Source organism: Nostoc sp. FACHB-280 (assembly GCF_014697615.1).
In the GTDB taxonomy this organism is placed as follows: Bacteria; Cyanobacteriota; Cyanobacteriia; order Cyanobacteriales; family Nostocaceae; genus Nostoc_B.
The window spans coordinates 1-48,770 of record NZ_JACJSD010000051.1 but is presented as its reverse complement, the minus strand read 5'-3'; the positions used below and the strand labels follow the sequence as shown (position 1 = coordinate 48,770).

The 48,770-nt window shown below is 39.6% G+C and carries 41 protein-coding genes; 27 read left to right on the top strand and 14 right to left on the bottom strand.

Features of this window, described 5'->3' with window-relative positions; genetic code table 11:
* The first annotated feature begins 150 nt into the window (after nt 1–150).
* Entirely contained in the window at nt 151–1,389 is a 1,239-nt protein-coding gene (locus H6G75_RS27360; RefSeq protein WP_190983050.1) for a tetratricopeptide repeat protein, read from the top strand.
* A gap of 51 nt (nt 1,390–1,440) precedes the next feature.
* Here H6G75_RS27360 and H6G75_RS27355 read toward each other — a convergent pair whose 3' ends face one another.
* Nucleotides 1,441–1,959 (bottom strand): DUF6174 domain-containing protein, encoded by a 519-nt coding sequence (locus H6G75_RS27355; protein WP_242051660.1) that lies wholly within the window; start codon nt 1,957–1,959, stop codon nt 1,441–1,443.
* Between the two features lie 98 nt (nt 1,960–2,057).
* Nucleotides 2,058–2,216 carry a hypothetical protein gene (locus H6G75_RS27350; RefSeq protein WP_190983049.1) on the bottom strand — a complete coding sequence of 53 codons (159 nt, stop codon included), beginning with the start codon at nt 2,214–2,216 and terminating at the stop codon, nt 2,058–2,060.
* 307 nt (nt 2,217–2,523) lie between these two features.
* Here H6G75_RS27350 and H6G75_RS27345 point away from each other — a divergent pair, with 307 nt between their 5' ends.
* Entirely contained in the window at nt 2,524–3,273 is a 750-nt protein-coding gene (locus H6G75_RS27345) for an SDR family NAD(P)-dependent oxidoreductase (protein ID WP_190983048.1), read from the top strand.
* Between the two features lie 144 nt (nt 3,274–3,417).
* Nucleotides 3,418–4,638 (top strand): glutathione S-transferase family protein, encoded by a 1,221-nt coding sequence (locus tag H6G75_RS27340; RefSeq protein ID WP_190983047.1) that lies wholly within the window; start codon nt 3,418–3,420, stop codon nt 4,636–4,638.
* Nucleotides 4,639–4,982: 344 nt separating this feature from the next.
* On the opposite strand, the gene H6G75_RS27335 is transcribed toward H6G75_RS27340, so the two are convergent.
* A complete protein-coding gene (locus H6G75_RS27335; RefSeq protein ID WP_190983046.1) occupies nt 4,983–5,666 on the bottom strand; it encodes a glutathione S-transferase family protein in 684 nt (227 codons plus the stop codon).
* Between the two features lie 302 nt (nt 5,667–5,968).
* On the opposite strand from H6G75_RS27335, the gene H6G75_RS27330 reads away from it, so the two are divergent.
* Both H6G75_RS27330 and H6G75_RS27325 read left to right on the top strand, forming a co-directional pair.
* The gene (locus H6G75_RS27330; RefSeq protein ID WP_190983051.1) at nt 5,969–6,799 is read left to right on the top strand and encodes a dienelactone hydrolase family protein; all 831 of its coding nucleotides are present in this window, start codon (nt 5,969–5,971) and stop codon (nt 6,797–6,799) included.
* Nucleotides 6,800–7,129: 330 nt separating this feature from the next.
* The gene (locus H6G75_RS27325; protein ID WP_190983045.1) at nt 7,130–7,819 is read left to right on the top strand and encodes an SDR family NAD(P)-dependent oxidoreductase; all 690 of its coding nucleotides are present in this window, start codon (nt 7,130–7,132) and stop codon (nt 7,817–7,819) included.
* A gap of 13 nt (nt 7,820–7,832) precedes the next feature.
* On the opposite strand, the gene H6G75_RS27320 is transcribed toward H6G75_RS27325, so the two are convergent.
* Nucleotides 7,833–8,786: a stage II sporulation protein M gene (locus tag H6G75_RS27320; RefSeq protein WP_190983044.1), complete on the bottom strand. Its 954-nt coding sequence runs from the start codon at nt 8,784–8,786 to the stop codon at nt 7,833–7,835.
* A gap of 276 nt (nt 8,787–9,062) precedes the next feature.
* On the opposite strand from H6G75_RS27320, the gene H6G75_RS27315 reads away from it, so the two are divergent.
* On the top strand, nt 9,063–9,917 hold the full coding sequence (locus H6G75_RS27315) for a DUF975 domain-containing protein (RefSeq protein WP_190983043.1): 855 nt from the start codon (nt 9,063–9,065) through the stop codon (nt 9,915–9,917).
* A 16-nt stretch (nt 9,918–9,933) separates the two neighbouring features.
* Nucleotides 9,934–10,728, top strand: a complete 795-nt coding sequence (locus tag H6G75_RS27310) for an RDD family protein (RefSeq protein WP_190983042.1) — start codon at nt 9,934–9,936, stop codon at nt 10,726–10,728.
* A 227-nt stretch (nt 10,729–10,955) separates the two neighbouring features.
* Here H6G75_RS27310 and H6G75_RS27305 read toward each other — a convergent pair whose 3' ends face one another.
* The 3 genes from H6G75_RS27305 to H6G75_RS27295 form a co-directional block, all read right to left on the bottom strand.
* Nucleotides 10,956–11,309, bottom strand: a complete 354-nt coding sequence (locus H6G75_RS27305) for a phage holin family protein (protein ID WP_190983041.1) — start codon at nt 11,307–11,309, stop codon at nt 10,956–10,958.
* Between the two features lie 90 nt (nt 11,310–11,399).
* A complete protein-coding gene (locus H6G75_RS27300) occupies nt 11,400–12,272 on the bottom strand; it encodes a peptidoglycan-binding protein (RefSeq protein ID WP_190983040.1) in 873 nt (290 codons plus the stop codon).
* 386 nt (nt 12,273–12,658) lie between these two features.
* Nucleotides 12,659–13,495 (bottom strand): alpha/beta fold hydrolase, encoded by an 837-nt coding sequence (locus H6G75_RS27295; protein WP_190983039.1) that lies wholly within the window; start codon nt 13,493–13,495, stop codon nt 12,659–12,661.
* 549 nt (nt 13,496–14,044) lie between these two features.
* Here H6G75_RS27295 and H6G75_RS27290 point away from each other — a divergent pair.
* The 7 genes from H6G75_RS27290 to H6G75_RS27260 all read left to right on the top strand — a co-directional run bounded on the left by H6G75_RS27290 (nt 14,045) and on the right by H6G75_RS27260 (nt 24,484).
* Nucleotides 14,045–14,467 carry a lysozyme inhibitor LprI family protein gene (locus H6G75_RS27290; protein WP_190983038.1) on the top strand — a complete coding sequence of 141 codons (423 nt, stop codon included), beginning with the start codon at nt 14,045–14,047 and terminating at the stop codon, nt 14,465–14,467.
* A gap of 299 nt (nt 14,468–14,766) precedes the next feature.
* Nucleotides 14,767–15,738 (top strand): hydroxymethylbilane synthase, encoded by a 972-nt coding sequence (gene hemC, locus H6G75_RS27285; RefSeq protein ID WP_190983037.1) that lies wholly within the window; start codon nt 14,767–14,769, stop codon nt 15,736–15,738.
* A gap of 145 nt (nt 15,739–15,883) precedes the next feature.
* Nucleotides 15,884–17,305 (top strand): glycogen synthase GlgA, encoded by a 1,422-nt coding sequence (gene glgA, locus H6G75_RS27280; RefSeq protein ID WP_190983036.1) that lies wholly within the window; start codon nt 15,884–15,886, stop codon nt 17,303–17,305.
* 134 nt (nt 17,306–17,439) lie between these two features.
* Nucleotides 17,440–18,441 carry a DUF4351 domain-containing protein gene (locus H6G75_RS27275; RefSeq protein WP_190983035.1) on the top strand — a complete coding sequence of 334 codons (1,002 nt, stop codon included), beginning with the start codon at nt 17,440–17,442 and terminating at the stop codon, nt 18,439–18,441.
* A 371-nt stretch (nt 18,442–18,812) separates the two neighbouring features.
* The gene (locus H6G75_RS27270; RefSeq protein WP_190983034.1) at nt 18,813–21,209 is read left to right on the top strand and encodes a dynamin family protein; all 2,397 of its coding nucleotides are present in this window, start codon (nt 18,813–18,815) and stop codon (nt 21,207–21,209) included.
* A gap of 21 nt (nt 21,210–21,230) precedes the next feature.
* Nucleotides 21,231–22,148 carry a hypothetical protein gene (locus tag H6G75_RS27265; protein ID WP_190983033.1) on the top strand — a complete coding sequence of 306 codons (918 nt, stop codon included), beginning with the start codon at nt 21,231–21,233 and terminating at the stop codon, nt 22,146–22,148.
* Nucleotides 22,149–22,159: 11 nt separating this feature from the next.
* The gene (locus H6G75_RS27260) at nt 22,160–24,484 is read left to right on the top strand and encodes a dynamin family protein (protein WP_190983032.1); all 2,325 of its coding nucleotides are present in this window, start codon (nt 22,160–22,162) and stop codon (nt 24,482–24,484) included.
* 99 nt (nt 24,485–24,583) lie between these two features.
* Here H6G75_RS27260 and wecB read toward each other — a convergent pair whose 3' ends face one another.
* Both wecB and H6G75_RS27250 read right to left on the bottom strand, forming a co-directional pair.
* Nucleotides 24,584–25,699, bottom strand: coding sequence for a non-hydrolyzing UDP-N-acetylglucosamine 2-epimerase (gene wecB / locus H6G75_RS27255; protein ID WP_190983031.1), 1,116 nt, complete (start codon nt 25,697–25,699; stop codon nt 24,584–24,586).
* 169 nt (nt 25,700–25,868) lie between these two features.
* Nucleotides 25,869–26,243 carry a hypothetical protein gene (locus tag H6G75_RS27250; protein ID WP_190983030.1) on the bottom strand — a complete coding sequence of 125 codons (375 nt, stop codon included), beginning with the start codon at nt 26,241–26,243 and terminating at the stop codon, nt 25,869–25,871.
* 716 nt (nt 26,244–26,959) lie between these two features.
* Here H6G75_RS27250 and H6G75_RS27245 point away from each other — a divergent pair.
* From H6G75_RS27245 to pstB, 7 genes are all read left to right on the top strand, one after another.
* A complete protein-coding gene (locus tag H6G75_RS27245) occupies nt 26,960–28,231 on the top strand; it encodes a type IV pilus twitching motility protein PilT (protein ID WP_190983029.1) in 1,272 nt (423 codons plus the stop codon).
* A gap of 68 nt (nt 28,232–28,299) precedes the next feature.
* Complete coding sequence (locus H6G75_RS27240) at nt 28,300–29,061, top strand: circadian clock KaiB family protein (RefSeq protein ID WP_190983028.1); 762 nt, start codon at nt 28,300–28,302, stop codon at nt 29,059–29,061.
* A gap of 412 nt (nt 29,062–29,473) precedes the next feature.
* A complete protein-coding gene (locus H6G75_RS27235; protein ID WP_190983027.1) occupies nt 29,474–30,607 on the top strand; it encodes a sulfate ABC transporter substrate-binding protein in 1,134 nt (377 codons plus the stop codon).
* Nucleotides 30,608–30,640: 33 nt separating this feature from the next.
* Entirely contained in the window at nt 30,641–31,642 is a 1,002-nt protein-coding gene (locus tag H6G75_RS27230; protein WP_190983026.1) for a PstS family phosphate ABC transporter substrate-binding protein, read from the top strand.
* An 11-nt stretch (nt 31,643–31,653) separates the two neighbouring features.
* On the top strand, nt 31,654–32,595 hold the full coding sequence (gene pstC, locus H6G75_RS27225) for a phosphate ABC transporter permease subunit PstC (protein ID WP_190591989.1): 942 nt from the start codon (nt 31,654–31,656) through the stop codon (nt 32,593–32,595).
* 5 nt (nt 32,596–32,600) lie between these two features.
* A complete protein-coding gene (gene pstA, locus H6G75_RS27220) occupies nt 32,601–33,503 on the top strand; it encodes a phosphate ABC transporter permease PstA (RefSeq protein WP_190983025.1) in 903 nt (300 codons plus the stop codon).
* 68 nt (nt 33,504–33,571) lie between these two features.
* Nucleotides 33,572–34,399, top strand: coding sequence for a phosphate ABC transporter ATP-binding protein PstB (gene pstB, locus H6G75_RS27215; protein WP_190983024.1), 828 nt, complete (start codon nt 33,572–33,574; stop codon nt 34,397–34,399).
* Between the two features lie 172 nt (nt 34,400–34,571).
* Here pstB and H6G75_RS27210 read toward each other — a convergent pair whose 3' ends face one another.
* From H6G75_RS27210 to H6G75_RS27200, 3 genes are all read right to left on the bottom strand, one after another.
* The gene (locus H6G75_RS27210; RefSeq protein WP_190983023.1) at nt 34,572–35,207 is read right to left on the bottom strand and encodes a PEP-CTERM sorting domain-containing protein; all 636 of its coding nucleotides are present in this window, start codon (nt 35,205–35,207) and stop codon (nt 34,572–34,574) included.
* Nucleotides 35,208–35,379: 172 nt separating this feature from the next.
* Nucleotides 35,380–36,297 (bottom strand): histone deacetylase, encoded by a 918-nt coding sequence (locus tag H6G75_RS27205; RefSeq protein WP_190983022.1) that lies wholly within the window; start codon nt 36,295–36,297, stop codon nt 35,380–35,382.
* A 312-nt stretch (nt 36,298–36,609) separates the two neighbouring features.
* Nucleotides 36,610–37,428: a SirB1 family protein gene (locus H6G75_RS27200; RefSeq protein ID WP_190983021.1), complete on the bottom strand. Its 819-nt coding sequence runs from the start codon at nt 37,426–37,428 to the stop codon at nt 36,610–36,612.
* An 885-nt stretch (nt 37,429–38,313) separates the two neighbouring features.
* On the opposite strand from H6G75_RS27200, the gene H6G75_RS27195 reads away from it, so the two are divergent.
* Both H6G75_RS27195 and H6G75_RS27190 read left to right on the top strand, forming a co-directional pair.
* Entirely contained in the window at nt 38,314–39,351 is a 1,038-nt protein-coding gene (locus H6G75_RS27195; protein WP_190983020.1) for a choice-of-anchor L family PEP-CTERM protein, read from the top strand.
* Nucleotides 39,352–39,627: 276 nt separating this feature from the next.
* Nucleotides 39,628–40,299 (top strand): PEP-CTERM sorting domain-containing protein, encoded by a 672-nt coding sequence (locus tag H6G75_RS27190; RefSeq protein WP_190983019.1) that lies wholly within the window; start codon nt 39,628–39,630, stop codon nt 40,297–40,299.
* A gap of 410 nt (nt 40,300–40,709) precedes the next feature.
* Here the strand turns inward: H6G75_RS27190 and H6G75_RS27185 are convergent, their stop codons facing one another.
* Entirely contained in the window at nt 40,710–41,162 is a 453-nt protein-coding gene (locus tag H6G75_RS27185) for a hypothetical protein (RefSeq protein ID WP_190983018.1), read from the bottom strand.
* Nucleotides 41,163–41,373: 211 nt separating this feature from the next.
* Here H6G75_RS27185 and H6G75_RS27180 point away from each other — a divergent pair, with 211 nt between their 5' ends.
* The 3 genes from H6G75_RS27180 to H6G75_RS27170 are packed head-to-tail and all read left to right on the top strand — an operon-like array spanning nt 41,374 to nt 44,450.
* Nucleotides 41,374–43,113, top strand: coding sequence for a Mu transposase C-terminal domain-containing protein (locus H6G75_RS27180; RefSeq protein WP_190983017.1), 1,740 nt, complete (start codon nt 41,374–41,376; stop codon nt 43,111–43,113).
* A 3-nt stretch (nt 43,114–43,116) separates the two neighbouring features.
* Nucleotides 43,117–43,947 carry a TniB family NTP-binding protein gene (locus H6G75_RS27175; RefSeq protein WP_190983016.1) on the top strand — a complete coding sequence of 277 codons (831 nt, stop codon included), beginning with the start codon at nt 43,117–43,119 and terminating at the stop codon, nt 43,945–43,947.
* Nucleotides 43,944–44,450, top strand: coding sequence for a TniQ family protein (locus H6G75_RS27170; protein ID WP_190983015.1), 507 nt, complete (start codon nt 43,944–43,946; stop codon nt 44,448–44,450). Before H6G75_RS27175 ends, H6G75_RS27170 begins: the two co-directional genes overlap by 4 nt.
* A gap of 336 nt (nt 44,451–44,786) precedes the next feature.
* Here H6G75_RS27170 and H6G75_RS27165 read toward each other — a convergent pair whose 3' ends face one another.
* On the bottom strand, nt 44,787–45,218 hold the full coding sequence (locus tag H6G75_RS27165; protein ID WP_190983014.1) for a hypothetical protein: 432 nt from the start codon (nt 45,216–45,218) through the stop codon (nt 44,787–44,789).
* Between the two features lie 165 nt (nt 45,219–45,383).
* Here H6G75_RS27165 and H6G75_RS27160 point away from each other — a divergent pair, with 165 nt between their 5' ends.
* A complete protein-coding gene (locus tag H6G75_RS27160; RefSeq protein ID WP_190983013.1) occupies nt 45,384–48,422 on the top strand; it encodes a CHAT domain-containing protein in 3,039 nt (1,012 codons plus the stop codon).
* Nucleotides 48,423–48,770: the final 348 nt, after the last annotated feature.

Genomic DNA, 48,770 nt, shown 5'->3' with positions numbered 1-48,770 from the left:
TTCCCTTCTTTGATTAATGAACGTGATGCTTTGAGAATTTTAGACAACTAAAACTTATCTTTGTTTCTACTTGACTACCTACTCAATTCTTCTGTTGTTTTTTCACGACTTTTTCAGCAAGCCCTAATTACTGATTGAGACTGAAAAATTATGGGGAGTGCAAATAATCAGGGAATTTGCTGGTGGTTTCTCGCACAGTTTACCCGCTACAGTTTAACTTTATTCCTGAGTGCGGTAATGTTTGCTGATGCTGTGGCGGCGATACCGAAAAACCAAGGCTTGCAGATAGAACAGCAAACCACTCAACAAGATACCACTCGCGCTGCTGCGGAACGCCTTTTTCAAGAGGGAATGCAGTTTTATCAACAAGGAACAGCAGAATCACTGCGACAAGCAATTGGTAAATACCAAGCAGCTTTGAAGCTTTGGCAAAAACTTGATGAGCAAAGCCAGGAAGCCGAAACCCTCAATCAAATTGGCTTAGTCTACGACGATTTGGGAGAAACACAAGAAGTACTCAAATATTACAACCAAGCTCTACCAATACTCCTCGCAGTGGAGGATAGAACTGGGGAAGCCACCACCCTCAACAATATTGGCAAAGTTTACCTCTCATTAGGAGAAAGGGAAGAAGCACTCAAACACTTCAATCAAGCTTTACTTATCAGCCGTGCGGTGGGGGACAAAAAAGTAGAAGCCTTGACTCTCAACTATCTTGGTGTTGTCTACAACTCATTAGAAGAACAGCAAGAAGCTCTCAAATACTATAACCAAGCTTTACCAATACTTCGGGCAGTTGAGGATAGGGAACAGGAAGCCAGTACCCTGAAAAATATTAGCTTAGTCTACGCTGCTTTAGGAGAAAAGCAAGCAGCAATCAAATACCTCAACCAAGCTTTATCCATAGGTCTTGCAGTGGAAGACAAAAGAATTGAAGCCCGTACCCTCAATGATATTGGCTTTGTCTACGCCTCATTGGGAGAACCGCAAGAAGCTCTCAAATATTTTGACCAAGCTTTACCCATACTCCGTGCCGTGGGCGAGAAAAGAAGGGAAGCCACTATCCTTCACAATATTGGCGGTATCCATAAATCATTAGGAGAACAAGAAGAAGCCCTCAAATATTACAACCAAGCTTTATCTATACGTCGTGCAGTGGGGGACAGAAAAGGGGAAATCCTCACTCTCTCTAACATGGCTTCCCTAGAATACAGAAGGGGTAATTTACAACCAGCCCAAACACACATTCAAGCAGCTATTGAAATAATTGAAGATTTACGCGCCAAAATCACTAATGCAGAACTACGTGATGCTTATTCTGCATCAGTGAGAGGCTATTACGAGTTCAACACCTATCTATTGATGGAACTGCAAAAAAAGGATTTATAAATTGGCAGTGAAAGTTAGCGATCGCTCCTATCTTCTCATGAAACTACTTGGTTAGAGTTCTTGGAAATTCTCGATTGTCAAGAACAATTCCTCGTCAGCTTGTTGAAAGCTGTAGTCGATGCTAATTTGGGTGGGATAACCACGCTGACTGTTATATGTTACCTCAACATTATCTGCTCGACGGGCGATCGCATCTGCAATCACATTAAACAGTTTGGGAATTGTTTTATATCTTTCAAAAAATTCTGGGTTACTAACCGGCTCACCTGTGGTGGTGGTGATGGATGCTGTAATCCCATTTCTAACAGTAATAATTACTGGCCCTCTGGCAGCAGGCGCACAAAAACAACTCCTTGATAGTGTATAGCGATAATTGCGGATATTTTGCTGATTCCACAACCTACGGTTACGTCTTAATTGTCTTAAATCTTCATTTGCTGGTCTTTGTGCTATCTCTACAGTTGATTGAGATATTGCTGGTGTATTAAAACTTAAAGGCATTAATAATGCTGCGCTCATCACAATTGGCCAGCGCAACTGCATTAGTTGAGTTTTGAAATTCTTCAGCATTGGATTATCCCCTGGTGTATTTGCGGTTACAGTGCTTTATATAACACTTAAAAAATTAGGGCTTAATCCTTGACTTGTCAAGTTACTCAGACTACATATCAACTCTTAATTGATGGCTTTTTTGACACATCCCAAATATCTTGTCGGGTCTGCTCTTTTTCAATTAATAACTGAATTTTCATCGGTAATTTTAAAGCTGGTCTTATAGACCATAATTCCTCATCTAATAATTCTCTTTCTAAAGGCATATAAATCATTATTTTATCCTTAATATTCAATTTCAGTCAAAAATGATCGCCAAAATTGTCCACAAATTATAAAGCCGGCTTTTTGGTAGATGAGTTTTATCAAAAGCCGATAAAACATTTAATAAATACAGCTTATCTATTTATAAAAAATAACTTTGAGAATTTATTTTTTATAAAAAACGTTAAATCGATAGACAAACCGTATATTATTTATATAATCTCTCACAAACTGTTCTAAAAATCAAGCTATTAGCAAGGCAAGGCAGCAATTTATTGATGAGCAATGTAGCCGTGAACTGTTAATTGGGATAAATATATGGCAGGTAAATTAGAAGGAAAAGTAGCAATTGTTACTGGAGCTTCTGCGGGGATAGGTGAAGCAACTGCGATCGCCTTAGCCGCAGAGGGAGCGCAAGTAGTAATTGCAGCCAGGCGTTCTGACCGACTAGATGCAGTAGCGCAAAAGATTACGGAGAATGGTGGCAAAGCATTACCGATAGTTACAGATGTTACCGATGAAACCCAAGTCCAAAATTTGGTAGAGAAAGCGATCGCCGCCTGGGGAAAAGTTGATATCTTAGTCAACAATGCCGGCATTGCTGTTATTGGCGAGATTGACGGCGGTAACACAGCAAATTGGCGACGGATGATTGATATCAACGTTTTAGGCGTGCTGTATGCGACACACTCCGTTTTGCCAATTTTGAAAGCACAAAATTCTGGACATATCGTTAACATCTCTTCAGTAGCGGGTCGTACCGCTAGAGCCGGGATTGGGATCTACAATGCCACAAAATGGGGTGTCAATGGTTTTTCGGAAGCACTACGTCAAGAAGTTTATCAACATAACATCCGCGTCACGATTATCGAACCCGGTTTAGTTGATACAGAAATCAACGACTTGATTGACGACCCCATCGCCAAGCAACGTAGTGAAGAACGACGTAAAACAGTCACCCCACTAGAAAGCGAAGATATAGCCGCAGCTATTGTCTATGCAGTCACTCAACCGCCACGGGTGAATGTGAACGAAATTCTCATCCGTCCCACACAACAGGGATGGTAATACTGTTTCACTTGAAGAATGATGCAGATGAGTCAGCAGCACCTCGACTTCGCTCGGTGACCGGGAGCAGAGGAAGTGATTTATCTCACTAACTTCTTGAATTCGTGTAACAAATTCCGCAACATTATTTGAAATTACAAAAATATGACCACTCCAACTACAGCATCTACCTGGGAACAGTTATCGGAAATTGCTCAAAAACACACCCCAGCGCGGCGGGTACGACGACCAGGCCAGTCTCCATCTACTGCACCTATTCCTAGCAGTCTGCATAAACTACCACCAGACACCACACCACCCGTATTGCTTTACCGCGATACAAACTCTTGGTGTCCTTTTTGTGAAAGAGTGTGGTTTGCTTTAGAAGAAAAACAAATTCCCTTTGAAACAGAGTTTATTGACTTAAGCAATAAACCCAAATGGTATACCGATTTAGTCCCCACAACCCTTGTCCCAGCCGCCAAAATCGAGGGTGAGTTAGTCTACGAATCAAAAGATATTCTCTTAGCTTTAGAAGCCAGATTTCCTAGTCCGTCACTACTTCCTGAAGACCCAGAAGAAAACGCTGTAGCTAGACAGTGGGTGGAAGATGCAGAGACTAATGGTTTTCGCAATCTTGCTTATAAATTCTTGCGGGAAACTCCAACCGATGCGGATGAGTTAGCTAACTTGCAAGCCACCTTTGAAGCCAGTTTAGACGAGTTAGAGCAAACTTTAGGCAAATATCCCGGCCCTTACTTTTTATCAACCTTTAGCTTAGTTGATCTTATGTATAGCCCTCATCTAGATAGACTGGCGGCGAATTTACCTGTGTATCGAGGCTATCAAATTAAAGGAAATCCCCGCTTCCCTCGGATTAATGCTTGGTTTGCAGCATTAAATGAACGTCCTGCTTATCATCGGGTGAAATCAGACGACACTACTAATAATTTACTGCTGCGGCGGAGATTTGGTATTGAACCAACAGGAAACGCCTTACCTTTAAATACAGCAGATAGTAATGCTATCCAATATCGTGCCGAAGCAGCAGAAAGACTCAGCGATAACCATGAAGTTGCGATCGCAGATATTATCAAAAATTCTGGTGTGCAAGCATTAGCTATAGATGGTGATATTACCACAGTTAAAGAAGCAGTAGACTTGCATTTAAGACTGCTGGCAGAATATCTGATTCATGGTGATAGCGCACCTTTACCAGGAGGTCGGACTGGTGGCAAAAATAGTATAGAAACCACAATATCAGCAGTTGGCGCGATCGCTCTTGCCTACGTCAGAAATCGCGTCTGTGCGCCCCGTGATATGAGTGCTGGTGCAGCTACCGCATTCCGCGCCGCAGTTGATAAGGTTTTGGCTTCTTTGTATTAAGCTGAATCAGCATTACATTAATATAGGACTTACGCAAGAACTCTCTCAAACTCTTATAACTTCGTGTCCTTTGCGCCCTTTGCGGTTCGTTTTTTCATAATTTTGCGTAAGTCCTGTAATACTGAAATTGTAGGGGTATACATCTGTATGCCCCTACAATTTTTGGAGAAAATTTCTCACTTCTCAATTTGAAAGCTTGGATGCCAGGAATAGTAAGACTTTTACTCCTACCTTCTGCTATAAAAATGGGAAGCAGAAATTTCTACTTCCCAAATCACCGAACCGCAAATTTAATCACTTACTCAGAATTATGAAGAGTGAGAGTAGGTGAAAAAAGCTAAATATTACTTTTGAGCAACTGCAACACCATTAGGTTCACCAAGAACTTTAGCGAATCTTTCTAAATAGAAACTCACAGGATTTGCCACTGCTTGAACAGACTCACGACTTTCTACTGCATTCCACCATTGCAGCAAGCGGGGTGTTTCTGCTGGTAAGGTGAACTTACGGAAGTGTTCGAGGACGGGTAAACGCTCAAACCAAGGATAAAAGCTGATATCAACTAAACTAAACTGTTCACCCAACCAATAAGGGCCGTTACCAGATAGCTTACCTAATCCTTCTTGTTCAATATACAAAAGTGCTTCGACAAATTCTTTGCGCCCTTGTTCTTGTTCTTGAGCATCTTTACCACGCAAGAATTTATTAAATGCGGGGACAAAACGAGTATTGGCATAGTCAATCCAAATCCGGGCGATCGCTTTTTTGGTAGGATCATCAGGTAACAAAGCTGGCTCTGGAAAGACTTCTTCTAGATATTCATTAATTACCGCAGATTCATAAAGTTCTACATCCCCATGCTTAATTGCTGGTACTTTACCATAGCGCGAAACCTGCGTGAAATCTGATGGTTTGTTCTGTAAGTCAATTTCAACCGGGGTAAAGTCAATTTTCTTTTCTAGCAAAACCACGCGGGTTCTTTGAGAAAAGGTAGAGGCTTTGGCGAAGTAAAGTTGTAGGTTACTCATGAATTTTTCCTTGTATGGTAGTTTTAATGCACCTTAAAGTCTAAGCAAACAGAAGTTTACTGAACTCTAAAAGTACGATAAATCTATAGGGTTGCCGTAGAATATCAAGAGTATTGCATATCCTTTGGGAAAACACAACATTACTCCCAACATATCTGCCGTGTCTCCCTTGCCTCTTTTATCAATAAAACTGCTAGATATGTAATACTTAGTAATAATGATTGTTAGTAAATCTAACTATCACCAGTCTGTTAGGTCACTTTACACCACAAAACATCAGACCAAGACCAGATATCAAGATGATGAAAGAAATATCACGTCGCCAATTTATCACCACAGCCACCCTAACGACAGGCTTTGTTTTAGCCGTGCAGCCTGTATTTGCTAAAGTAATTACCACCGATAGCAAAGGCTTAACGGCGGGTGCAGTGAAAATTCCGGTTAAAGATGGCGAGATTCCTGCTTATCGAGCCGTACCTGCAACTGGCAGGAATTTCCCAGTGGTTTTGGTAATTCAAGAAATTTTTGGTGTTCATGAGCATATTCAAGATGTCTGTCGTCGCTTTGCCAAGTTGGGGTATTTAGCGATCTCACCAGAATTATTTGTGCGTCAAGGTGATGTGTCAAAATTAAGCAACATAGACGAAATCCGTCCGATTGTCAGCAAAGTTCCTGATGCACAGGTACTATCTGACCTAGATGCAACAGTCAACTGGGCAGTAAAATCAGCCAAGGGAAATACCAAGAGGATTGGAATTACAGGCTTTTGCTGGGGTGGAAGAATTACTTGGCTATATGCTGCACATAATCCCCAAGTCAAAGCAGGTGTAGCATGGTATGGCAGACTTGTGGGTAATTCTACAGAACTCACACCCAAACATCCCGTTGATATTGCTTCCACATTAAAAGTACCTGTTCTGGGACTATACGGCGGGAAAGATACAGGCATACCTGTAGATACTGTAGAACAAATGCGCGATCGCCTCAAATCCAGTAGCAGCAAATCTCAAATTATCGTTTACCCAGATGCACCCCACGCCTTTTTTGCAGATTATCGCCCATCTTACCGCGAGCAAGAAGCCAAAGAAGGCTGGCAAAAACTCCAAGCATGGTTTAAGCAAAATGGGGTTTAATCACAATTTTGGATTGATAGCTGAATTTTAGAAAAACACATCAAGTGGGCATTTTCAGCAAAACTCTGAATCAAACTATAATGCCCATTTGAGAAATTGAACAACAAGAATTTTCAGGTTCACGCAGAGAGAAGTTGCGTGCGGGGGTTTCCCCCGTTGAGCAAACTTCGGTGGACGCAGAGGCAAGGCAGCGCGTTGCGGGGGTTCCCCCCGTTGTAGCGACTGCCGCGCGGAGAGTTAGTTAGAGGTGAATCATATCGAAATTAGCTGAATTAGCGAGATAAACACTAGTAAATTAAACTTGCACTGTGAATTGGAGAAATAAACTCAATGACAACCACTGCATTAATTGTTGGTGCTGGTAATGGACTGAGTGCATCCTTAGCGCGGTTGTTCGCGGCGGAAGGGATGAGCGTTGCTTTAGCAGCACGGCAGATTGATAAGCTGAATACATTGTCTCAAGAGATTGGCGCGGTTAGTTTTGCCTGTGATGCTTCTCAACCAAACGATGTCAACCAACTGTTCAACAATGTAGAACAAAAGTTAGGAGCGCCAACCGTTGTAGTTTATAATCCGAGTTTCCGAGTTACAGGGCCGCTGATTGACCTTGACCCTAGTGAGGTGGCAAAATCTCTGGAGATTACTGCTTATGGTGGCTTTTTAGTAGCCCAAGCCGCCGCAAAACGAATGTTGAAATTAGGAGAAGGGGCAATTTTCTTTACAGGTGCGTCGGCTAGTGTCAAAGGTTATCCCCGTTCTGCGCCCTTTGCAATGGGTAAATTTGCTTTGCGGGGTTTAGTGCAGAGTATTGCGCGGGAACTAGCACCGCAGAATATTCACATAGCGCACTTTATTATTGATGGTGGGATTCGTTCAGACATACGACAAGAAACCCCCGATAAACCAGATAGTTTACTAGATCCTGATGCGATCGCCCAAACATACCTCAACATTCTCCGTCAACCCCGCAGTGCTTGGACATGGGAAGTAGAATTACGTCCTTGGGTGGAAACATTTTAATTGCATTTTGTACTTAACGACGTTGGCGATTACAATACAACACCAAAAATACAAATAATCCTAGTCCCACAAGATATTTAATTGGGTCTGGTACATTTGGATTAGGCGAAAAAAAGCCTTCTATTGTACCAGCAATAATTAACATAGGCACAATTCCAAAAACTAATTGTGCCGCTTGGAAACTATAAAACTTTAACGCATCACCACGGCGATATTTACCAGGAAATAAAATTGCTCTAGCTAATAATAAACCTGCACCACCAGCAAAAAATATCGCAGGCAATTCCAAAGCCCCATGAGGAAAAACAAACGCCCAAAATGGATAAGCTAAATTATTTTGACCGACTAAAGTACCAACAGCACCAATTAATAAACCATTAAATACCATTAAATAAGTTGTGTATAATCCCACCGTAATTCCCCCAGCAACCGCACCAAAAGACACTGAAAGATTATTAATCATGATGCTGCTGGATGCTAACGGTTCAACCCCCACAATCGACCCCATCCATAATTTATGCTCATCTCGTACCTGAGAAATTAAGTGTTGTGGCACTACCAAAGACATAAATGTTGGGTCTTGCCAAGCATACCACCAAGCAACCACAGCCCCCAGCAAAAATAAACCTGTAGCCAAAGCAATATAGGGAAATGTCTGCTGCACAACTAATGGTAAACCCCAACGGTAAAATTCCAGCGCCGCCCGCCATTCTTGTCGCCGCGAACCTTGATAAATCTGCGTGTAACCGCGAGTTGTTAAAATTTGCAAACTTTGGATTAAAGTCTGACCAATTTGTTGTGTACGGGCGCGGGCTAAATCAGCCGCCACGGAACGATACAAACTAGCTAATTCTCTAATTTCCCCAGCGCGTGCAGATTTCAGTCCTTTTTTTTCTACTTGCTTTAATAAAGCATCCAAACGCTGCCAATTCGGTTCTCTGCGGGCAATCCATCGTTGAATATTCATAGAGTTGGGGAGTAAGGAGTAGCTGGGTAAAAGGAGGGTGAGGGAGACAAGGGAGACAAGGGAGACACAGGAAAAAACTATAAATTACATCTTCATCAAGAAATGATATGAGCAATGAGGATTCATTTTCTAAAATTTAGTCACTAACGCTGCCTAAAAGCTCGATTATGTCTATATTTCTTAATTACGAATTACAAATTACGAATTACGAATTGCTCTAACCTACCTTAAGATAGCCACAAATTCACAACTGTACTTTCAAGGAAATTTGGCATCATGTCTGGAAACATTGGTTCTCCAAGCCCTATGCAACCACTCAGCGTGGGAAATGTTGTCAGTGCAGGTATAAGGCTATATCGCTCTCATTTGAAGGACTATTTTTTATTGGCCTTGAGAGCTTATGTCTGGGTATTGATACCTATATATGGTTGGGGAAAATGTTACGCTCTTATCGCGCTGATTTCGCGCTTGGCTTTTGGCGAACTAGTTAATCAACCCGAAAGCATGTCATCAGGCGAACGCTTTGTCAATTCTAGAATGTGGCAATTTTTACTGATGATGCTGTTAATGGGTTTTTTAAGCTTAGGTGTGGTATTGGGAGTGGTTATTGTATTTGCCCTGTTTAGTTTTTTGTCAGCAGCCTTAATTGGGGGATCTGGTCAACAGGCAAATCCTGCTAGTGTGATTTTATTGGTTGCGATCGCACTTATCGTAGGTATTGGAATTTTTCTGGGAGTTTTTTGGTTTTTAACTCGATTCTTCTTGGTTGATGTACCTTTAGCTATTGAGGAAAATATTGACGCAACATCATCTATTAGCCGTAGCTGGGAGTTAACCGAAGGTTATGTATGGCGGATTTTATTAATTTCCTTTATTGCTTTTTTAATTACCATCCCAATTCAAATTCTCGTGCAGATTATTACTAGTATTATTCAGGTTGCTTTTTTGGCAATTACCAGAGACAATTCTGGATTGTTTGCGGTGCTTTATTTTGTCGTAGTTTTGGCTTTAAGTTTTACTAGTAGTGCGGCAATTGTACCGTTGTGGCAAACAATTAAAGCTGTGATTTATTACGACCTCCGCAGCCGCCGTGAAGGGTTAGGCTTACAATTACGCGATCGCGAAATCTAAAGTAAAAATATTATTTATGCACTTTTTTAACCGCGTTAAATTCCGCACCCCCGAAAGCGTTGAACTAGAATTTACCCTCGCTGGCATAGGAAACCGTGCGTGGGCTTTGCTAATTGACTATCTAGCATTAGCTGTAATTATCTTAGTGTGCATCTATGTCTGGATTTATGTATCTGGTCAGTTAGCTGATATTTTGGAAGGACAAGAGGCTATTGGTTCGCAAGTAGGACTTTGGCTAATTGCCATTACCTTTTTACTTCTCTTCGGAATTTACGTTGGTTATTTTGTATTTTTTGAAACTTTATGGCAAGGGCAAACTCCAGGAAAACGCTTGGCGAAAATTCGGGTTGTGCGAGATGATGGTAGACCCGTTGGTTTAGCACAGACAACTTTACGCGCCTTACTACGACCTTTAGACGAATTTTTCTTTCTGGGTGCTTTCTTTATTGTCTTTAGCCTCCGTGAAAAACGCCTGGGTGATTGGGTCGCTGGTACAATTGTGATTGAATCTGAAATAGCCACACCATCGGCAACTTTCACCATCTCAGAACAAGCAAAGTCACTGTATGCAGAGTTACTAGATATTGCTGATTTATCGCAATTATTACCAGATGATTTTGCCGTAATTCGAGAATACTTGCAGCGACGTGGCGCAATGGCAACCAAGTCAAGAGTCGCACTTGCGTCTAAGTTAACTCAACAAGTAGCAGCTATTGTTAACTTAGATAACTTGCCAGCAGTTGCTCCTGATATCTTTTTAGAAGCTGTTTATTTGGCTTATCAACACAAAGAATTTGGTAGTAGTGCATAGTCATGACAGAATCAGGAAGTGTGGTTCAATATCAGAGCTATGTACTGTCTTAAATGCAACTCAAGCAATATAGTTAAAAATGGAAATACTCACTAAGAAAAACAACACTTAAAATGTCAAGATTGTCGGCGACAAATTGTCGAGAGTCTGACCAGACAAGCAATTGACGATTCAACACTTACCTTAGTCCTGACTCTTACCAACAACTAATGACAGCGCCAACTTATTTATTCAACAGCTCTGAGAAAATAATTAATCACGCTCGACACAATTGACAATACAATTGAACCCAACAAAGCGGGTAAAAAGCCTTTAATCTCAAAACCAGTACCGGGAGTAATAGCACTGGCTAACCACAGAGATAAAGCATTAATGACAAATGTAAATAACCCAAAAGTTAGTAAAGTAATGGGAAAGGCTAACAGGCGTAAAAGTGGTCTAATAAAAGCATTGACCAACCCAATAACTAATACTGCTACTAAAGCCGCAACAAAATTATTGACAATAAAACCGTCGACAATTCTAGAGGTAATCAGTAATGCCACCGCAGTAGCCAGCCAAGTTAACAAAAAGTGTTTCATATCAAACAGGTACTACTTCCATCACATAAATTAAGTAGAGATGCCATACACCATCCCTACTGAAAACTGACATAACTACGTATTATTAGCCTATCTTTGCCCAGGCGATCGCCGCAAGAGAATGTCCCAGGTAGCACCACCAGCCACACCATCTTCTTCTAAACCATAGCGCCTTTGCAACGCCTTCACTGCGGTTTCGGTAGTGCGCCCAAAATCACCATCGACATTACCACTATTCAAAAAACCAAACCTTTGTAATTGTTTTTGCAACGTGACTACATCTTGACCACTCATTCCTAAACGCAAAATGGGGTATCCTTCCGCAGTGTATTGAATTCCTGGAACTTGGCGAAAGGTAATAGTTGGTGCTGCTGGCTTGGTCTGAGTTCTGCGTTGCGTTGTGGGAGTTCTGCGGTTAACTGGTTTTGGTTCTGGTGCGAGTGTTGGTACTTGGGTGCTTCTAGTTCTGGGAGTAGCAGGTTTTGGTTCTGGTTTCCCTACAGTAGCGTTGGTAGTGCTTGGTCGTGTTGCTGACAAAGATGCAGCTGTGTTGGTAGATGCAGGTTCTTTAGGAAACAGTTTTTGCCAAGTAGCCGCATCAACTACCCCATCAGGATTTAAACCAACGGCTTGCTTGAAGCGAGAAACTGCATTTGCCGTATTTTCGTTATAAACTCCATCAACATTCCCGGTGTAAAAGCCTAAAAGCTTGAGTGCGGCTTGCAATTCTGAAACACGTTCCCCTTGGGAGCCGATTTTCAGCGTCGGACGAGAAATTGCAGCATTCGGCACAGCTTGAGCGATTTGCAACGGTGCAGCCAATGAAACTATAGACGAAGAAGCCACAAGTAAAGGCGGAGAAAATAACAGCAGTAACCAATACAACTGATTAGCACTCAAGCAGCGCAAGCCTGATCGTAACCCTAAGTACTTCAAGAAACATGCTGTTAGGCTGCCGTTCATGGAATTTACCCCCAGAATCTTCTGTTGCTAATATTACCAGCCACTGGAGTCCAGAAAAAAGCTAGTACAGCACAATATGGTGGGTTGTGGTGCGATCGCCCCAACTCCAGCGATAATTACAATACCCTAGATGAATGAGTGCGATCGCTCCCAGTCAAGGGATAATTACAATGCACTAAAAGTCAGCAAACAAGTAATGATGAGTGCGATCGCTCCAAATCCAGAGCAATCAAGGTACTCCGCATTGAATCTAGAAACCCTTTAGGAATCATTCAACGACCAAGATAAACGGCGAAAAAACAACTATAACGAAGCGCAGAGCCTTCAAATCGCCGCTTCATCGACTTGTTAGCTGGCTGGCTGACAACCGTCAACCAATTCAAAAATCACGATAGAAACTCCAGAACTAGCTGATTGAATTTTTGTGGATGCTCGATCGGACTCCAATGACCGCACTCTTCAATAATCTCCAACTGAGCATTAGAAATAATCTTAACGGCATTCTGAGCATGGGTTACAGGAACCATCGGATCTTGTCTGCCCCAAATAATTAGGGTCGGAGCCTCGATAGTATGCAATTTGTCAGCAATTGACTCATAGAATTGCCCCCAGATATTAAAGTTTGAACGACCTAGATTTAATGTTGCTTCTGCTGCTCCAGGAAGCGTTGCCATTTGATAAAACTCTTCGACAATTTCATCAGTGATTAGTTTTGAGTCGTACACTGCCTGTTTACACAACATCGCTACACCTGATTTGCTTGGTGAACTAAACAACTTAGCTAAACCAGGAATTGTGGTAACTCGAAGCAGAAAATTAAGTTCTTTCCCTAGACCTGCACTGCCAACCAGAATTAGTCGATCAACTAATTGTGGGAAGTTTAACGTTAAAGTGAGTGCTACTCCACCGCCCGCAGAAGTTCCAATCAAATTTGCCTTGGATATCTCTAAAACCTTCATGAAATCTCGCGTAAACTGAGCCATGAAGTCAAAGGTGTAATGAGCAGCATCGGGTTTATCGGATCGACCTGCACCCACCATATCAAACGCATAAACGCGATGATGTTTGGCTAATTCAAGGATATTGTACTTCCACAACTCAATGTAACCGCCACCGCCATGAAGCAAAATGACCGTGCTACCTGAATCTCCAGCTTGCCAATATCGGGTATTTACAGAGCCAACTTTGACATACTGATCTTGCAATTGTTCAGCTTGATTCATCTCAACCTTACCAAACTGTAACTTAGAGGATGTTTGAAAAGTAAGAAAGCTCACATCACGGTATCCTGTCTGTAGAAAAAACGCTTAAGTAGACAACGTGACGAAAGCAATGAATCCATCTTACTAAGTGTACGATTGCTCATTTGGCCCTAGGTACAACAGCATCAGGAAGTTATGCAGTATTGGCAGATGAAAGCTTCACCATTAAAGCATTTGAGTAAATAAACAGATTTTTTCTGGAATTAATTTTCTTACCTTCGCTCTATTTGATAAGTAAATATGGCGTTTCCTCGTCTGCTGAGGTAGAAATTTATCTGGGTTTATCTGCGTAACCTACAGCAAGTAGCTTACGCGCCTACATCTGCGGTCAATTATTATTGCTTGTATCTCAGTAAAATAAGAACCTATATAAATATAATTTTCGCGCAATCATTATTGTAATTGTGTTTGATTTTACCAAAAATATTTATGTTTAGTTCCTAAAATACCAGTAATTATGAGCTATATTGAACTTTCCATTGTTTTTAATACTGAAAGGAAAAACATTTTATGCGTTATTTATCACCTTATTTATTCAGCATCTTAACGGTTATTGGTATTAGTGCTAATACTGTGGTGCTGGCAAATACACAAACCCAACCGACAAAAACATATTTAGCGCAAAAACTCAACTGTAACGATCCTCAAACTCAATCAGCAATTAATATCTGCTCACAGTTGTCATATCAAGATGCTGATAAAAAATTAAATCAAGCTTATAAAAAACTATTAGCAAAGTTGTCAAAATCTAGACAACAGAAATTAATTGCTGCACAGTTAGCTTGGATTAAGTTTCGTGACGCTAGTTGTGAGTTTGAAAGAAGTGCATACGAAGGGGGAAGTATTGCACCTGCGATTTATGCGGGCTGTTTAGAAGAAGCTACAAAACAACGGACTCAACAATTGCGTGAGTATCTTCAACATGATGGTTAATAACTATCAGGCTGACGCTGGAACAAAAGAGACAAGGCAGACAAGGAAGATAGGGGAGGGAGACAAGGGAGATAGTTGATTAATTGCTATATAAGCAGAAGCTAGAAGAGAAAAGTAGTTTATGAAGCAGTTTTTTGCTGGGATGCTTCACTTAAACGAGGAGCAGATTTTTTGTTAAAAAATGTAAATGGAATTCAAGCTAAAATTGCGTTTAATTAAGCGATCGCAATGCGGGAAGTCACTCACTGCGGTAGTCTAGATGAATGTGAATGTATCGCCTGGTTTGACATAACGTTATTATGACTTCAGTTGTTTCCAGTGCAACCCGCACGATTCGTATTGGTTCTCGTAAAAGTCAACTTGCTCTAGTTCAAACATACTGGGTAAGAGAGCAACTACAAAAAAGTTTCCCAGATATCAATTTTGAAGTCCACACCATGTCTACCCAAGGCGACAAAATCCTGGATGTAGCGTTGGCGAAGATTGGCGATAAAGGACTATTTACAAAAGAACTCGAACTGGGAATGATCAACAAAGAAATTGACTTTGCAGTTCATTCCCTCAAGGATCTGCCGACTAATTTACCCGAAGGCTTAACCTTAGCAGCAATTACCGAACGGGAAAACCCCGCCGATGCTTTAGTTGTGCATGAAAAGTATAAAGACAAGCAAATTGACACTTTGCCAGAGGGTGCAGTAATTGGCACATCCTCACTGCGACGGTTAGCACAGTTACGCAATCGCTTTCCCCACTTTACCTTTAAAGATGTGCGCGGTAACTTGAATACCCGCTTGGCAAAACTCGATGCTGGCGAATACGATGCCCTGATTTTAGCAGCTGCTGGGTTACAACGTTTGGGTATGGGCGATCGCGTTCATCAAGTTATTCCCAAAGAAATTTCATTGCACGCTGTCGGACAAGGTGCATTAGGGATAGAATGTCGGGCTGATGACCAAGATTTGATATCTTTACTCAAAGCGATTGAACACCCCCAGACTCGCGATCGTTGTTTAGCAGAAAGAGCATTCTTACGTGACCTTGAAGGTGGTTGTCAAGTACCCATCGGTGTAAATACAGAAATTGTTGATGGTAATTTAACATTAACAGGTGTAGTTGCCAGTGTAGATGGTCAACAACTTGTTAAAGATACCGTCACCGGTGCAGCCAGCAACGCCGAAGCATTAGGGACAGAATTAGCTAACCGTCTGCGGGAACAAGGCGCACAAGAAATTCTTGAGCAAATTTTTACCGAAATCCAACGGGGTTCTTAGGATACTGGCAAACAGATGTGGTTAGATAAGAATTGAGTTCAAAGGATGAAGTGTAAAGGATCAAGATTCTTTGATTAAACTGCCTTTATACTTCAGACTTCAGACTTATGAAAATATAGGCAGAACCGGGGAAACAACAAAGACCATGCGGATTCTATTCGTTGCAGCAGAAGCAGCTCCCGTTGCGAAAGTAGGAGGAATGGGTGATGTTGTGGGAGCATTACCTAAAGTCTTGAGAGAAATGGGGCATGATGTCCGCATCTTCTTGCCTTACTACGGGTTTTTACCAGACAAAATGGAAATCCCCAAAGACCCGATTTGGTGGGGGTATGCCATGTTTCAAGACTTTGCAGTTTACGAAAGTGTGCTGCCCGGTACGGATGTGCCTTTGTATTTATTTGGACATCCTGTATTTAATCCCCGCCGCATTTATTCGGGAGAAGACGAAGATTGGCGATTCACCTTTTTTGCCAATGGTGCGGCTGAGTTCTGCTGGAATTACTGGAAGCCAGACATCATCCACTGTCACGACTGGCATACAGGGATGATACCCGTGTGGATGCACCAAGACCCAGATATCACCACGGTGTTTACGATTCATAACCTGGCTTATCAAGGGCCGTGGCGTTGGTATCTCGATAAAATTACTTGGTGTCCCTGGTATATGCAAGGACACAACACAATGGCAGCAGCAGTACAATTTGCTGACAGGGTAAATACCGTTTCCCCAACTTATGCCGAACAAATCAAAACACCCGCGTATGGTGAAACTATCGAAGGTTTGCTGTCATTTATCAGTGGGAAGTTATCAGGGATTGTCAACGGTATAGATACTGAGGTTTACAACCCAGTTGATGATAAATATATTGCACAGACATTCTCGCCAGACACTTTAGATCAGCGTAAGAAAAACAAAGTTGCCTTACAAGAAGAAATGGGGTTAGAGGTCAACTCTCAAGCCTTTTTAATCGGGATGGTGAGCCGATTAGTCGAGCAGAAAGGCTTGGATTTGGTCATTCAAATTTTAGACCGCTTCATGGCTTATACAGATGCTCAATTTGTGTTGTTAGGGACAGGCGATCGCTATTATGAAACTCAAATGTGGCAATTAGCATCCCGCTACCCCGGACGTATGGCGACTTACCTTTTGTATAACGATGCCCTATCCCGCCGGATTTATGCTGGAACTGATGCCTTTTTAATGCCCAGCCGCTTTGAACCCTGCGGTATCAGCCAAATGATGGCAATGCGCTATGGTTCCGTTCCCATCGTCCGCCGCACTGGGGGATTAGTTGACACCGTATCTCACCACGACCCTATCAACGAAGCTGGTACAGGTTATTGCTTCGACCGCTACGAACCATTGGATTTGTTTACCTGCATGATTCGCGCTTGGGAAGGTTTTCGTTTCAAACCTCAGTGGGGGGAACTGCAAAAACGCGGCATGAATCAAGACTTTAGCTGGTATCGTTCAGCCAAGCAGTACGATAAACTGTATCGTTCCATGTATGGCTTACCCGACCCAGAAGAACAAGCACCACAGCCAGAGTTAGTTTTAAATCAGTAGTTTTAAACGCAGGGTTTTGTTTGTGTAGCTGCGACTTCAGTCGCTTGGTGCAAGATATGAATTAACGCAGAGGAACACAGAGAGTTTTGGTTTTTCATCTGCGTTTATCTGCGTTTAATTATTCTCTAAATACAATGACTGAGGAACTCCAAAGAGCCGACAATGATTCGCCGTGGAAAGAAATATTAGAAGCATACTTTCCCCAAGCAATGCAGTTTTTCTTTCCCCAAACAGCCGCACTAATTAATTGGGAACGTCCCCACGAATTTCTCGACAAGGAATTTCAACAAATTGCCCGCGAAGCCGAACTTGGAAGAAGATACGCAGATAAGTTAGTCAAAGTTTGGCAAATTGACGGGGAAGAAGTTTGGCTGTTAATTCATGTCGAAATTCAGGCGAAACCAGAAGATAACTTCGCCGAAAGGATGTTTTTGTATAACCTGCGAATTTTTGATAAATTTGCCAAACCAGCCATCAGCCTAGCAATTTTATGTGACGCTGACTCTACTTGGAGACCGAATCAATACAGTTACAATTATCCTGATTGCAGTCTGGTTTTTCAATTCGGCACTGTCAAATTGCTAGATTATCAAAATCGCTGGACAGAATTAGAAACCAGCAATAATCCTTTTGCGACAGTTGTCATGGCGCATTTAAAAACGCAGCAAACCAGCAAACAGCTAGGAGAACGGAAAAATTGGAAATTCAGCTTAATTCGGCGACTTTATGAACAAGGGCTAGAAGAAAGAGACATTCGTAACCTCTATCGTTTTATCGATTGGGTTATGATTTTACCAAAAGCATTAGAAGCAGAATTTTGGCAAGACTTTAAGTTATTCGAGCAGGAGCTTACTATGCCTTACATAACTACAGGCGAGCGCATTGGCTACGAGCGAGGCAAGGAAGAAGGGAAGCAGGAAGGTAAACAGGAAGGTAAACAAGAAGGTAAACAGGAACAAACACAAATACTTGTTTTAAGACAACTGCAAAGAAGGGTGGGCAATTTACCCGACGAAGTTCGTCAACAAGTTCAAGGTCTTTCTTTAGAACAATTGGAAGCACTGAGTGAGGCTTTATTAGATTTTAGTGCGATCGCTGACTTACTCAACTGGTTACAAACCAATCAAACAGCATAGTTTAACTTGAAAATTAAATTACCACAGGCGATCGCTTGTAGTGAGGCTTTATGAAATTTTAGTGCGATCGCTGACTTACTCAATTTAACTAAATTATCCGTTATTCTGCGCCTTGAATATTCTCTATTCAAGAGTTAGATAGAGTTTTAAATATTATTATCTCGCAATATTTCTGTAATAAAAGTTCTTGTTTTTTAATTCGCTTAAATCAGTGTAAATACGTAAGCTAATTAGTTTATTCCATATTATAAAGAAATAGCAAAGAGAGCCAAATATTTAAAAATTAACTACATAAAACCGTCATTTCTTCTACTTATAAAGAAGATATAAGTTTTGTGTGTAGTTAGAAAAGTTTAGGCATAGGTTTAAAAATGAGCAATAAGTTATATAAAGTATTTGCAGATGTAGAACAAAATGCAAAGCTTCTATCTAAATATTGGCATAATTTTTCTACAGAAATATCAGAGCATTTACCAGATACATATCATCCAGAACTGCAAGAACTTTCTGACAAATTAGAAATAGCTATTGATAATTTAGTAGATGAGCTTCAAAATCCTACTCTTACCCTTGCAACAACCGGAACTACCAGTAGCGGTAAAAGTACTTTAGTCAATTTGTTATGTGGAGCCGAAATTGTTCCTGTTGCTGTGAGTGAAATGAGCGCAGGAGCAGTAACAATAGAATACAGTGAGCAAAAATCTTTGATTATTCATGAAACTCCCGGCGCGTTGTGGGAGTGTGGAGAATGGAAAGGTATTAATGACGAGCGAATTTATCAACGCTTGTATGATGTAATGATCAGTTACATCGATAACAGAGAAAAACAACCTAATTTAGCTTGTCCACAATCAACAATTTCTTATCCTTTTAGACTCATCAAAGAATCGAAACTGGAATTACCCAGAGGAGTCAAGGTAAGAATTATGGACTTACCAGGTTTAGCTTATGTGGGTGATGAAGGTAATTCAAGTGTAATTAAACAGTGTCGTGAAGCATTATGCTTAGTAACATATAACAGTGCAGAAACCGACAAAGAAAAAGTTAGAAGCTTGCTGCAAGAAGTTGTAGAGCAGGTAAAAGATTTAGGTGGTTCTCCTGCACGTATGCTATTTGTTCTCAATCGTATTGACGTTTTTAGAGCCGATAGAAATTACCCAGAAACAGAAAATCGCTTTGTTGAAAATGCAATACGTAGCATTAAACACGAACTCACAGAGCATTTAAAAGAATATACAGAAGACATTGAAAAATTACAGGTAATAAAACTTAGTACTTGGCCTGCTTTACTAGCACTTCAAATTCAAAAGAATGATGAGATTTACAGCATAGAAGCTTGTACCAAAGCAGATAAGCATTTTAATGGGTTAATTGATGACAATATATTAGAAGACCTACCACGTAAAACAGAAAAATGGTCTAGACATGACCGAAATAGAGTTGCTGAGGAATTATGGCATAAATCATACGCACAAGAATTTCAGCAACACTTAAGAGAGCATATTAGTCAACATTTTCCTCGGTTAGTTATTCCCCAAGCAATTGAACGTTTTAATGTAGCGGCGGGCAATGCTGTAACAGAATGGGCTTTACAAACAACAACGGCTATACTAAACAGTTCAGTAGAAACTTATCAATTGGAATGTGAAAATATATCAAACATTAGATCGACTCTTGAAAAATTTCTGCAAATTAGCGATGCAAATTTAAGAAAACCATTTGAAACAATTAAACAAGCCATAGAAAACGAGTCAGATGATACAGTTCTTCGAGTAATAGAAATAACACTTTCTAAACTTACTGATGTAGAACCTTACAATGAATTAGGCAACAAGTTAATTCCTTTTCAAGATTGGGAAAGTGAGCTAGGTAAAGGAATAATCCATGTTCTCGATGCTGTAGCGAAATCTTTAGAAAGTGGAAAAATATCTCTAGATATACCAAGTTTAAAAAAAGCCAATATTGTCTATTTAAATTTACTGAGTAACTGCTTAAAAAGATTGATTAATTTGGGTTATACAAGCTCAACAGCAAAAAATGGAAAAAACATCGAAGCAAGAACTGAAGATGACAAGAAAAATCTCAGACAACTTAATGAAGAATTAAATGAACTATCTATACATCTCAACATTGTAATGGAAGATGTAATGAAGCAAATTTCTAGTCAACAAATAAATAGAATGTATGATGCTTCTGTAGAACTTTTCAATTGTCATTTATCACATATTGAGAGTGAATCTAATAAAATTGCGCCCAATATATCTATTAAATTTCCTGAATCTGAATTAATATTAATTAATAGAAGTCTTGAGTTTAAATTTTCTTTTGCATCTGGTTTTGCAATTACACCAGGCAATTGGAAGGAAGAAATTAAAGAGACTGTAGAAAAAAGAGTTTTTTATCATTGGTTTTTTCTAGTTCCAAAAAAATTCGATACCATCAGATATGAAACACGTTCTAGTGAAAACGCCAAAATTCCCAGTATAGAGGATTTACTTTTTGGATGGATGGAGCAAGCTAAACAAGAACGTTCAAAAATTGCGAAAGAAATAGCATCTTGGTTATTAGAGCAAATTAACTATCTAAAAAAAAGTGTGGATGATCAACAGAAAAATATTTTTGATCGTTATCGAGAAAGATTAGACACAGCAAAAAAGGAAATTACCATAGATTATGAAATCAAAAAAAATGTTTGGATACCTATGCAGCAAAAAGCTCAAGATATGGTAAAAGAATTTTCTCACTTGGATATACTAATGAAAAATTAAATCAAGATAAAAGTGAACAATATGACATATTCAAATAGTGATTTATTACAAGAAAACTATCTAACTAGACAGTGTTATCAAATTTATGAAGAAGTTTATGATGATATTAAAGATGAAGATTCAGGCATTCTATACAAAGTAATAAAAAAAATAGTTAATACGAAAGAAAATCATAATGAAATATTGGAAACTATTTGTAATAACTGCAATATTCGAGAAAATGCAGACTTAGAAGATGACATTGATTCTTTAGGTGATATAGTTGTACTTTTCTTAAGTAAACCAGATAGAAAAACTAGGCATAGTTTTATTAATACTATTAAAACACAAGTGAATGTCGTCCGTAAATCTGTTGTTAGCCGTATCGAAGATAAAGATATGAAATTGTATCAAGTTGTTGTAGGTGCATGTATATTGGTTGGATTTTATTTTGTGGCAGAATATACAAATTCTACAAAGAATAGGGCATCAAGTAACCGCAATAAAAAAACTAAAGAAACAGGACGAACATCAACTTCTTATCAAAAACAAGATGAACAATCGATAAATATTCATGAAAGACAATCAAAATTAGAGCAAAAAGTAGCTTTATGCCTTGTTGTCCCAGCATTTATCGTAGCTGAATTAAGAGAAAATGATTTAATCAATGGTTCTGAAATAGAAAAATTAATAGATAACGCATCATATTTTTTATGTAAAACAGTTGTTGATGCTGATTCAGTACAACAGCCTTTACAACCAATAAATGAAAATCTTGCACATATTGGTGAAAGAACTCCAGCTTATATCAAAATTTATATTGATAGAGGGCAAGAGATGATTGATAAAAAAGTTCCATATAGTTTAAAAAGTAATTTACCACTTAATTGTCAAGGCACTGTTGAGCAACTAGTTTATCTAAGAAATTTATCAGGCTTAGAAGCATTTAACCGTGTTTAAGGATTATAAAAATGGATTGGAAAACAGCATCTTCCTACTATGAGGCTCGTCTGAGTGAAGCTTTAAATATACAGCGACACGCGGTTAATTTAGCTAATTTACCTCAAGCTGAGGTTCCGTCAACACTAACAGAAATACTATTGCAAGAATCAGAAATAGCCCGTCGTCAACTTGAAAGGTTGAGAAAACGGGAGTTTCGTATTGCAGTTGTGGGTTTAGAAAAAGCGGGAAAAAGTACTTTTATTAATGCTTGGTTAGAATGCGATTTACTTCCAGCTAAGGGTGGAAGATGTACATTTACAACGACACAAATTTATTCTGTTCAAAACGATACAGAACAAAAGCTGGAAGTACAAGCGAAAACTGAAGAACAATTTATCAATTTACTAAAGGAACTGGAATCAGCTAAAGCCCAAGAAGATATCAAAACTATCCGAGAAAATGAAATTACTTTACAGCAAGTAAGAAAAGAAGGTAATCGGACTTTTCCATTTACTCGTTTAGAAGATATTAAAGAATCACTTAAGAAATATGTCGCCGATGAGAAGTATGCACATTCTGTTTTAGAAGCGAGACTTTATACTAACAAACTTGCTCAAGCTGAAGGAATTGTATTTTATGACGTTCCTGGTTTAGATTCAGGTTTAGCAAAGCACGTTGATGAAGCTAGAGAAATGCTGTCAGATTGCGATGCTGTTATATTAGTACAGCGTTTTACTAGCTTGAGAGAAAAGGAACTAGAAATTATCAAATTCACTGAACTTGGTGACAAAAATATTACTGTTGCTGATAAACTTTTTGTATTTTTAAGTCGTGTTGACTCATTAGCAACTCCCGAAGCCCTAAAAACACATATTGAAGAAGCATCTCAGGATTGGTTTAAACGTGCCAGACTTCCACAAGAACGAATTGTACATGGTTCTGCGGGAGCATATCTGCTTTTGAATGGATTAGCTGGAGAACAGACTAAATTAGAACTTGGTGATGCAGATAATATCCAAGCTCAGTTACAAAGACTAACTGGCATTATCGATGAAGAAACTTTAAAAAAGCAAGGTACTGGGATTCCAGCAATCAAAGAAAAAATATTTAATTATATTAATACCGAACGTGTATTTATCTTAAAAAAGAGATGCGAAGCTTCTATAAATACCATCTTAAGCACATCGGAAGAAATTTATAACTTAGTCAGAAAACGATATTCGGAAAACCCTGAAGAAGCAAAAAGATTTGAAGAAGAAAGGCGACGAGTTTTATTTAATGAATGGTGGAATAAAAGATGGGAACAGAAAAAGGCTGATCTACAAACTTTTTATGGCTCTTCTATTGCCAATAACTCTTTAGATTTAACTGATAATTCGACAAACAGCATAACTCAATTTAAAGAAAGATATCTCCAAATTGTTGCCAATGAAATCAAAAAGCTGAAAGAAGAATCATGGCGAAAAAAAGATATTATCTTTGCTGCTAACTCCTTCCCTCAATTTGACCGGATGAAAGCTAACTTTGCTTGGCGTGAAGATTTGTATGGAGATATGAGCAAGCTGTTATCTTCTGTAGCGAGACAGCTTGCTATGGAATTGAAAGATGAAGCGTTAAATTTAGTTGAATACATAACGAGCTTATTGTGGGGCAGCAGTCAAGTTAAAGAACGATTGATTGAAAAATCAGAAGAACACTTTTTATTTAAGCTAGAGATTAGCTTAAGTGTGCTATTTTTACGTTTTGCTCGTCCTGTTGCAGACGTACTAATTCGCGCCCCACTTAACAGCGATGCCCGCGATAAAATTACTCATAGCCTTGGTGTAGATGTAGAAATAGTTGACAATTATTATTCAGGGGATGAAGCGGCTTTTGCAGTTCTCAAAAAATACGCTAAATATGGTTATCACTTACTCTATAATCCCGAAATACGGAAAAAAGTTTTGGGGAATACAGCACCTATAGTTAATGTTGCACTGCAAATTGCTAGAGATGTTTATAGTGAATTACAACCTCCTCAACAAGATGTAATATTTGAAGTTGAAAATGATATTGATGCCTTTGAAAAATACTTATGTGCGGCAATTTTTGAAGCAGCAGGATTTGAATCTTTTTATATTCAAGAACTTCAAGGATTAATTGATAGTTTTAGAGAGAAGCAAGGCACATGGACAGGAGTTGCCCTAAATGAATGGTTGCAAGGAAATCCGCGTCTATTAGCAGAAATCCCACCAGAATTGCGATCGCAAGAATCAAACTTAGAAGTTAGCGAACGCTTGCGACAATTATCAACAGCATTACAACATACTCGAATGCCACCAGTACAATCAAATCCTGTACTTATTGAAGTTTAATTACTAGATGTCTTCTTTGCGTCTTTGCGCCTTTGCGCGAGATAAAAAATTGGGCTGTGCATAATTCGACTATGCAAAGCCCAAAAACACTAATTCTGATCAACCCACTCCCAAATAATTCTTTACAATTTGCAAAATTCGCTCGGCTGCATGGCCATCACCGAAAGGATTAATTGCATTAGCCATTGCATCATAAGCCGCAGAATTACTCAATAACTCCGCCGCCGCCGCCAAAATACTCGCGCTTTCAGTTCCTACTAATTTAGCTGTACCCGCCGTTACGGCTTCAGGACGTTCTGTGGTTTCTCGCAAAACTAATACTGGTTTACCTAAACTTGGTGCTTCTTCTTGCAAACCACCAGAGTCAGTTAATAAAAAATGCGATCGCCCAATTGCACCCACTAATTCGGCATAATCTAAAGGTTCGGTCAAAAATACGCGCGGATGTTGCCCTAATAATGATTGCAATGGTTCCCTAACTGTCGGGTTGCGGTGCAGGGGTAACACCAAAGCAGTATCAGGAAACTTATCTAATATTTGCAGAAAACCTTGAGCGATCGCTTGTAATGGTTCTCCCCAATTTTCCCGGCGGTGAACTGTGGACAACAACACGCGATATTCATTCCAATTCAACCCCGGAACATTACAAGCTGGCTGACTCGCCGCCACATTCAACAGTGCATCAATCACAGTATTCCCCGTCAAGTGAATTTCGCCCAACACCCCAGAACGTTGTAAATTCTCCACCGCCAAAGTTGTTGGTGCAAAATGCAGTTGCGTAATTTGGGAAATTAATCTGCGATTCGCTTCTTCTGGATAAGGATTGTAAATATTATCTGTTCTTAACCCGGCTTCGACATGACCCACCGGAATTTTTTGATAAAAAGCTGCCAAGGCTGCGGCAAAAGCTGTTGTCGTATCTCCTTGGACGATAACTAAATCTGGTTTACTTTTTTGAAATAACTCTTCTAGTCCGCGCAAGCTGCGACAAGTAATATCGCTTAAAGATTGTTTCGGCTGCATAATCTCTAAGTCATCATCAGCTTTGAGGTTAAACAGTTGCATTACTTGTTCAACCATTTCACGATGCTGTCCAGTTAAAATTACTTGCAAATCAAACTGCGGTGATTGTTGGAAAACTTGAATCACAGGCGCTAGTTTAATCGCCTCTGGACGTGTACCTAAAATAATGGCAACTCGTTTTTTATTAGTCATTTGTCATTTGTTATTAGTCATTTGTCAATAGTAAATACTCAATCGCCATAAATGACAAATGATAAACGACCAAGAACAAAGGACAAATGACAAATGACTAAAGACTAAAAATGAAAAAACCCGGCTGAACCGGGCAGATGTACTGTTTGTCGTGTTTAACGCAATAGTTTTATTTGATTTCACAAGTTAAAGGGCAAGCTGCATATACAGAGGTCTTTTGTAATTCTTCAGCCTCTCCATGCAACCAGCTTAACCATTTGATGTCACTGGGATGTACACCTTTGAGGGTGAGAACACCAGCTGCGATCGCCACTGCCAAAATATTGAACAAAATTAACCCACCGCCTACTAGTAAAACCGCACTAACAGGCATGACAGATTGTAAAACAATCGACAACAGACATCCGACCGTAGCCATCAAAACAACTAATGGAAAACCGACAACTAACAAACATACTGCCAACGTGAAAGTCCATATCAAGAAGCTTTTAATCATCATTAAGGAGTAGGTCTTTCCGAGATTAGAGCCTTGAGCCGAAACCATGACTTTTCCTCCTAAGTACACAGCAATCAATTTAATATCAGTGATATAACGCTGTTGGCGAATCAACTGATTGTTTCAGTGAATCCCAGTATATAAAAAGGAATAGGAAAAATGAGCATTTAGTAACTTAACTTTACAGTTAAGTTTTTCTAATTATGAATGTAAAGTTCCGTTGATTTCTTGGTAGATAACTGGTTTCTGCCATCTATCTCAAGGAGTAGAAGCTGGTTCTTAACAGCCTCATCACAATGTTTTCCACTCCTCAAATTGATCCCCTTAATATTTCTTATAAAAAATGGGGATGTCTCTCATAATTCACTAATTTGTCTGAAAAAAATACCTGCTGCTGATTTGGCTTTTAGCTGCTAGTCAATTGTTGGAATTTCACGGAGAAATTTCTCATCTAATAGCAGGATGTTTTCATATTTTCTTGAATGTATTATCAATTACTTTAATTTATAAGCATTATCACTGAAGGATATATCAGGATACAGTGTGCTAAACAAGTTTATATGGACTTCAGGATTTTTTAACCTAATGGAGAGATTTACAGATTATCTAAAAAAATATACTAACAGGCAAGCTAGGTGTAACGATATGTTGCGATAAAGTTCTTAGCTAAGGAACAGCAACAAACCTCCTTTCTGCCGTCCTTAGAACCACCAAGACAGATTTTTTGCAGATTGAAGTTCATAACTCCCTAATTTTGAAGATATATGACAGAAACACAGAACTCTGCCAATTCCCATCCGGCTGCTCCTCGGAATGTGCCACCTATGCCGCCGCCACCACCATCATTAATGACGCAACGGCAGCATACACAAACATTAGATATGTCTGCTCATCGGAATACAACTCAACCTGCACCACCGCCACCAGTCGCAGGTAATCGTCCCACAAGTCCACCACCAGCCGCAAAAAATCCTTCTGGGTTAACGTTAGGAGGAATTATTAAAGAAGCTTTTGATAATGGTTATTCAGATATTCACTTGGGCGTAGGTGAAGTTCCCCGCTTCCGCAACCGTGGCGAAATTAACCCCACAGAATATCCCGAAACTGATCAGGAAACCTTCATGGCTTGGTTACGGGAAGTGATGACAGAGAGAGAAATTCAACAATTTGAAGAAAACCTAGAGTTTGATGGTGCAACTCAATATGAATTTGCTCGTGTTCGGCTTAACGTGTTTGGCTCACTGAAAGGCCATGCAATGGTACTGCGGTTGATTCCCCTGAAAATTTTATCGATGGAACAGTTGCGCTTACCGCCAGTTTTCCGAGATATCTGCCACTCTCATAAAGGCTTAATCTTAGTCACTGGGCCGACTGGTTCTGGTAAATCAACCACAATGGCGGCGATGATTGACTATATTAATCGGGAAATGGCCAAGCACATCATCACCATCGAAGACCCGGTAGAATTTGTTCACCAAAGCCGCAAGTCATTGGTAAAACAACGGGAAGTGGGGATGCACACCCGCAAATTTGACAACGCTTTAAAAGCAGCTTTGCGGGAAGATCCAGATTTGATTCTGGTGGGGGAAATGCGGGATAAAGAAACAGTCAACACCGCCTTAAAAGCTGCCCAAACAGGTCACTTGGTAATGGGAACTCTACACACCAACAGTGCGGTAAAAACCATTGAACGGATTCTGAATTTATACTCTGGTGCAGAACAAGATGCGATGCGGGTAGCCTTAGCGGAATCTTTGGTAGCAGTCATTGCCCAAGGATTATGCCGGACGACTGATGGTAAACGTGCGGCATTCCACGATATCTTAATTAACACTGAGGCGGTTAAAGAATGGGTCAAAGACGGTAAATATGATGAAATTACCGAATTGATGAAACAAGCCAGTTTCGACGGCATGATTACAATGAATCAGTCGCTGCTCAATCTTTATCAAGAAGGTCGCATTACTGAAGAAACAGCTTTAGAAATGTCACCAACTCCTAACGAAATGGCTCAGTTTCTCCGAGGACGAGTTTAATTACAGTAAAGGTAAAAAGTTATCGCCTCGACTTTTTACCTCCAAGTTCCCCAACCCCTGTAACTAGCTTGACTACACCTAAACTATTTTTACCCAAAGTTTTTAAAGGCATTGCCTTATTTACACCTGGAGGCGATTTAATTTACTGCATCGATCCCAATAAACAGGGTCGATGGCATTTGCATTTGTGCGCTGCTTTACAAGAAATTCTCGATTTATCGGAACCGCCACATTTTTTAGTTCCCTGTTACACTGCCACCGTTGACCACTGGTTAGATCCCCATACGCAACAAATTCGGACTTTTGCAGAGGCTTATCCGGCAGTATTACAACATCAAGCTTTACTGAATGCAATTTTCCATACGGGCGATTTAATCTGGCAAGCGGCACCTTGGCAAGATGGTTTGTGCGATCGCATGGTGTTAGGCACTTATCGTTCCACATTTCCCCAACTTTGGGAAGACCACGACTTAATTGTGAACTTAGATTTATCCGAAAAGGCTCCCAAATACTATCCACCAGCCAGAACCACACAAAACCTGCAACAAAAAACCCAATGTTACGTTTTGCGTTTATTTATTGCTGGTCATAGTGCCAATACGGAACGGATACTGCACAATTTACACGAAATGTTAGAGCGATCGCTCAAATATCCCTACACTTTAAAAGTGATTGATGTTTTAACTCATCCAGAACAAGCAGAAATTGATCAAGTGTCTGCAACTCCTACGCTGGTGAAAGTTTGGCCGCAACCAATTCGACGCATAGTCGGCGATTTAGATAACGCCGAGAAAATTTTACAGATGTTAGGGGCGACAGAAAAGTTATAAAAAATTTATCAGATTTGGTATTCTGGTTTACAAAAAAAAGAAGCAATTAGTTTTAATAAAAACTCTTTAAAATTACATCATATTTCTAGTGAATGAAGTACACAATTTAGTTCTTACAGTTAGATAGAAAGCTTAGTCTGATGCTAAATTATAACTTCTGCCATAAACTTAATTTTTAATTAAGCTTTTAAATTTAAAAAGATTTGTATAGTTCATTATACTTTGGTCTTTTTGGTAAAAATGCTGACTTTACTGTTAAATAAGACCATACATTCTACCTTTGGTAAGAATTAGCTTCAGTTTTTATAGTTTAATTACATACTGTCTTGACAGGTATAAGATTTCCATGCTTTATAATTAATAATTACAGTAACTCGATGGAGATACTGTAGATAATGGGGTAAAATGTTTGATGAACAAGTCGCAGCATCCGGCTAATATACATACTTGCATTGAGAAAACTGGACAGTTAATGCAAGTTTTGTATCAAAAAATCGTGAGAATTTGGTTGAAACAAAGCTCTGTTAAAAGATTTGCATATTTATGCTTTTTAGGTGCGATTTTAAGTGTAGCTATCTCTGCTTGTGCGGGAAGTTACTCAGCTACAGAACCAGAAATTAAATTAAGACTAGTTTCTTTCTCGGTCACTAAAGCAGCCCATGATCAAATCATTCCCAAATTTGTCGAGAAGTGGCACAAAGAACACAACCAAAAAGTGATTTTTGACCAAAGTTATGGCGGTTCTGTTGCTCAAGCAGTTGATGTAATTTCAGGTAAGCAAGAAGCAGATATAGTCCACTTAGCACTGCCATTAGATGTCATTAGAATTCAACAGGCTGGTTTAATTAAATCTAGTTGGCAGATTAGAACTCCCAGAAATGGTATTGTTAGCAGATCAGTAGCCGCAATTGTTACCCGTGAAGGTAATCCAAAAAAAATTCAAACTTGGGCAGACTTAGCCAAAGAAGATGTGCAACTCATTGCAGCTAACCCTAAAACTTCGGGAATTGGCATTTGGGAATTATTAGCTTTTTGGGGTTCAGTTACGCAAAATGGTGGAGATGAAGCAACAGCTTTAAACTATATTGCCAAAGTTTATCAAAATGCGGCTGTTCTAACAAAAGATGCCCGTGAAGCTAGTGATGTATTTTTTCAAAAAGCCCAAGGTGATGTTTTAATTACCTACGAAAATGAGGTTAATTTAGCGGAGAAAACTACCTCAAAACTACCTTATGTCATCCCAGAATTAAATATTTCTATAGATAATCCTGTGGCTGTAGTAGATAAAAATGTTGATAAACACAAGACAAGAAAAGTAGCCGAAGCATTTGTTGATTTTTTGTATTCCTCAGAAGCCCAACGGGAATTTGCTAAATTACAATACCGTCCGGTAAATCCTACAGTTACCCAAGAGGTAATCTCACAATATCCCCCCATTCAAACTTTATTTACAGCCCAAGATTTAGGGGGATGGGACATAATTCAAACAAAATTTTTAAAAGATGGGGCAATTTTTGACAAAGTTAAAGCTAATAGCAAAGCATAAATCCTCATCCAAATTTAGGGAATTAGCAATTGTATGAATTTTATTTCTCAATGTAAAAATAACCTATTATTGATGTTGGCACTTGTAATTAGTTACAGCATCACGGGTTGTAGTAGTCAAAACGAAAAGCAACAACAAGTCAGTATTGATGGTGCAGCTGTAGGATTTCCGATTTCTTTAGCAGTAGCGGAAGAATATCATAATGTGAAAGCTGACGCTGTCGTGAGTGTTGCATCTAGTGGAACTGGGGGCGGAATCAGTAAATTTTGTGCAGGAGAAATTGATATTGTTGGTGCTTCACGTACCATTAGAGATGAAGAAATTGCTAAATGTAAAAGTAAAAATATTGAATTTTTAGAAATACCCATCGCTTTAGATGGTATAGCTGTGATTGTGAATCGGCAAAATGATTTTGTGCAATGTCTGACTGTTGATGAATTAAAAACAATTTGGAGTGCTAAGGCAGATAGCAAAATTTTAACTTGGAATCAAGTTAACCCGAAGTTTCCTAATGAAAATATGAAACTTTATGCGCCTGCATCGGATACAGGAACATTTGATTATTTTACCCAGGCGGTGACAGGTAAAGCAAAAAATGGTCGCACAGATTATACTCCCAGCCACAACCAAAATACTTTAGTACAAGGGGTAGCAGGAGATAAATATTCTTTAGGTTATGTGGGCATTTCTTACTACATTCAAAATCAAGATAAGCTGAATTTAGTAGCTGTAGAAAACTCTAATGGCAAGTGTGAAAAGCCTGTACCAGTGGATAATGTTGTGAGAAATATTTACACACCATTGTCTCGACCTTTGTTTATATATGTGAGTAAAAAGTCGTTAGATACAAAGCCAGCAGTACGAGAATTTGTCGATTTTTATTTAGAAAATTCCTGGAAATGGGTAGATAGTGCGGGTTATGTGGCTTTACCTGATGAAGCTTACGTGAAAGTTAAACAGAAATTTCTCAAGGGAGAAACCGGCACAAAATTTAAAAAAGCTAAACCAGGTCAACCAATTACTAACTTTATTTAATTTATTAACTTATGAGTGCCATCAATCATCAAAATGGTTTTCAGGAAGATTCTCGGCGATCGCTAGAAAAAAATCCATCTGAAGATATTACCGAAAAGATTATCGCCACAATTTTATTTTGCTGTGGTTTAGTCTCCGTTTTAACAACATTTGGTATTGTCGTTATTATCTTCCAGGTAACATTTGAGTTTTTCCAAGAAGTCCCCTTAGCTGACTTTTTTCTCGATACTAAATGGACACCTTTATTTGCTGAAAGACATTTTGGTATTTGGCCTTTAATTGCTGGGACTTTCTTAACTACTCTCACCGCTATGGCAGTGGCGATTCCTTTGGGTTTATCTTCTGCAATTTATTTAAGTGAATATGCCCAACCTAAAGTCGCCGCCATTTTGCGTCCAGCAGTGGAACTTTTAGCAGGGATACCAACAGTTGTATATGGATATTTTGCCCTGTTATTTGTTACCCCATTCCTGAGAAATTTTCTGCCTCTAGAAATATTTAATGCTATGAGTGCAGGTTTAATGATGGGTGTGATGATTACCCCAACAGTTGGTTCTATTAGTTTAGATGCTATCCAAGCCGTGCCGAATTCTTTAAGAGAAGGCGCGTATGCTTTGGGAATCACTAAATTAGAGTCGATTTTTAAAGTGTTATTACCAGCAGCACTTTCAGGAATTACAGCTTCAATTATTTTAGGTATTTCTCGTGCTGTTGGTGAAACAATGACTGTGGTAATTGCTGCTGGACAACAGCCAAAACTGACTGTGAATCTGATGGAGTCAGTAGAGACAATGACAGCTTATATGGCACAGATTTCCGGTGGAGATAGCCCAAGAGGAAGTCTAAATTTTAAAACTTTATATGCTGTCGGGGCTGTGTTATTTCTGCTAACTTTAGCATTAAATATTGTTAGTTACTGGATTTCCCATAGATTTAAAGAAAAATACGATTAATCAATATGGCTACAAGTTATCAAGGTAATGATTTTTTCGATTCTAGTGCAGAATTTACCGATAATATTGAAAAGAGAGAGTCACTAGGTAAGGTATTTGAAATCATTTTTTTATTGGGTTTGTTGATTGGTTTATTTATATTGGCATTACTGGTTTTTGATATTTGCCAAGATGGATTAACCAGATTTTTAACCCCAGGATTTTTAACAGAAACCCCATCCCGGTTTCCAGATGAAGGAGGTATTCGTCCCGCAATTGTAGGGAGCATTCTTTTGGCAATTATTGTGATGTTAGTTGCAGTGCCAATTGGTGTGGGAGCAGCTTTATATTTAGAAGAATACGCACCTAAAGCTTGGTGGACTGCCATCATCGAAATTAATATTAGTAATCTTGCAGGTGTACCTTCGATTGTGTATGGGTTGCTGGGTTTAGGAGTATTTAATTATTTGCTAGGTTTTGGCCCGGCTTTAATTTCTGGAGCTTTAACTTTATCTTTGTTATCCTTACCAGTAATTATCGTTACATCTAGAGAAGCGATTCGTGCAGTTCCAGATTCTTTAAGACACGCTTCCTATGGTTTGGGTGTGACTAAATGGCAAACTATTTACCATCACGTTATCCCCTATGCGATTCCTGGGATATTAACAGGGGTAATTATTTCTGTATCTCGTGCGGTGGGTGATGCAGCTTGTTTAATAGTAGTTGGAGCTGTGAGTTTTTTGACTTTTAATCCTGGTTTATTCCAGAGATTTATGGCTTTACCAATTCAAATTTTTAGTTATCTAAGTCGTCCAGAACCAGGTTTTGCTAATTCATCAGCCGCAACAATTATTGTGATGTTGTTGCTGATTTTAGTATTGAACGGGATAGCGATTTATGTTCGCCAACGCTTTTCAATCACTAGATAAGTATTGATTTAGATAACGGCAAATTTTTGCAGATATCAAATAGGAATCTTCAATTAGGTGTAACTATCATGACTCACAATGACAATAGAAGTAGACAAATTAACAACACACTGATTCAAGAAAGAAATGTGTTTGATATTGAGGGTCTGAGAGTTTACTATAGTGGTTTTTTGGCTTTGCTGGATGTTTATCTGAAAATTCCCGAAAAGCAAATTGTGGCTTTTATTGGCCCTAGTGGTTGTGGTAAAAGTACTCTGTTGCGGTGCTTTAATCGGATGAATGATTTGATTCCGGGTGCGAAAGTTGAAGGTCGATTAAATTATCGCGATCGCAACATTTACGATCCTAAGATTAACTCAGTCAAATTACGCCGCCAAGTCGGGATGGTGTTTCAAAGACCAAATCCTTTCCCAAAATCTATATATGAAAATATTGCTTTTGGCCCCCGTTCTAACGGCTATAAAGGTGATTTAGATGAATTAGTCGAAGATTCCCTCAGACGCGCAGCCATTTGGGATGAGGTCAAAGACAAACTCAAAGCTAAAGGTACAGCATTATCGGGTGGACAACAACAAAGGCTGTGTATTGCACGGGCGATCGCTATGAAGCCAGATGTATTATTAATGGATGAACCTTGTTCTGCCCTTGACCCAATTTCTACCCGCCAAGTAGAAGAACTCTGCTTAGAACTCAAGCAGCAATACACCATTATTATGGTGACTCACAACATGCAGCAAGCTTCGAGAGTTGCAGATTGGACAGCATTTTTTAATACCGAAATTGATGAACATGGCAAACGCCGTGGTAAATTAGTCGAATTTAGTCCGACAGTTCAACTTTTCTCTTCTCCTCATACTAGAGAAGCAGAGGAATATATTAGTGGTCGTTTTGGTTAGATGAAAGAGGCTAGTACAGTGCGGCGTAAATAAACAGACCATAAGGAACTGCTAAAAGGCTTGTAGTATAACTATCCTTTGTTTTTACTTTTGCCTTATTGTACTAGCTAGTTTTTAGTTTACTCATATTGCATCGGTTCAGATTAATACAGTCTTGCTAACTGAGTTATGCTTACTTCTGTGTCGATACAAATTTCTTTTTGATAGCAATACCAAAGCCTAGTGCTGTTAAACTACCAATAAAAGTGATAGGTTCTGGTACTTGTGGGCTAAAAATAGTATAAGTTTTTCTAGCATAAAGTAAACTGCTACCTCCGAAGGGGCCTTCTCGTAATACACCACTGTAACCATAGTCTATATTCCAGAAACCTGTCCACCAAACCCAATCCCCAATAATACTCCACGTATACTGTTTATTACCTGCCAAATCTTCTAAGGCAGTAACGCGCAATCCATCCGGTAATCTCAAACTGCGTAAAGCATCTGCAATGGTACGATGGGCTTCCAGTGCGCGATCATTGTCATAGTTGAGAATTTTTAGTCTTCCCAATTCTTCAGTAGAACCTGTGGCAAAACTTATATTATAAGTTTCATTCCGATCATTAAAGAGTTTTAAGTTCTTAATACTCTTGACTGCATAGCCATCATAAGGGCCACTTCCGTCAAAATTAACAATAAATGTTGGCCCATTAGGGTTAGGAGTATAACTAGTGAATGGAGTTAATTGAAAAGCTTCAGCTTTAGTTATTATCGTCAACCAAGCGCCAGCAGAAATCGCTGTAGCAATAACTACTGATTTTTTTTTCATGACAGTATTTTCCAGAGGATTGTTACCTGGAAACATCTCATAAACACTATCTAACAAGCAATATTCACTTAGATAGATTTCAGGACTTACGCATACTTGGCCGTAAGATTTTTTTATGAATATCTGACATAAAAAATTTTGCTTGCTAAACCCTAGCCTCCAGCACCTATATTCATAAACAGTGTTCAATTGTTGCTAACACAGATTGAGAAAGTGCCGAAAAATCATAACCACCTTCTAAACCAAACAGAATTTTTCGAGTTATACCCAAACAATAATCAGTAAATAAACCATAATCTTCTGGAAGTAAATTCATACTTGCCAAATGATCGGCGGCGTTAGCGTCATAACCGGCGCTGACAATTAATAAATCAGGTTGAAAGTTTTGTAAGAATGGAATTATCTTACTTTCTAACAGTGGGCGATAAGCGTTGATATCACTACCTGGGGGCAGTGGCACATTTAAAACGTTATTATGATAGCCACGTTCGGAAGCTCTACCAGTGCCAGGATAGCAAGGATACTGATGAAGAGAACAGTAGGCAATTTGGGGGTGAGTTTCCACGATCGCCTGAGTTCCATTACCATGATGTACATCCCAATCCAGAATCGCCACACGCTTAACATCTGGTTGTTCTAGTGCATAAAAAGCTGCGATCGCAGCATTAGAAAATAAACAAAAACCCATCCCAGCATCACTTTCGGCATGATGTCCCGGTGGCCGCGCCAGCACAAAAGCCGGATTTTCTGTAGCTAAAACAACATCAACACCATCTAACCAAGCACTCACCGCCAACAACGCCACATCATAACTATTGGCGGAAACGGGTGTATCACCATCAAGATGGCCACCGCCACTAGCCGCAATTTCTCCCAGTTTTTTGACATAAGCGGGACTATGGGCTTGTAATAATAAAGACATCAGCGATGGTTTGTCGGCAACTGGAGTAGGTTCACGCCAAGCAATATTTTCTGCAAACGCCGCTTCTTTTAACGCTGTGACAATGGCTGTTAGACGTTCTGGGTTTTCTGGATGATAATTTCCCGTCTTGTGATTCAAAAACTCATCCGAATAGATGACTGGTAGCATAGGTGGCAATCATCAAAGTTACTGAATGCCATTGTATAGCAGAAGGCAGGGGGCAGGAGTTATCAACTCTTAAACCTACTATCTTGAGACTGTCGTTAGTATTGACGGATGACTAATGACTAATCCCGCATTTCTCACAAGCTGCTTTGCGTACAAGTAATAAGTAATGAGTAATAAGTAATAAGTTAAGAATTTTACTCATTACTCCTTACTCACTACTCATTACTCCTCCATTCGAGGTGTGGTGAGAAATCCGGGTAATGACCAATGACAGCCTAAACTAGGAAATGTGCCACTTGAATCCAAACTTGTTTATTTACCCATTTCTGTAAGTAACCGTTGAATTACCACTGCATCTTCAGCATCAGGAACCTTGGATAAGTAGTTTTGTAAGTCTGTGACTGCTTGCGGGTAATGTCCTAATTGATAGTAAAGCAGACCGCGATCGCGGATTTCTAACATCGCTGCCGGAAATAACAATAAAATTCGTTCTACAGCAGAGAGTGTTTTGCCCAAATCTTGCTGTTTAAGATATATGTATTTTAAATTCGTCAGTATCCTCGCCAAAAATTGCCGATTGCTGACAGTGGCTAAAAATTCGGGTTTGAGGTTGACAGGTTGTTGAAACATTTGGGTGAGTCGTTCCTGACAATCTTCTGTAAACATTACCTCACCCCGATTAAAAGCATCCACAAAAATCTCCATATCAGGAATATCAGGACGGATGAGAAAATGTCCTGGTAATCCTATACCTACCATTGGGAACTCAATTCTGTGGGCAATCTCTAAATAAACCAGTGCGAGAGTGATGGGAATTCCCATACGGCGGTCAATCACATCATTTAAAAAGCTGTTGCGGGGGTCATAGTAGTTGCTACTATTGCCTGTAAATCCCAAATCATCATAGAGATACTGATTCAAGCTTTGAATCAACCGCAATGGATAGCGTGGAGTTGGTAAACGTTCTTGAACCTCTTGTGCCATTGTATCAAGGGCATTGAGATATTCTTCCGGGTCAAGGTTGGGATATTCTTCTTGGGCAATGTATAGTGCTGCCTTGGCCAAGTTGATATACTCGTCAGGTTGCTGAATCTCTTGGTAAAAATATTGTCTTGCTGACGAGAAATTCATAAGCAAATTCTGCTGTAAATCTAGAGATGAAGCTAGGGCAAATAAGGACTGAGCGATTTTTGCACTTATCTTTATCTTAAGTGAAGACTATGAAAGTAAAACGCCGAATGCCAAATCGCGCAATTTTATCTCAATAGAATTCAGGAATCAGCCGTCAGAAATCAGAATCATAAATTAAGTTAGGAGTCTGCTAGATAGAAATTTTCATCACCTAATAGTACTGATTCTCAATCTCGCTCACCATTCTGAATTTTGGCTTCTGTCTTCTGAATTCTTACTAAGAATGTAAGTTTTTCTACTCAAAATCTTTACCATAGCTAGACGAAAAAATAATAAAAATTATTAAAAAATATCATTTATTGTGATTTTGGTTTATTTTTATCAAAAATTGATTTATGGATAAACTATATAAAAATTGGTTTATATCAATTTAAAATTGACCTTATATTTTATTAATCTTATTTTCATACTGAAATATAAAAATATTTTAAAGGAATTGGATTGATTTACAAAGTTTTATTGGTGAGTTTACACTTGCAATTGTCTCAAGCAGTTATCAAATCAACTTTTGCGAGTAGATATACAGAATTAAAAATGTAATTATTGTGTAAACGACCGTATTTCTACTATCCAAAAAAATAGTTAAATACTAATCTAATTAAATAGGTAAGCGAGAAGAGAGTAAAAATTAACTCGCTAAAAACCGACATAAATGTGTTTTCAAATTGTGGTTACAGCAATATGTTGATAATCAGCGATCGCGGCTAGAGATGAATTCAGTTTGCAACCATCACACTTGCTACTTTTTGGCATATTTTTTGCTAAAAATCTCCAAAATTCGCAAAACAAATCTTGCCAATCTTCACGTTTAGTTGGTAGAAAAACATGAAATCTCTCCAGGATTTTCTCAAAACAGGTGCATTTTCTTTATTAGGTTTAGGATTAGTAACTGCACCTGCTCAAGCGGTCAACATTACTACTAGCAGTGACCCGAATCTATTAGTTAACAACATTTTAGGTTCAGGCATTACAATTTCTAATGCTACCTATCAAGGCGCACCAATAGCATCTGGAATTTTCACAAATGGTTTAGCTTCAGGTATCGGTATAGATAATGGCATTATTCTTACCACTGGTAATGCAAAATTGGCATCCGGGCCAAATACTACCGAAAGTGCATCTAGTAGCAATAAACTACCTGGCGATGCTGACTTAAGTGCTTTAATTTCTGGTGTAAAAACCTATGATGCTAGTGTACTGGAATTTGAATTCACATCAACAACAGGCAATCTATTTTTTAATTATGTTTTTGCTTCCGAAGAATATAACGAATATGTAAATTCCAAATTTAACGATGTGTTTGGATTTTTCTTAGATGGTAAAAATATTGCCTTAATTCCCGGAACTAATACACCAGTTTCTATTAATACTGTTAATGGTGGTAATCCATTTGGTAGCAATGCCACCAATCCGCACTTATTTAATAATAATGCTTTGAGTGATGGGGGAATTTATAATCTGCAATATGATGGTTTTACCAATGTATTTTCTGCACAATTTTTGGGATTAAGTGAAGGCGTACATCGGCTGAAAATAGCAATTGCAGATGTGGGAGATTATCGTTACGATTCTGCTGTGTTTATTCAAGCAGGTACTTTTTCTTCTGGTGAACCGCCAAAACCAGAAATACCAGAACCCACTCCAGTAGCAGAGCCTACACCAGTTCCGCAACCAGAAATACCAGAACCCACTCCAGTACCAGAACCTACACCAGTTCCGCAACCAACAACTCCTGTACCTACACCAGTCCCCGTACAACAAGTACCAGAACCCACCACTATTTTCGGTGTATTGGCTAGTGCAGCCTTGGGTCTGACATCCCTCCGCAAGCGGAGGATAGTAACAACCAAAACTCTCCGCTAAATTTTATGTAAAAATACGGAAACTTCATTATTAAATTACAAAGAAAGAAGTACTCTATAAAAGTAACTTCACAGAAATAACACGTAGTAACATGACTGCAAAGCTCAAAACTTGCTGTCAAACTCATTGTTTACCAGAATTTGCTGCGTGTTCTGTGATGCGATCGCCAATCAGGAGTAATTGTCCCCTAAAACACAGTACCCCTAGACAAGTTACTTAACAAACCGCCCGTATTACTACTGGCCTCTTTCTTTGGAAAAACATTCTACTTAAAGTATGGCTAAATCAAATTTTTTTTCCACATTCAGTAAATTAGGACTCACATTAACCACCATCACAGCCATAGGCATGGCAACATCTCATACAGCTAGTGCCGCCACCCTACTATCTGACAACTTTGATAGTGAAAATGGTGGTGTGGGACGTTTAAACTACAATGCTTTTACTAACTGGAACGTTTCTGGTGGCACCGTTGACTTAATTGGCAATCGTTTTTTTGACTTATTCCCTGGTAACGGACTGTATATTGATACAGATGGCTCAACCCGTAATGCTGGGATAATTACATCAAAAACAGCATTTACATTTAATCCAGGAGATGTAGTTGACATCAGCTTCGATCTTGGTGGTGCAAGAAGACGAGGCCAAACTAACTCCGTAATTGTCTCTTTGGGCAGTTTGTTCAACGAAACATTCACCTTACCAGCTAACCAAGCTTTAACCACCTTTACCCGCACCATTAATGTCGCCGCACTGACCACGGCTAATTTAGCCTTTGAAGGTGTTGGTGGAGATAATGTTGGTTTAATTCTGGATAACATTACTCTGTCACGCACGACGACATCAATTCCTGAACCTAGTGCTTGGCTAGGTGTATTAGCATTGGGGGCTTTAGGTACAGTTTCAGTATCTAAGCGTCAACTCCAAAAACTAAAAGCTAAAGCATAAATAAATTTTCATTCAACTTTGTAGCGCCCGTGTCAGAATACATCTGACGCGGTGTTTTTTGTTTTTAGCCTCATTTCCAAAACAAAACACTGGTCTTAAGGAATTACTAACGGAGTTATGCCCCCTTCCGGTGCTACAGTGAATCCCCAGAGAGTTAAACCTAGCCCTTTCAAGGTGTGTTATTTTGCAGCTTTTTCTGGGTTATAATTTTAGCAGTTGAGATATGGGGCTTGCTTGTTCTTGAGGTAAGTTCGTTTTGGTTGAGCTTTCTTTAGACCTCGCGGATAAAGGCGAAAAGTTCTCAGTTTGACAAGACCTGCCAGATGTTTGAGAGTTTGTGATAATTCTGTGAAGGTCATGTTCTGAAAAACACACCACTCATCAGGGGGAATCGCAATCATCATTCCTCTTTAAGTACCCTTGATTTCATCGGCTAAATAGTAGCTGGAAACTTCGGCTTCTATCTTCTCGGTTCCATGAATACTTCTGAGGGCTGCCTGAACGGTAGACAGTACGTTATAGGCAACTAAAGCGATACAGAAGGTAAACAAAGCTGCTTTTGGATAGCCTAGTGTATTCATCTCGCAGCAGAGATTTTCTGTCAGAACTTGGAATAAGGTTTCGAGTTTCCAACGTTTGCGGTACATTTGGGCTATCAAAATTGCATTTACCACCTCAAACGGCAGATTTGTCAGAATAAAAATTTCTCTGTCCCCGTCACGATTAGGCTGCTTCAAGCAGACCTTTATTCGTCGTGCCTTTAACAGTTGACCATCAAATGTGTCAATGTACGATTCTGTACAGTGACTAATTAAATGTCGTTGTGACAAATTATTGTCATCTGGTAAATGCTTGTACAGCAAGAGTTTTCGCTAGTCAAAAAGTATTATCTTATTTCTCGACAGTGACAAATTGGCTGTCGTTTGTCCTGATTGTGACAAATTAAATGTCGCTTCAGAAATTAGAAAAAAGTTTTTGTATATTTTCATAATGACAAATTGACTGTCGTTTTCCCAAGTATTAGGATAACATTATGTATTTATAATTTATTTTTGATTCATGAACAGAAACATTATGTCTGATTTCACTGTTCATACGTCGGTAAATACTGCCCAAGCCGTATCAGAAGAAAGCAACACATCTCCTGAGACTAATGTGATTGTTACAGAACTCTCAGAAGAAGCCCAACTGAAGTTAGAGGTAATCCAAAGTTTGCTGGAACCATGCGATCGCACAACTTACGGGCAGAAGTTGAAGGAGGCTGCGGAAAAACTAGGTGTGACAGTGCGAACGGTGCAGCGTTTAGTAAAAAAATGGGAAGAGGATGGCTTAGTCGGATTCACTCAGACAGGTAGGGCTGATAAAGGAAAACATCGAATTGGTGAGTTTTGGGAAAACTTCATCATCAAAACTTATAAGGAAGGTAACAAGGGTAGTAAACGCATGACTCCCAAGCAAGTTGCCCTGAGAGTTCAAGCTAAAGCGCGAGAACTAGGCGACTCCAAGCCTCCTAATTACAGAACTGTTTTACGGGTATTAGCTCCCATATTGGAACAAAAAGAAAAAGCTAAGAGTATCCGCAGCCCTGGTTGGAGGGGGACAACACTTTCAGTTAAAACTCGTGAAGGACAAGATTTATCGGTTGACTACAGCAATCATGTTTGGCAATGTGACCATACCCGTGTAGATGTTTTGCTAGTAGATCAACATGGTGAACTACTAAGTCGTCCTTGGCTAACAACTGTAATTGATACCTATTCTCGTTGCATTATGGGTATCAATTTAGGTTTTGATGCGCCTAGTTCAGTGGTAGTAGCTTTAGCATTACGCCATGCGATTTTGCCCAAAAAATACGGTGCAGAGTACAAACTGCACTGCGAATGGGGAACTTACGGTAAGCCAGAACATTTTTATACTGACGGTGGTAAAGATTTTCGTTCAAACCACTTAAGCCAGATTGGGGCGCAATTGGGGTTTGTATGTCATTTACGCGATCGCCCTTCAGAAGGTGGAGTAGTTGAGCGTCCTTTTAAGACATTGAATGACCAACTATTTTCCACGCTACCTGGATATACCGGATCTAATGTACAGGAACGCCCAGAAGATGCAGAGAAGGACGCAAAACTCACCTTGCGTGAACTAGAACAGCTACTTGTTCGGTACATCGTTGACCGCTACAACCAAAGTATTGATGCGCGAATGGGTGATCAAACTCGTTTTGGGCGTTGGGAAGCGGGATTACCTTCAGTACCAGTGCCAATCGAAGAACGTAATTTAGATATCTGCTTGATGAAACAGTCACGGCGCACAGTACAAAGAGGTGGATGCTTACAGTTTCAAAATGTGATGTATCGAGGGGAATATCTAGCAGGATATGCGGGGGAAACGGTCAATTTAAGATATGACCCCAGAGATATTACAACTGTGCTGGTTTATCGCCAAGAGAAAAGTCAAGAAGTTTTTCTGACTCGCGCTCATGCTCAAGGTTTGGAGACAGAGCAACTGTCATTAGATGAAGCTGAAGCAGCTAGTCGTAGATTGCGTAATGCGGGTAAGACTGTTAGCAATCAAGCCTTATTGCAAGAAGTCCTTGAGCGTGATGCTCTAGTGGCAAAAAAGAAAAGTCGCAAGGAACGTCAAAAATTAGAGCAGGAGATTTTGCATTCTACTGCGGTGAATGAAAGTAAAACTGAATCTTTACCATCTCCAGTTACGGAAGCAGTAGAAGTTGAATCTACTACTGGGCTTCAATCTTCATCCCCAGAAGTAGAGGTTTGGGATTATGAACAACTGCGTGAAGAATACGGATTTTAAACAATGACAGATGCAAAAGCGATCGCCCAGCAATTGGGTGGGGTAAAACCGGATGATGAGTGGTTACAAGCAGAAATTGCTCGTCTCAAGAATAAAAATATTGTTCTATTACAGCAAGTAATAACTCTTCATGATTGGTTAGATGGAAAACGCAAGGCACGGCAATCTTGTCGAGTTGTCGGAGAGTCAAGAACGGGTAAGACCGTTGCTTGTGACGCTTACAGGCACAGGCACAAACAACCCAAAGAATTAGGGCGACCGCCATTTGTGCCTGTAGTTTATATTCAACCTCCGCAAAAATGCGGCTCTAAAGAATTATTCAAAGAGATAATTGAACACCTCAATTTTCGAGCGACAAAGGGAACCGTATCAGATTTGCGTGGTAGAACAATCGAAGTAATCAAGGGTTGCGGGGTAGAAATGCTGATTATTGATGAAGCTGATCGCCTCAAACCTGAGACTTTTGCAGAGGTGCGTGATATTTATGACAAGTTGGGCATTGCTGTTGTTTTAGTAGGAACTGACCGTTTAGAGGCAGTAATTAAGCGAGATGAACAAGTTTATAACCGCTTTCGGGCTTGCCATCGCTTTGGTAAGCTATCGGGAAAAGATTTCCAAGACATTGTACAAACTTGGGAAGATAAAGTTTTAAAGTTGCCATTGCCTTCTAATCTCATTAGTAAGGATATGCTGCGGATTTTGACTTCGGCAACAGAGGGTTACATTGGTCGGCTAGATGAGATTCTCAGAGAATCAGCAATTCGTTCTTTATCAAGGGGATTAAAGAAGATTAACAAGGCTGTTTTACAGGAAGTTACTAAGGAGTACAAATGAAAGAGGCACCAGATGTTGAGCCTTGGCTATTCTTGATTGAACCCTATGAAGGAGAAAGCCTGAGCCACTTTCTTGGTAGGTTTAGACGTGCTAACCATTTATCACCCAGTGGGTTGGGTCGTTTGGCAGGAATTGGTGCAGTAGTAGCAAGGTGGGAGCGATTTCACTTTAATCCTCGTCCTAGCCAAAAAGAATTAGAAGCGATCGCATCTATAGTAGAGGTAGATGCAGACAGGTTAGCTCAAATGCTGCCACCTCTGGGAGTGGGAATGCAGCATGAGCCAATTCGCCTGTGTGGTGCTTGTTATGCCGAAGCACCTTGTCACCGGATTGAGTGGCAATATAAATCGGTGTGGAAGTGCGATCGCCATCAACTCAAGCTTTTAGCAAAGTGTCCCAATTGTCAAGCACCTTTCAAAATACCTGCGCTATGGGAAGATGGGTGTTGTCATAGATGTAGGATGCTGTTTGCGGAAATGGCAAAGCAACAGAAGGGTTTGTAAATTAAGAGAAAAAAGCATTAAATAAACCAAGTCTCTGGATAAATTGTTTTGGTTGTCCAAAGAATTTATGCAATAATTCTAATTATTTTTACTCTTAATTTTGTCTAAGTAAGTAGCTCAGTGTTAAAAATCATCGTTGTGGAAAGGCAGGAGGCAGGAGGCAGAAAGCAGAAGGGAAGAGGATAGTAGCCTTGTTTACCTTTCTTAACTTAGTTATGTTTTTTCACGTCGACTTACTTAGAATGACTTTTTCTAATCTCATTAAAATTAATATATTAACTTTTGCTTAAGATGTGAAAAGCACAACTAGCCGATTGGCAGTAAAAGGATTAACCATCAAAATACTGAATTATAATAAACTTTTTTAAAAGATTGAATTTTGTCACGAAAAGGATGCTTTGCCCAATTCCAAACGTTGGGTTGCCCTAGAACTTCACATATAAGCTGACGTAAAAATTGAGAAGGAAGCTTTTCATCCACCTTAAAAACAAATCTTTCTCTATTAGTTGACTCATAATATAGATAAGATAAATTTTCGGCTTGATATTTTAATAGTTCTACCAAATCCTCAATCTTTTCAAAGTCAAAATTTTCTTTTAGCAGATTGTGTATATCTTTATCAAATGGGATTAGGTGTATATGTGCATTGTCTATACAGCCTCCACAATCACCAGAATATATTAATGGCTGGGCTATACAGCCTGCACAGTTACTAGAATGATGATGAAAGGCAGCACCACAATATTCAAATACTGTAATATTTTGCATCCTTTATTCGCTTTTTACGTGTTTACACAGCTAGGTGCAAGATATGAGGACAAGCATCATGGTTTCAGCTTATTCGGAACTCGTTGCATCTAATTTGCATATCCTTCAAAGAATGAGAGATATATATTTTGTAGAATTGCTCATCTGCTGCTGACTGTAAAATATATGCGTTATTGCCAACTGAGTTTAACCACATTCATCACTCTCATCTTGACTGTTGCGCCACCTATTGCCAATTTACCAACAGTATTTCCAGCGTCGCAGCTATTGGCACAAACACCAGCAGACAAAAAAGCCGAAGCAGATAGACTATTACAACAAGGTATTCAGCAGTTTCAAACCAGTCAATTTGAAGCCGCATTACAATCTTGGCAACAAGCACTAATTATTTACCGTGAAATTAAAGACCGTAAAGGCGAGGGATATGCACTGGGAAATCTCGGTATTGCTTACTATTCATTAGGAGACTACGCCAAAGCCATTGAGTACCACCAACAGCTCTTAGCCATCGCCCGTGAAATTAAAGACCGTAATGGTGAGGGAGCCGCACTGGGAAATCTCGGTAATGCTTACAATTCACTAGGAGACTACCCGAAAGCCATTGAGTACCACCAGCAGAGTTTAGCCATCGCGCGTGAAATCAAAGACCGTCAAGGTGAGGGACGATCACTGGGAAATCTGGGTCTTGCTTACAATTCACTAGGAGACTACCCGAAAGCCATTGAGTACCACCAGCAGAGTTTAGCTATCGCCCGTGAAATCAAAAACCGTCTAGGTGAGGGAGCAGCACTGGGAAATCTGGGTCTTGCTTACCTTAATCTAGGAGACTACCCGAAAGCCATTGAGTACCAGCAGCAGAGATTAGCCATCGCCCGTGAAATCAAAGACCGTCTAGGTGAGGGATATGCACTGGGAAATCTCGGTATTGCTTACCAGTCTTTAGGAGACTACGCCAAAGCCATTGAGTACCACCAGCAGTGTTTAGCCATCGCCCGTGAAATCAAAGACCGTAACGGTGAGGGAGCAGCACTGGGAAATCTCGGTTTTGCTTACCAGTCTTTAGGAGACTACGCCAAAGCCATTGATTACCACTCCTCAAGTTTAGCCATCGCCCGTGAAATTAAAGATCGTCAGGGTGAGGGAAATGCACTAGGAAAGCTGGGTATTGCTTACTATTCACTAGGAGATTACGCCAAAGCCATTGAGTACCAGCAGCAGAGATTAGCCATCACCCGTGAAATCAAAGACCGTCTAGGTGAGGGAGCAGCACTAGGAAATCTCGGTAATGCTTACCAGTCTTTGGGAGACTACGCCAAAGCTATTGATTACCACTCCTCAAGTTTAGCCATCGCCCGTGAAATCAAAGACCGTCAGGGTGAGGGAGCAACACTGGGAAATCTCGGTAATGCTTACGGGTTTTTGGGAAATTACGCCAAAGTCATTGAGTACGAGCAGCAGAGATTATCCATCGCCCGTGAAATCAAAGACCGTAACGGTGAGGGAGCAGCACTGGGAAATCTTGGTAGTGCTTACTATTCACTGGGAGACTACCCTAAAGCCATTGAATACCAGCAGCAGAGTTTAGTGATCGCCCGTGAAATTAAAGACCGTCTAGGTGAGGGTAATGCACTGGGAAATCTCGGTAATGCTTACTATTCACTGGGAGACTACGCCAAAACCATTGAGTACCAGCAGCAGCATTTAGCCATCGCCCGTGAAATCAAAGACCGTCAAGGTGAGGGACTGTCTTTAAACAATTTAGGACTTGCTCTCTACAAATCTGGTAATCTCGCCGCAGCAGAAAAAACACTGTATGAGGGAATTAAAGTTTGGGAATCTCTGCGAGATAAAAAATTAGCTGATACTAATAAAGTCTCAATTTTCGAGACACAAAGTACAACTTACCGCACTCTACAAAAAGTTCTGATTGCTCAAAAGAAAACCGATGCAGCTTTAGAAATATCAGAACGCGGTCGGGCTAGGGCGTTTGTGGAGTTACTTTCATCTCGCTTGAATCAGAATAACAGCGAGATGAAATCACTGGCAGCACCAACAATAAATGATATCAAACAAATTGCCAAGATTCAAAATTCTACCTTGGTGCAATATTCAATCGTTTATGATGATTTCAAAGTACAAGGTAAACTAGAACCCAAAGAATCAGAAATTTATATTTGGGTAATTAAGCCCACAGGTGAAGTCACCTTCCGCAAAGCTGATTTAAAACCTTTGTGGCAAAAAGAAAACACATCTTTAGCACAACTAATCAGCGTCAGTCGTCAATCCATTGGTGTGAGAAGTCGCGGTGGTATTAGCGTTGCAGGAAATTCTAATGTACCCACAACCAAACAAAGATTTCAACGGCTACACGAACTACTCATCAAACCCATCGCGGATCTTCTCCCCACCAAAGAAAGCGAAAAAGTCATCTTCATTCCGCAAAGTTCCCTATTTTCTGTTCCCTTCGTCGCATTGCAAGATGAGGAAGGTAAATACTTAATTGAAAAACACACTATTCTAACTGCACCATCAATTCAAGTTTTAGATTTAACACACAAGCAAAGAGTCGGAATTGATGATTCAAAAGTCGGGAAAGAAGACATTTTAATAGTTGGGAATCCTACTATGCCAAAAATTCCTATTACCAATGAACAGCTAATATCTTTACCTGGTGCAGAAAAAGAAGCAATTCAAATTGCAGATTTATTGAAAACCAAAGCAATTACAGGTAACAAAGCTACCAAAGCCGCAATTCTTCCTAAGATGGCGAAAGCCAAGATTATTCATTTTGCTACTCACGGCTTACTTGATGATTTTAAAGGCTTTGGTGTCCCAGGTGCGATCGCTCTTGCTCCTAGTGGTAAAGATGACGGTTTCTTAACAGCAGGTGAAATCTTTGACTTGAAACTCAGCGCCCAACTTGTTGTTCTCAGTGCTTGCGATACTGGCGGCGGCAATGTTACAGGTGATGGTGTGATTGGTTTATCGCGTTCTTTAATTAGTGCTGGTGTGCCTAGTGTGGTAGTTTCACTGTGGGCTGTAGATGATAATTCTACCGCTTTTTTAATGAGTGAGTTTTATCGTCACCTCCAGCAAAATCCTGATAAAGCTCTGGCGTTACGTCAAGCTATGCTCACAACTAAAAAACAATATTCTAATCCTCTTAACTGGGCTGCTTTCACCCTTATCGGGGAAGCTAATTAAACCAATTCGCAATTAGCAGTAAGATTTTAGCGATCGCACTCAATTAAAGGTGATTGATAAAAGCCTGAAACAACATATTTACCTTGATACACAAGATAGTTATTTTGTACAGTGCGTAATTCCTAATTTTTATGAATAATATTGATTCTTTTTCTGAAGAAAATACAACTGTTACAGACTCTCAATAAACCATGTTATCTCGTTCTGCTTGAAATAGTGATGGCTCTCCCAGAGTAGCTATGCTAGAATAGCATGAATAAAATCAGTATAATTCAATAGAATTAGCAGTAATTGGTGGCAAAAGCCCAAGTAGGGAAAGAGTTATACAAGCAATTGGCAATATAAACA

Excerpts from the sequence above, each read along its gene's own strand:
- H6G75_RS27335 (WP_190983046.1), bottom strand. The coding sequence starts at position 5,666 with ATGAGTAACCTACAACTTTACTTCGCCAAAGCCTCTACCTTTTCTCAA.
- H6G75_RS27290 (WP_190983038.1), top strand. The coding sequence starts at position 14,045 with ATGCGTTATTTATCACCTTATTTATTCAGCATCTTAACGGTTATTGGT.
- H6G75_RS27275 (WP_190983035.1), top strand. The coding sequence starts at position 17,440 with ATGACTGAGGAACTCCAAAGAGCCGACAATGATTCGCCGTGGAAAGAA.
- H6G75_RS27340 (WP_190983047.1), top strand. The coding sequence starts at position 3,418 with ATGACCACTCCAACTACAGCATCTACCTGGGAACAGTTATCGGAAATT.
- hemC (WP_190983037.1), top strand. The coding sequence starts at position 14,767 with ATGACTTCAGTTGTTTCCAGTGCAACCCGCACGATTCGTATTGGTTCT.
- H6G75_RS27205 (WP_190983022.1), bottom strand. The coding sequence starts at position 36,297 with ATGCTACCAGTCATCTATTCGGATGAGTTTTTGAATCACAAGACGGGA.
- H6G75_RS27315 (WP_190983043.1), top strand. The coding sequence starts at position 9,063 with ATGTCTGGAAACATTGGTTCTCCAAGCCCTATGCAACCACTCAGCGTG.
- H6G75_RS27200 (WP_190983021.1), bottom strand. The coding sequence starts at position 37,428 with ATGAATTTCTCGTCAGCAAGACAATATTTTTACCAAGAGATTCAGCAA.
- H6G75_RS27170 (WP_190983015.1), top strand. The coding sequence starts at position 43,944 with ATGAAAGAGGCACCAGATGTTGAGCCTTGGCTATTCTTGATTGAACCC.
- pstC (WP_190591989.1), top strand. The coding sequence starts at position 31,654 with ATGAGTGCCATCAATCATCAAAATGGTTTTCAGGAAGATTCTCGGCGA.
- H6G75_RS27305 (WP_190983041.1), bottom strand. The coding sequence starts at position 11,309 with ATGAAACACTTTTTGTTAACTTGGCTGGCTACTGCGGTGGCATTACTG.
- pstA (WP_190983025.1), top strand. The coding sequence starts at position 32,601 with ATGGCTACAAGTTATCAAGGTAATGATTTTTTCGATTCTAGTGCAGAA.
- H6G75_RS27235 (WP_190983027.1), top strand. The coding sequence starts at position 29,474 with ATGAACAAGTCGCAGCATCCGGCTAATATACATACTTGCATTGAGAAA.
- H6G75_RS27180 (WP_190983017.1), top strand. The coding sequence starts at position 41,374 with ATGTCTGATTTCACTGTTCATACGTCGGTAAATACTGCCCAAGCCGTA.
- H6G75_RS27350 (WP_190983049.1), bottom strand. The coding sequence starts at position 2,216 with ATGATTTATATGCCTTTAGAAAGAGAATTATTAGATGAGGAATTATGG.
- glgA (WP_190983036.1), top strand. The coding sequence starts at position 15,884 with ATGCGGATTCTATTCGTTGCAGCAGAAGCAGCTCCCGTTGCGAAAGTA.
- H6G75_RS27320 (WP_190983044.1), bottom strand. The coding sequence starts at position 8,786 with ATGAATATTCAACGATGGATTGCCCGCAGAGAACCGAATTGGCAGCGT.
- pstB (WP_190983024.1), top strand. The coding sequence starts at position 33,572 with ATGACTCACAATGACAATAGAAGTAGACAAATTAACAACACACTGATT.
- H6G75_RS27355 (WP_242051660.1), bottom strand. The coding sequence starts at position 1,959 with ATGCTGAAGAATTTCAAAACTCAACTAATGCAGTTGCGCTGGCCAATT.
- H6G75_RS27210 (WP_190983023.1), bottom strand. The coding sequence starts at position 35,207 with ATGAAAAAAAAATCAGTAGTTATTGCTACAGCGATTTCTGCTGGCGCT.
- H6G75_RS27230 (WP_190983026.1), top strand. The coding sequence starts at position 30,641 with ATGAATTTTATTTCTCAATGTAAAAATAACCTATTATTGATGTTGGCA.
- H6G75_RS27330 (WP_190983051.1), top strand. The coding sequence starts at position 5,969 with ATGAAAGAAATATCACGTCGCCAATTTATCACCACAGCCACCCTAACG.
- H6G75_RS27250 (WP_190983030.1), bottom strand. The coding sequence starts at position 26,243 with ATGGTTTCGGCTCAAGGCTCTAATCTCGGAAAGACCTACTCCTTAATG.
- H6G75_RS27195 (WP_190983020.1), top strand. The coding sequence starts at position 38,314 with ATGAAATCTCTCCAGGATTTTCTCAAAACAGGTGCATTTTCTTTATTA.
- H6G75_RS27310 (WP_190983042.1), top strand. The coding sequence starts at position 9,934 with ATGCACTTTTTTAACCGCGTTAAATTCCGCACCCCCGAAAGCGTTGAA.
- H6G75_RS27160 (WP_190983013.1), top strand. The coding sequence starts at position 45,384 with ATGCGTTATTGCCAACTGAGTTTAACCACATTCATCACTCTCATCTTG.
- H6G75_RS27270 (WP_190983034.1), top strand. The coding sequence starts at position 18,813 with ATGAGCAATAAGTTATATAAAGTATTTGCAGATGTAGAACAAAATGCA.
- H6G75_RS27175 (WP_190983016.1), top strand. The coding sequence starts at position 43,117 with ATGACAGATGCAAAAGCGATCGCCCAGCAATTGGGTGGGGTAAAACCG.
- H6G75_RS27300 (WP_190983040.1), bottom strand. The coding sequence starts at position 12,272 with ATGAACGGCAGCCTAACAGCATGTTTCTTGAAGTACTTAGGGTTACGA.
- H6G75_RS27345 (WP_190983048.1), top strand. The coding sequence starts at position 2,524 with ATGGCAGGTAAATTAGAAGGAAAAGTAGCAATTGTTACTGGAGCTTCT.
- wecB (WP_190983031.1), bottom strand. The coding sequence starts at position 25,699 with ATGACTAATAAAAAACGAGTTGCCATTATTTTAGGTACACGTCCAGAG.
- H6G75_RS27325 (WP_190983045.1), top strand. The coding sequence starts at position 7,130 with ATGACAACCACTGCATTAATTGTTGGTGCTGGTAATGGACTGAGTGCA.
- H6G75_RS27295 (WP_190983039.1), bottom strand. The coding sequence starts at position 13,495 with ATGAATCAAGCTGAACAATTGCAAGATCAGTATGTCAAAGTTGGCTCT.
- H6G75_RS27190 (WP_190983019.1), top strand. The coding sequence starts at position 39,628 with ATGGCTAAATCAAATTTTTTTTCCACATTCAGTAAATTAGGACTCACA.
- H6G75_RS27260 (WP_190983032.1), top strand. The coding sequence starts at position 22,160 with ATGGATTGGAAAACAGCATCTTCCTACTATGAGGCTCGTCTGAGTGAA.
- H6G75_RS27245 (WP_190983029.1), top strand. The coding sequence starts at position 26,960 with ATGACAGAAACACAGAACTCTGCCAATTCCCATCCGGCTGCTCCTCGG.
- H6G75_RS27265 (WP_190983033.1), top strand. The coding sequence starts at position 21,231 with ATGACATATTCAAATAGTGATTTATTACAAGAAAACTATCTAACTAGA.
- H6G75_RS27165 (WP_190983014.1), bottom strand. The coding sequence starts at position 45,218 with ATGCAAAATATTACAGTATTTGAATATTGTGGTGCTGCCTTTCATCAT.
- H6G75_RS27360 (WP_190983050.1), top strand. The coding sequence starts at position 151 with ATGGGGAGTGCAAATAATCAGGGAATTTGCTGGTGGTTTCTCGCACAG.